We start from the raw sequence: 53,311 nt of genomic DNA, 5'->3' as shown, positions 1-53,311 counted from the left end.
AGGTATGGGTGACAGTGCATAACCACTGCCGGGTTCCCCCATTCGGAAATCTACGGGTCAAAGGTTGCTTGCACCTCTCCGTAGCTTATCGCAGCTTACCGCGTCCTTCTTCGGCTGATATCGCCAAGGCATCCGCCGTACGCCCTTAAAATCTTTACTTATTTTGCGCCATAATTTGCGACTATCTTCGTTGTACTGCATTCAGCTCATCTTGCGTATACAAATACGCGGCGATTTCGCTTCATTGGTACGCCTCGATATTCATCAAATTCTGACGAAAATCAATTTGATTTTTAGACATGCATTAGATACATTGTCGTTTTTTGTAGCCGTACATTTTCATGTACGTCACCAATAAGTCAGAGAATTATTTCCTATGTGCTCGGGTCAACCTACTTAGAAATTCTAAGAGATGACCTTACAAATATATAATAATTATCTTCTATGCAGTTTTCAAAGAACAAATCTGCTGATGTATAAATCAGCTTATGTAGTTTAGCACTTAACATCATAGATGTCAAATACTAAATGGTGGAGACGAGGAGATTCGAACTCCTGACCCCCTGCTTGCAAGGCAGGTGCTCTCCCAACTGAGCTACGCCCCCATGAGTGGTTACGCTTTAGTCTCGATAATCCATTCCGAAGAATCCGTTATCTTTTTAAAGTTATACCTATGTTTAGCTCTTTTGTCTGTACTCTACACAATGTGTATTTCAAGTAATATGAGCCAACTGGTGGGCCTAGGTGGACTCGAACCACCGACCTCACGCTTATCAGGCGTGCGCTCTAACCAGCTGAGCTATAGGCCCATATCTGTAGAATTGAGAGTCTTTACAGATCTCTCAAAACCGAACAATGTTAGGTGCCAAAGTGTCGACCTAAGTGACATCCAAGCTCTTGGCTCGGTGTATGTCTCCCTAGAAAGGAGGTGATCCAGCCGCACCTTCCGATACGGCTACCTTGTTACGACTTCACCCCAATCATCGACTTTACCTTAGACGGCTGGCTCCCGAAGGTTACCCCACCGGCTTTGGGCACTTCCGACTTTCGTGGTGTGACGGGCGGTGTGTACAAGGCCCGGGAACGTATTCACCGCAGTATGCTGACCTGCGATTACTAGCGATTCCGACTTCACGTAGGCGAGTTGCAGCCTACGATCCGAACTGAGAGAGTGTTTCTCGGGTTTGCTCCACCTCGCGGTTTCGCTTCCGTCTATTAACTCCCATTGTAGTACGTGTGTAGCCCAGGTCATAAGGGGCATGATGATTTGACGTCATCCCCGCCTTCCTCCGCATTGTCTGCGGCAGTCTCTCATGAGTTCCCACCCGAAGTGCTGGCAACATAAGATAGGGGTTGCGCTCGTTGCGGGACTTAACCCAACATCTCACGACACGAGCTGACGACAACCGTGCACCACCTGTTTTCTGGCTTCCGAAGAAGAGGAACCATCTCTGGTTCTGTCCATCAATGTCAAGACCTGGTAAGGTTCTTCGCGTTGCGTCGAATTAAACCACATACTCCACCGCTTGTGCGGGCCCCCGTCAATTCCTTTGAGTTTCAACCTTGCGGTCGTACTCCCCAGGCGGGGTACTTATTGCGTTAACTCCGGCACAGAAGGGGTCGATACCTCCTACACCTAGTACCCATCGTTTACGGCCAGGACTACCGGGGTATCTAATCCCGTTCGCTCCCCTGGCTTTCGCGCCTCAGCGTCAGTTTTCGTCCAGAAAGTCGCCTTCGCCACTGGTGTTCTTCCTAATATCTACGCATTTCACCGCTACACTAGGAATTCCACTTTCCTCTCCGATACTCTAGATCAGCAGTTTCCATCCCATCACGGGGTTAAGCCCCGAACTTTTAAGACAGACTAACTGATCCGCCTGCGCGCGCTTTACGCCCAATAATTCCGGACAACGCTTGCCACCTACGTATTACCGCGGCTGCTGGCACGTAGTTAGCCGTGGCTTTCTATTCCGGTACCGTCAAATCCTCGCACTATTCGCACAAGAACCATTCGTCCCGATTAACAGAGCTTTACAACCCGAAGGCCGTCATCACTCACGCGGCGTTGCTCCGTCAGACTTTCGTCCATTGCGGAAGATTCCCCACTGCTGCCTCCCGTAGGAGTCTGGGCCGTGTCTCAGTCCCAATGTGGCCGTTCATCCTCTCAGACCGGCTACTGATCATCGCCTTGGTGGGCCGTTACCCCTCCAACTAGCTAATCAGACGCAATCCCCTCCTTCAGTGATAGCTTATAAATAGAGGCCACCTTTCATCCAGTCTCGATGCCGAGATTGGATCGTATGCGGTATTAGCAGTCGTTTCCAACTGTTGTCCCCCTCTGAAGGGCAGGTTGATTACGCGTTACTCACCCGTTCGCCACTAAGATTGATAGAAGCAAGCTTCCATCGCTCTTCGTTCGACTTGCATGTGTTAAGCACGCCGCCAGCGTTCGTCCTGAGCCAGGATCAAACTCTCCAAGATATCTTGAAGCTATTTGAATAGCTCATTATTTGTTGTCGTTACATGTATGTAACTTTGAATTATGGTTGGTTTTGACTATGTCAAAACCCGCACTCTGGCATATGTTCAATCATATGATTGATTACCTATCATTGTTCAGTTTTCAAAGATCTGTACCAGTTAGACCAGATATCATCTAGCTCCGAAGCACTTTCGCTTGAAGTGTTTTACCAACTGGCGACTAGATTATAATAACATGTTGACTATTCAGTGTCAAGCACTTTTTATAATCTTTTTTAGAATTTTGTAATTACCTCTATGTGAGGGATTTACATAAAATTCCAAAACAACTAACAAAGAATCTAGATTGTATCTAGTGTTTCCTCATTAAGAAACAGTCGCCTCAACGACTGTATGGTTATTATAGTACAAACCACATACCTACGCAACCCCTAATTCTCATTTTTACAAAACTTCACTTTTGACTCATTTTTCAATAAAATATATTGATTTTACGCAATCTATTTTGTACAATATACTTAACTTACGATGATATACATGTTATGTTTCAATGAATGTGCTCTCTGTACCTTCTATTTATACTATACTTACAAAGACATACATGTCATATTTCAGGGGTATCCCCCCGTTCTTTTAATACTATATAAGGAGAGATATATGAAATTCTCAAAACGCTTATTCACCAAAACAGTTGCTTTGGCCGCTATTTGTGCTTCTGTGGCTACAGCAAGCTTTGCAGCACCACAAGGATCATTTGATACATCTGAAATCCATGTCACTGGTCAGGCTTCCCGCTCTGTGGCGCCTACCTATGCAATACTCACACTAGGCATTACAAGTGAAAACACAAATATCAACGCCGCTAAGTCAAATAATGATCGCATCATGAGCGACCTTATTAGCAGACTTTCAAATTTAAATGTTGCAAAAAAAGACATTTACACGTCCAATATTTCAATCAATCCTACTAATGATTACCAAGAAGGCAAACGCGTTAATACAGGATACAGAGTATCTAACCTTGTAACAGTTAAAATCAATAACTTGGATAGTGTAGGTAAGGTCGTAGACGCAGCTGTCAATGCTGGTGCAAATGACATAAACAGCCTTTCATTCCAAAACGACACATCTCAACAGCTATCCGATTCTTTGACTACAGAAGCCATCCAAAACGGTCAACACAAGGCTGAGGTAATTGCTGCCGCTCTAGGCCGCACCTTAGGTCCTGTAAAAACTGTAAACATTAGCAATACAGAAACAAGTACATTCGACCAAGGCTATTATCGCAGTGCCAAAGTGCTTGCTGCAAATCTTAGCACTTCTACACCTGTTGAAAAAGGATCGTTAATCGTATCTCAAGATGCAGATATTGTATACTATCTACAATAACAACTATTGTTTATAGATTGTTAGTTACATGCTATGTCCATTACGTTTTAGCAACATAATCGACTATGGTCTATAATCAATTACTTTCAAACAACAAACATAACAAAAGACCGTATAACATACGATACTAACTATGTTATACGGTCTTTATTTTTGTATTATTTTGTAGTGGATTCTGGCACAACACCTTCGTGAACCGCCACAATGCCACCAGTTAATTCAGTATAGGTAGCATTTTCATAGCCTAGAGATTTCCAGATTTCTAAGATTTCGCTTTGATGAGGATAGCGACGCAAGGATTCAGGCAACCAGGCATAGGAAGAATTATCCTTACTTAATTTGCCTATAATAGGTAATATATAGGAGAAGTAGAAATTATATAATTGCTTAAACCCAAATGCACTTGGCTTAGCCAATTCCAAGACTACCACCTTGCCGCCTGGTTTTACAACGCGTTGCATTTCGGATAGGACTTGTTTAATATCAGGTACATTACGCATTGCAAAGCCACTCATAGCCGCATCAAACGTATTGTCCGCATAAGGCAAGGCCATCGCATCACCTTGAACTAAATTCACTTGGTCTAACAAATCCGCTTGAGCTATACGCTCACGACCTTGCTCTAACATTTCTGCATTAAAGTCTAATGCTTCTACTGTCAAAGTCGGCTCTTGGCGCAATGCTTCTTTCGTAAATACACAAGTACCACAAGCTACGTCCAGCACATGTTGATAAGGTCCAATATTCATTTCTTTAACGGCGAACTTACGCCAGAAATAGTCTTGCCCAAAGCTGAGCAATGTATTCATCAAATCATAATGTTTGGCAATATTAGAAAATACACCTTGCACAAATTGTTCTTTGTCTTCATACGTGTTAAATTCTTTAGTATTCATGGTACCCACTTTCATAATCAAGAATATCACATGTTGACAGTATACCATAACCAACGATGACATTCTAGAACTTAGAAGAATTCTAATATATATACTATATATACAAAGAATTACAAAATGTTCACATAGAAAAAACGCATCATATAATTAGTATTTATCTATTGAATTATAACAATGTTCGTTATATAATGACATATGTCTTTTCTATGAGGATTTATTATTTCTCTTCGATAAACGACAGAATTCATTGTTTTATGTAGTCTAATTAAGTATTGGAGTCTATTATGAATCGATTTATGAAATCCATTAATAGAGTCAGCCTCATCCAACAAATCATCATCGGTATGATTATCGGTATTTTGACGGCTCTCTATGTCCCTGATATTGCAAACGAATTATCGCTATTAGGGGTATTATTTGTTGGTGCCCTCAAAGGTATTGCACCAATCCTTGTATTCTTCTTAGTCATCACGGCGATTAGTAAACATCGCTCCGGACAAAAAACAGGTATGGGCTCCGTAATTACGCTCTATCTATTAGGTACATTCCTTTCTGCTGCACTTGCCGTACTCGTGAGCTGGTTCTTCCCAACCACATTACATCTAGCAGCTAGTGCCGCTGATGCAGCGCCTCCACAAGGCATTGCGGAAGTCATGAAAACTTTACTCAAGAATATCGTTGATAACCCTGTAAAAGCATTAATGTCCGCTAACTACATCGGCATTTTAGGCTGGGCTCTTATCATCGGTGGTGCTCTACGTCATGCACCTATGAATACAAAAGAAGTAATGGAATCCATCTCTCAAGCAATTACGACTGTAGTAGGTTGGATCATTCGCTTCGCACCTCTTGGTATCATGGGTCTTGTGGCTGATTCCATCGCAACAAATGGTATCGAAGCACTTATCAGCTACTTCCAACTTCTCGTATTACTCTTAGGCTCCATGATTTTTGTTGCCTTGGTAATCAATCCACTTTTATCCTTCATCTACTTACGCCGAAACCCATATCCATTGGTGTTCAAATGTTTGCGCGAATCTGCTATCTATGCGTTCTTTACACGTAGCTCCGCAGCCAACATTCCTGTTAACCTTGACTTGGCTAAACGTTTGAAACTTAACCCTGATATGTATTCCGTATCCATTCCATTGGGTGCGACTATCAACATGGGTGGTGCTGCAATCACAATTACTGTTATGACATTAGCTGCTGCTCATACATTGGGCATCATCGTGGATGTACCTACAGCTATCCTTCTATCCGTTATCGCTACTATCGGCGCTTGCGGCGCTTCTGGCGTAGCAGGCGGCTCCTTGCTTCTCATTCCGTTGGCATGTTCCCTATTCGGTATCTCCAACGATGTGGCTATGCAAGTAGTAGGCGTTGGTTTCATCATCGGGGTATTACAAGACTCCACAGAAACAGCACTCAATTCTAGTACAGATATTCTCTTCACTGCTACTGCAGATTATGCAAAACGTGGCTATCACGAAAACTGGGATTAAACCATCATATAGAACAAGACGATCCATGAGGTCGTCTTTTCTTTTTGTGAAAGTTTACCCTTGCGCCAACTTTCACTAATAACAAAAACAATATATTTTCTATATTGATTATTTTCAATATAATAGGGTATAATATATTTAATAATAATAACTATTACTAGATATATATAGAAAGGAATCAACATGAAACAATACGATATTATTGTAGTGGGTACAGGTGGTGCAACCATCGTTGCTGACGCTGCTATAAAAAACGGCCAAAAGGTGGCCATCATAGAAAAAGGTAAATTCGGTGGCACATGCCTAACTCGTGGTTGTATTCCTACGAAGGTTATGGTTACAGCTGCGAATGCTGTACAAGAGGTAAAAGAGTTCGGCAAAATCGGCGTCAATGTTGGCGATGCAACAATGGATTGGGACACTGTAGCTAAACGTACATGGCATATGATTGACAAGTCTGCAGGCATCTATGATTACTATAACGCGTATGACAACGTAGATGTATATCGCGGTGCTGCAAGCTTTGTGTCCGATAAGGTGATGAACATCCACCTTAACGATGGATCTGGCATCGTAGAAATCACAGCTCCAACTATTATTCTAGGTACTGGTGGTTACAGTAATATTCCAAATGTACCTGGTCTAAAAGAGGCAGGCTTCCTTTCTAGTGAAAGTTTATTTGGCGATAAGTTCCCGAAACAACCGTACAAATCGCTTGCAGTACTCGGTGCAGGCCCTATCGGCGTAGAATTTGGTCACGTATTTGATGCAGCTGGTACTGAAGTTACCATCATTCAACATAATGTGCGCCTTGTACCTAAAGAAGACGAAGAGATGTCCGAACATCTTCTTCAAAACTACCGAGCTCGTGGTATTAATGTAATCTTAAACCAAGACACTGTTGAAATCCGTCAAGAAGATGGCTTAAAAGTCGTCGTTACAAAAGATCGTACAACAGGTGAAATCACAGAAACTAAGGTGGAAGAAATTCTTGTAGCCGCTGGCATCCGCCCTGCTACCGAAGAGTTACACCTTGAAAATACAGGTATTGAAACATGGCCAAAGGGCTGGATTAAAACAAACGAGTTTCTTGAAACATCTGTGGACGGCATCTATGCGTTAGGCGATGTGAACGGCGAACCTGCATTCCGTCATCGCGCAAACTACGAAGCGGATATCATTGCACATAATCTTTACTTTGCCAAAAATGAAGCAGATTTCCGTTGGGCCCGCTACGACGTGTTGCCAAAAGTTACCTTCTCCTATCCTGAAATCGGTAGCGTAGGTCTTACCGAAGCAGAAGCAATTAAGGCTGGTTACAATGTAGGCGTAGGCAAAAACTTCTATTCCTCTACTGCCAAAGGCTATGCTATGGGCATTGATCCTGGTGATGTAAACGACGGCTTTGTAAAAATCGTGGTCGACAAAGATACAAACCATATCCTTGGTATTCACGTAATCGGACCACAAGCCTCTATCCTATTCCAACCATACGTTAACCTTATGAACAGTGGTGTAACCCCATTGACAGCCATCAATGAAGAAATCGCATCAGAGCGCACAAAACGATTGCGTAAAAAAGGTATTATGCGCAACATGGATCCTAAATCCGTAATCACCGTAGGTGAAACAATGAGCCCACATCCATCTCTTGTCGAGGTTATTATGTGGACACAAGCGTACTACGAAAACCGTTGGTAATCGATTGTACCTAACAAATGAAATAGGGAGTCAACATCATTAGATATTGACTCCCTATTTTTTATATTATTTTTTATCCATAACGATATCATGGCCCCATACGAGGTTCGTACGGCGTTTGTCAAAACCTTGATCTGGTTCTGGAGGTAATTTTGTTGCTTTACTTTGTTCAATGTAAGCACCTGTATTACCATCAACAGTCACTACTGTTTTCTTACCATTTTGATGCATCGTTACATAGTAATTAACTTTACCATTGTGAGCTTCAACCTTCCAGCCCTTCATAACAGCATCTGCACCTAATTGCGCTTTAGCAGCTGCTTCTGCTTGAGATGGTTCGATAACTTTATCTTTGTTGAAGATTTCGCCAATAACGCGTTTAGGTTTGCCACCTTCGCTCATATCGGATTGATTACCAGTGATGATATCAATCTTCATTTTGTATTCGTGATATTTACTATATCCAGTTACTTTGTAAGCATAGGCCAAATCATTGGAATTCAATTCTACAGAGTGCAATGCTGCATTAGGGAAACGATTTTGGAAAATCGTACCAATTTCGCTCATTGTCATAACCACAGATTGACCAGGTGCACGTTTAATTGTAATATCTGTGCTTGTTTCTGGTTTAGTCTTACGCGCTTGTGCTTCATACGGTGTGGCTACGGAAAAAACACCAACGGCCAACACGCCAGTCATAACCAAAGATAGTAATTTTTTATTCATTATAATCCTCCCAATAGTAATCGGATTCTACAAACTTGTATTTTTATTTATATTACAGCTAATAAATGCTATAAGCCTTCATTAGAAGCTAAACGTTCTTCAACGTCAGTCATCAGTAATTTATAGCAAGTGGCTACTAATGGCACGCCTATAATCATGCCTGTAACACCCATTAAACTACCGCCTATGATAACAGCGGCAAAGACCCATAACCCAGGTAACCCTACAGAATTACCTACGATTTTTGGGTAGATCACATTGCTTTCAATTTGATGTAAAACTTCTAGAATAATGACGTAAATCAACGCATCCATAGGGCTAATGGTAAGCAATATAACTGCCCCCATCAAGCCGCCTACATATATACCCACTAATGGAATTAAACCAGTGAGACCAATAACACAGGCAATGGTCGTAGCATAGGAAATATTACAAATCCATAATGTAACGCCCACCATGATACCTAAAATCAAGGCATCGATAAACTGTCCTACAAAGAAACTACTAAATGTTTGAACAGCAACCTTGGCCACATAGGTTACACGATTCACCCACGTATCAGATGCATAGGCTTTCAAAATACGCTTACCTTGTGACATGAGGCGTTCCTTATCGAGTAGCATGTAAATGGCAAAGATAAGACCTAATGCAATATTTACGGTCCACGAAAGAATCGTGCCCATCGTATTCACCACATAGGTGCCACCCTTGGTCCCCCATTCACGCGTATAGTTAACTATACTTTCACCATTCAAGGTATTTAATACCGTAGGGTTCGAGGCCAATGGAACGGTATTACTTAAATGATAAATCCATTGTTGAAAGTCTAGATATAGCTGCGGTGCTGCGGACACGATAAGTGTAATGGAATGCACTAACTGTGGTACAGCCATACGGGCAATAAAGTACACAATGAGACTAATCGTCACAAAGGATAGGATAATACTCAAGGGACGACGAATCTTATACCGCCACCCCGATTTGATACGCGGCCATAACCAACGTTCATAGCGGACGACGAGAATATCGAGGACAAAGGCCATGCAGGCACCTACGATAAGCGGTACAAAGGCCGTTATCAATGCATCGATACCCGATGCTATATCGCTAATGCGCAAGGCCACCAATATCATGAGACCTGCAAGGATAATCGCACCGATAAGCTCCTTATAATATTTAAATTTTTCCATACTAATAACTCACTTTTACTAAACACATGGTAAGTATTGTACACAATGTAAATGAAAGCTATATGACAACGATCAGATTACATATGTACAGTAGTATTTCTAATAGATTTAGTATAACACAAAAGTCCATCTTATCGCACTCAAAATATATAGAGAGACGAAAAGATGGACTTGTATGGGCTTAGATTAAATTGAAAACGCTCAAATTAGCGGTGAATGAAAACGTCTACACGACGGTTTTCAGCTTTGCCGTTTGCAGTTGCATTAGTAGCAACAGGTTTTGCATCACCATTAGCGATACCGATCAAACGGTTAGCATCTACACCATTATTTACCAAGTATTGTGCAACATCTTGTACACGGCGTTCGGACAAGCCAATGTTGTATTGAGGGTTAGCATCAGTATCAGCATTGCCCAACAATTTTACTTGGTCGTTTTTATATTGGTTAGCAGCGTTCAATGCAGCTTGTAAGTTAGCACCTTGGTCTGCACGAGGAACGTCTTGGTCAGAATCGAAGTAGATGGATTGTACATAGTAATCAGCTTTAGCTGGTTTTTGTACAGGTGCTGCAGTGTGTTCAACTACAGGAGCTGGAGCTGGTGCTGGAGTTACAGCGATAGGTTCAGCTTTTTCAGCGCCACCGAAACGGTAGGATAAACCAACTACAGGACCTTGGAAGGATACGTTGTGCTTATCAGTTGCTTTTGTATTTACATAACGGTAACCAGCATTGATATCAAGATCATCAGTTGCTTTGTAACCTAAACCTGCTTCCCAAGTTGTAGTTTCTTTTGTACCGATACCAGCTTTGCCGTATACGTCTACTTTAGAACCTAAAGCAGCTTTACCGATAATACCAACTTGAGCGATATTGTTTGTATGTTTGATAGCATCGCTATGAATGCGACCAAAACCACCATACAATGCAAAGTTTTTGCTCAATGTTTGAATCAAGTTTACTTCTTGCATGTTGGAATCAACATGTTTAGAGTTCAAACCATGGTAACCGTATTGGATAGCAGTTTTGTCGCGCAATGCGTGAGTGATATTGCCATCGAAATTCCATTTATGAGCAGCTTTAAAACCGTCTGCTTTAGTTTCAACGCTTGCAGCGCCAAGATCAACTTGAGTTTCACCTTTTGTAAATTGCGTTTGTGGTGTAGCACCTACAACAGAAATACCCATTGTAGCTACAGCCAATAATGCTATTAATTTTTTATTCATTGTATTATTCCCTCCATTAATCACCCTTACACACATAAGGGCTTTTTTAACGATAATTCTATTGTATACAATTCTTCGAAAAAAATCAATATCCTAATGAAAGCCTTATGAATATATACAAATTTTCGGTCATGTCAACGATATTATTCAATATAATTGTATAAAAGCAAACATGACTCTTCCCACTTACGTTACTTTGTGTGAAAGCTCACATAAAATTCTATAGAATATGATATACTAGCAATAGAATAGTTGTACGTAGTTATAAGGAGGAACCATGAGTAAAACAGCCTATGTAGTACGTCATATCCACTTTGAAAACGCCGGTATTTTAGAACCTTTATTAATAGAACGCGGCTTTACCTTAGAATATATTGAGGCCCCCCTTGCTGACTTTAATCAGTACGATGCAACTAAGGCAGATCTTGTCATCGTCTGTGGGGCCCCTATTGGCGCATACGACGAAGAAATTTATCCTTTTTTGAACGATGAAATCAAGTTTATTAAGGACCGCATCGATAGTAAAAAACCATTACTCGGCATCTGTCTTGGGGCGCAACTTATTTCCCGCATCATGGGCGGCCATGTGGGCCCTATGAGCCATGGTAAGAAGGAAATCGGCTTTGGACCATTGCGTTTTACTGCTGAAGGGCAACATACACCACTAGCCCTCTTAGGCAATACGCCTGTTCTACACTGGCATGGCGATGAATTTGACATTCCAGAAGGCGCCGTTCGCCTTGCTGAAACAGACCTCTGTCCTAACCAAGCCTTTTCGATTGGCAATCATATTTTAGGATTGCAATTTCACCTAGAGGCAGATCCGACCGTTATTGAAAGCTGGCTTGTGGGCCACTGTGCAGAGTTATGTAATGCGGGCATTGATATTCCTAGAATCCGCAAAGATGCACGAGTATTCTCCGAGTCCCTACCAACAGCAGGCAAAAAAGCTATGGCCGCATGGCTAGAATGTAATAATCTATAATTAATCTCATAAACATACTACAAGCCCCCTGTTTATCTGGGGACTTAGTCATGTGCGCACGTATATAAAAGAGGCATCGACCATTACTGGCCGATGCCTCTTTATATTCATATATATATCCCTTACATATATACGTGAAATTGATGATTTTTACAAACAACACGTTCCCCAACGTGTCATTTATTCCACATCTGTATTGTATACCATTCTTAATTACTAGGCAAGAAGTTTTTCATAAAACTTTCATAAACTATTTTAAAAGTTTCAATATACCTATACCACCTTATGCTGCCATGAACCACCTATAAAACGTATGTAGGCGCAAACAAGCCGTAACGATTGATCTAAGCATAGAGAAATCCATGCCCCATATAGCCCAAGGCCCAATGTAATACATAGTACATAGGTAATGATTGGACGAATAACAGCAACACTAATTAATGAATACTTCATGATATAGAAGGTATCACCTGCACCTTTCAACACGCCTGCAAAGACCTGTTGTAGTGCTTGAGGAAAGGCAGCGATAGCCATAATGCCCATCAATGCCGTAGCTAATGTGACAACCTCGCTTTCACGTGTATAGGCTTGTACCAACAAATGACCGGCACTAATAAAAATGAGACCGCTAACGCCCCCCACAAATAAACCCATGCGAGCACCGATACGACCAAAAGCCTTCGCTAAATCCGGCCGTTTATGTCCTAAGTTTTGCCCCGTATGAGAAGCACCGGCAAAGCCAAGGCCCATGGCGAAGTAATAGAATATATCCATCAAGTTCATACACACATAATGTGCAGCCAACGGTACGGCACCAAGGGATGCCACAATCATGGTATATGTATACATACCAAAACGTTCAAAGAACTGCTCCCCTAAAGAGCTACCTCCTACGTGGAATATCGTATGAAGTACGGAACGCTCAAAGCGCCATTTTGACGGATGCAATAAGGTTAGACCAGTCTTGGTATGTTGCGAAATAGCCCGCAATAGCAATGCTGCGATAACGGCACTACTGATGAGCGTCGAAATACCGGCCCCCATGACACCAAATTCTGGGAAAAAGGCAATACCATAAATTAAGAAAAAATTCATAATCGTATTTAAGATATTCCCCACCACATTGGATTTAAAGATAACCTTTGTATTGCCATATCCGATGAGGGCACCTCCTACGATTTGGCTAAAGGACTGGAACACAAGGCTCATGACAATGAACCGACCATACCAAACAGCCGTTTCAATATACCCGTCCTCTGCGCCGGTAAATCGCAAAATATGCTCTAAATTAAATAAGCATATGGCGAGCAATGGAATATAAATTAAAAAGTTCAGTAGTATGGATTGCTTGAGCACTGCATTCATGCCATCGACATCACCTTCACCATGACGGCGGGCAATAATTGCGGTGACTGCAATCGATAAGGCCCGGCAAATGACGAGCATAACCATTTCTGGTTGTCCCATGATACCTACAGAAGCCAGTGCAGAGGCACCCAAGGAGCCTACCATAGCCAAATCAATGGCAGTCATCAACTGCATCATGAGTCCTTGCAAGGTCGCAGGCCAAGCAATTTTTAAGTATTTATTATATAAGTTTTTTGTAGTATCTACCGGCCCCAGTCGATCCTTCATCGGTAATATGGTATCTACTGAGAACCAGCGTTGTAATGATGTTAACATAATGACTCCTCATAATAAACCTCAAGAGATTACATTAAACTTCCCATAATATTACCGTATTATATCATATAACATATGAGAAGTCATTCATATATCATATATTTTAAATAATAACTTATATCAAAAACGCAAAGAACCCCCTTGCATACGTTTTATACCTATCAGGGTATAAGTATCGTAGTTAAGAGGGTTCTTTATTTTATTCCAAGATTATTATATCTTTACAAGTTGATTTTTATTATCAATCATATATTACTTAGCCTTTGGATGCTAACAATTTATCTACCGCTGCTTTCAAATCATCTAAGCCCTTCTTCGTTTCTGCCAATTCACGACGTTGTTGTTCGTTCTCAGCTTCTAATGTAGTAAGACGAGCTGCTTGGTCCGCGATAACATATTTTTGTTCCGCATTTTCCTTTTTAAGGCTAGAGACTTCATCTTGCATTACATACACAGAGCTAATAGGGCCTGCTTTGTAACGATCTGGAATATTTTTCTTTTCTGGGCTGTAACCAAATTTATGAGTTACACCAGCATTAACCATATTATGGTTACCACCAACGGAAACGCCTACGTTGAACATAGTGTTTTCATTTGTGTAATGCGCAAGGCCAAGGGCTGCCGCAGTTTCACCACGATAGTTGCCTACACCGGCCATGACTTGTGTTGGTTCCAATGGGTCATATTGAATAGGTTTCAATGCTGCCATTGCCGCCGCATGAGCACCAACATGTTGCACTTCACCAGCTATTTGATTGATAGCTTGGCTAGTATTTGCATTGGACGTATTTAATTGAGATACATTCACTGCATCTGTTGGATCTGTACCTGGTGCAACCCCTTTAATTTGGTTATTACCATTATTGAGGCCATCCTTCGTTAAGGATACAGGACCTGCATGTGGATTTGTAGGGTTCGCACTACCAGGCGTAATGGTAATACCATTGCCATTTGTTACCGTTGTATTGCCAGCCGCATCCTTAAATGTAGCAGACGTCATATTTGTAAGCTCAGGGTTGACTGCATAACTGATAGATTTACCTGTTTGAGTAACCATCATGTTATTGCCTGCTTTGAAAGTAACGGTTTCTTCAGCCTTAATTTTTTCAGGGCTTGTACCTACAACAGTGCTTTGACCAGATCCCTCTTTATCAACAGCAGCCTTCCAACCAGAATCAGCTACGGCATCTTTCAATTGATCCTCTGTAGCTGCACGGCCAGAAACGATAGAACCTGGTGTCCATGTTTTATTAGTTAAGCCTGTTACCATGCCAGTAGTACCATCTACTGTAACCGCCTTAGTTGGATCTGACCCTAATGTAATCTTATCATTCAACTTATTGTCGTAAATTGTATGACCATCGGCAGCAGTTGTCTTAGTTAATACAATATTGCCCGTCGTACTACCTGCAGTTTCACCATTATTAGCAGTCAATTCAGTAGTGGACTTAGCAGCATACTCTTTCAACTGACCAACATTAACTGCATCTGTATTCGCCACACCAGCCGCAACATTCACAATCTTATTCTTGCCATTATCGAGGCCATCGCTAGTCAAGGAAACAGTATCTTTACCAGTTTTTGTAATCGTTATGCCATCTTTAGTGAAAGTTGCATTGTTGCCAGCAGCATCTTTAACAGTTACTCCCTTAGCATCAGACTTAGTTTCATCACCAGCTGCATTTTTCAATGTATTACTAGTTGCATTGGATACATTAGTATTACCTGCGCCATCATTAATTACATTTTTATCAGCTGTAGATGTGTTCGTCTTAGCACCATCAGTGATAGTAATACCTGCTGCAGTTGTAGCAGTTGATTTATTACCATCTACAACAGTGTTACCCGCTGCATTAGATGTATTTGTTTTACCACCATCTGTTTGAACGATGCTATCACCTTTGATAACAGTTGTTTTACCGCCTGTTGCTTCAAAGGTTGCAGAATTCATCTTAGTAAGGTCTTTATTCAAGGAATAAGATACTGTTTTGCCATTTTGGTCGATGACAAGATTATCTCCGGCTTGAAGTTTTACTTCTTCACCACTGGATACCTTAGTTGAAGCAGCACCATTAGATACACCGCTAGAACCAGCAACGGTACCAGTATTCACCTTCCAACCAGCGCCTACTGCATCAGATACTTGTTGCAATTGATCTTCTGTAGCAGCACGTCCAGTAGTAGCTTTTGTTACACCTGGAACCCATGTGGTATTAGTTAAACCATCCAAATGACCATTAGCGCCATCTAGTGTAACAGGAGTTGCACCATTCCCCATAGTAATCTTATTGTTTACACCATCAACAGCAATATTTCCAATGTTGGCTTTACCAGCAGTGATTGTACTTGTATTAGTACCATCAGTAATGGTATTCGATGTTGCATTGGATGTATTTACATTACCATTACCATCATCGATAACATTACTATCTACAGTGGACTTGTTAGACTTAGCACCATCTTTAATGACTTGACCATCTGCTGTGGTTTCTGTAGATTTAGTACCATTTACTATCGTGTTACCAGCTGCTGTAGATGTATTCGTTTGAGTACCCGCAGTTTGTGTAATACTGTTGCCAGTAATGACTGTCGTATTACTGCCTGTACCAAGGAATGTGGCAGAGTTCATCTTCACAAGATCTTTGTTAAGGGTGAATGTAAAGTCTCGTTCATTTTGGTTTACTGTCATGTTTTCGCCAGCAATCAATTGAACTTTGTCATCTTTACCAACCTTAGCATCCTTCTTAGTACCTGTTTGAGCACCAGACGTAGTAGCATCTTTATCTGCCGTGATTTGCCATGTTTGTTCGCCTACAGCTTTTAATTGTTCTTCTGTAGCCGCACGGCCTTTTGTTGCAAAATCTGCAGAGTTTACAGTTGTATTGGACAATCCAGTGATATCGTTTGTTGTACCACCAGTTACTGTTACTGTACCAGTCTTAATTGTGCCGGCTACACCATCTAACTTAACAGCATTAGCGCCACCAGTTGTGAATGTGTTGTTTACACCATCCACAATGGAAGAACCAATCGTAGCCTTACCTGCTGTACCATCAAGGGTAACTTTGTTAGCACCTACACCAGTTGTAATGTTATCTTTTGTAATAACTGTGCTGTTACCAGCGTTATCTTTAACAGTTACAGAGCTAGATGTTGTTGCTGTAGTATTTGTACCATCTGTAATAGTATTACCATCCACAGTAGATTTATTAGACTTAGTACCATCTACAATTGTATTTTCATCAACAGTAGATGTATTTGTCTTAGTACCGTCTTTAATCACTTGACCAGCAGCTGTAGTTTCTGTGGACTTAGTACCATCAGCTACAGTGTTGCCACCTGCAGTAGATGTATTCGTTTGCGTACCTGCAGTTTGTGTAATGGAATCACCAGTAATAACAGTTTTATTTGTACCTGTGCCAAGGAATGTGGCAGAGTTCATCTTCACAAGATCTTTGTTAAGGGTGAATGTAAAGTCTCGTTCATTTTGGTTTACTGTCATATTTTCACCAGCAATCAATTGAACTTTGTCGTCTTTACCAACCTTAGCATCTTTCTTAGTACCTGTTTGAGCACCAGAAGTAGTAGCATCTTTGTCTGCCGTGATTTGCCATGTTTGTTCGCCTACAGCTTTTAATTGTTCTTCTGTAGCCGCACGACCTTTCGTTGCAAAATCTGCAGAATTTACAGTTGTATTGGACAATCCAGTGATATCGTTTGTTGTACCACCGGTTACTGTTACAGTACCAGTCTTAATAGTACCAGCAGCACCATTCATAGTTACCGCATTAGTACCGCCTGTAGTGAATGTGTTATTTACACCATCAACTACAGAGGAACCAATTGTAGCCTTACCAGCTGTACCATCAAGAGTGATTTTGTTACCACCAACACCAGTTGTAACATTATCTTTTGTAATAACTGTGCTGTTACCAGCATTATCTTTGACAGTTACAGAGCTAGATGTTGTTGCTGTAGTATTTGTACCATCTGTAATAGTGTTAGATGTTGCATTGGATGTATTTACATTACCATTACCATCATCAATTACATTGTTATCTACAGTAGATTTATTAGACTTAGCACCATCTTTAATCACTTGACCATCTGCTGTAGTTTCTGTGGACTTAGTACCATCTGCAACTGTATTACCACCTGCTGTAGATGTATTCACTTTTGTGCCATCGGTTTGAACAATGCTATCGCCTTTAATAACAGTTGTTTTACCGCCTGTTGCTTCAAAGGTTGCAGAATTCATCTTCACAAGATCTTTGTTAAGAGTGAATGTAAAGTCTCGTTCATTTTGGTTTACTGTCATGTTTTCGCCAGCAATCAATTGAACTTTGTCATTTTTACCTACCTTAGCATCCTTCTTAGTACCTGTTTGAGCACCAGATGTAGTAGCATCTTTATCTGCCGTGATTTGCCATGTTTGTTCTCCTACAGCTTTTAATTGTTCTTCTGTAGCCGCACGGCCTTTCGTTGCAAAGTCTGCTACGGTTACGGTTGTGTTAGACAAACCAGTGATATCGTTTGTAGTACCACCAGTTACTGTTACTGTACCAGTCTTAATTGTACCGGCTGCACCATCTAACTTAACAGCATTAGCGCCACCAGTAGTAAATGTGTTGTTTACGCCATCCACAACGGAAGAGCCAAAAGTTGCCTTGCCTGCTGTACCATCAATCGTTATCGCATTAGCACCAGAGCCCAACGTTACTTTATCGTTGAGTTTTACATCATAAATAGTATGACCATCTGCCGCTGTAGTAGATGTTAATGTTACATTACCTGTCGTTGCATTAGCTGCTTCACCGGCATTTGCAGTCACTGTAGTTGTTGCTTTTTTCACATCTGCAATGTTAGCTGCATTTGTATTATCTGTAGCATCATTATTCACATGACCACTGGCAACATTTTTAATTACATTATTGCCATTATCTAAGCCGGCATCCGTTAACGATACAGGAGTCTTACCAGTTGTATTGATACGTACACCATCTGCTGCGTAATTAGTATTTCCGTTAGCAGTAGTTACAGTTGTCCCATCAGCTGTAGTGGCTGTAGATTTAGCACCATCGACTACAGTATTACCCGCTGCAGTAGATGTATTCACTTTTGTTCCATCTGTTTGAACAATGCTATCGCCTTTGATAACAGTTGTTTTACCGCCTGTTGCTCCAAAGGTTGCAGAATTCATCTTCACAAGATCTTTATTCAAGGAGTATGTGAAGTCTCGTTCATTTTGGTTCACTGTGAGGTTTTCACCAGCGATCAATTGAACTTTATCGTCTTTACCTACCTTGGCATCTTTCTTAGTACCTATTTGTACACCAGATGTAGTAGCATCTTTATCTGCAGTGATTTGCCATGTTTGTTCGCCTACAGCTTTTAATTGTTCTTCTGTAGCCGCACGGCCTTTCGTTGCAAAGTCTGCTGCGGTTACGGTGGTATTAGACAAACCAGTAATATCGTTTGTAGTACCACCAATTACCGTTACTGTCCCAGTCTTAACTGTGCCATCTGCACCATTAATCACAACAGCATTAGCACCACCTGTAGTAATCTTGCTTGCTACACCGTCGATACCTACTGTACCAATTTGTGCTTTACCAGCAGTAACTGTACTTGTATTTGTACCATCTGTAATTGTGTTAGATGTAGCATTGGATGTATTTACATTACCATTACCATCATCAATAACATTACTATCTACAGTGGACTTGTTAGACTTAGCACCATCTTTAATGACTTGACCATCTGCTGTAGTTTCTGTGGACTTAGTACCATCTGCAACGGTACTACCACCTGCTGTAGATGTATTCACTTTTGTGCCATCAGTTTGAACGATGCTATCGCCTTTAATAACAGTAGTTCTACCACCTGTGGCTTCAAAGGTTGCAGAGTTCATCTTCACAAGATCTTTATTCAAGGAGTATGTGAAGTCTCGTTCGTTTTGGTTTACTGTAAGGTTTTCACCAGCAATCAATTGAACTTTATCGTCTTTACCTACTTTAGCATTTTTCTTAGTACCTGTTTGAGCACCAGAAGTAGTAGCATCTTTGTCTGCAGTGATTTGCCATGTTTGTTCGCCTACAGCTTTTAATTGTTCTTCTGTAGCGGCACGACCTTTTGTTGCAAAGTCTGCTGCGGTTACGGTTGTGTTAGACAATCCAGTGATATCGTTTGTTGTACCACCAGTTACTGTTACAGTACCAGTTTTGATTGTACCGGCTACACCATCTAACTTAACAGCATTAGCACCACCAGTTGTGAATGTGTTGTTTACACCATCAATTACAGAGGCGCCAACTGTAGCCTTACCAGCTGTACCATCAAGAGTAATTTTGTTACCACCAACACCAGTTGTAATGTTGTCTTTTGTAATAACTGTACTGTTACCAGCATTATCTTTAACCGTTACAGAGCTAGATGTTGTTGCTGTAGTATTTGTACCATCTGTAATCGTATTTGATGTAGCATTGGATGTATTTACATTGCCATTACCATCATCAATTACATTGTTATCTACAGTAGATTTATTAGACTTAGCACCATCTTTAATCACTTGACCAGCTGCTGTAGTTTCTGTGGACTTAGTACCATCAGCTACAGTATTACCAGCTGCAGTAGATGTATTCGTTTGAGTACCAGCAGTTTGCGTAATAGAATCACCAGTAATAACAGTTTTGTTAGTACCTGTACCAAGGAATGTAGCAGAGTTCATCTTCACAAGATCTTTGTTAAGAGTAAATGTAAAGTCTCGTTCATTTTGGTTTACTGTCATATTTTCGCCAGCAATCAATTGAACTTTGTCATCTTTACCTACCTTAGCATCCTTCTTAGTACCTGTTTGAGCACCAGAAGTAGTAGCATCTTTATCTGCCGTGATTTGCCATGTTTGTTCTCCTACAGCTTTTAATTGTTCTTCTGTAGCGGCACGACCTTTTGTTGCAAAGTCTGCTGCGGTTACGGTTGTGTTAGACAATCCAGTGATATCGTTTGTTGTACCACCAGTTACTGTTACAGTACCAGTTTTGATTGTACCGGCTACACCATCTAACTTAACAGCATTAGCACCACCAGTTGTGAATGTGTTGTTTACACCATCAATTACAGAGGCGCCAACTGTAGCCTTACCAGCTGTGCCATCAAGAGTGATTTTGTTACCACCAACACCAGTTGTAATGTTGTCTTTTGTAATAACTGTACTGTTACCAGCATTATCTTTAACCGTTACAGAGCTAGATGTTGTTGCTGTAGTATTTGTACCATCTGTAATCGTATTTGATGTAGCATTGGATGTATTTACATTGCCATTACCATCATCAATTACATTGTTATCTACAGTAGATTTATTAGACTTAGCACCATCTTTAATCACTTGACCAGCTGCTGTAGTTTCTGTGGACTTAGTACCATCTGCTACAGTGTTGCCACCTGCAGTAGATGTATTCATTTGAGTACCTGCAGTTTGTGTAATGGAATCACCAGTAATAACAGTTTTGTTAGTACCTGTACCATTGAACGTAGCAGATTCCAAATCTTTAAGCGCCTTACTCAAGGAGTACGCTACAGTTTTACCATTTTGATCAACAATTAAGTTGTTACCAGCTTGGAATTGAACTTCTTCACCGCTTGCTACCTTAGTAGATGCAGCACCATTAGATTCACCTGTAGATCCAGTGACCTTACCAGTGTTTACTTTCCAACCAGCACCAACTGCGTCAGATACCTTTTGCAATTGATCTTCTGTTGCAGCACGACCAGAAACAGCTTGTGTTACACCTGGTGTCCAGTCTTTATTCGCAAGACCCATTACATGGTTATTTGTACCATCTATAGTAACACCACCAATATTAGCAGTCTTACCTGTGATTGTACCTGTAGCACCATTTAATGTTACAGGGCTTGCACCACCTGTTGTGAATGTATTATTTACACCATCTACAATAGAAGAACCAATCGTAGCCTTACCAGCAGTAATAGTACTTGTATTAGTACCATCTGTAATGGTATTCGATGTAGCATTGGATGTATTTACATTACCATTGCCATCATTGATTACATTACTATCTACAGTAGATTTATTGGACTTAGCACCGTCTTTAATTACTTGACCATCTGCTGTAGTTTCTGTGGACTTAGTACCATTTGCTACATTATTACCAGACGCTGTAGCAGTATTAGTCTTAGTACCATCAGTTTGAACGATGCTATCGCCTTTGATAACAGTTGTTTTACCGCCTGTTGCTTCAAAGGTTGCAGAATTCATCTTCACAAGATCTTTGTTAAGAGTGAATGTAAAGTCTCGTTCATTTTGATTTATGGTCATGTTTTCGCCAGCAATCAATTGAACTTTATCATCTTTACCTACCTTAGCATCCTTCTTAGTACCTGTTTGAGCACCAGAAGTAGTAGCATCTTTATCTGCCGTGATTTGCCATGTTTGTTCTCCTACAGCTTTTAATTGTTCTTCTGTAGCCGCACGGCCTTTCGTTGCAAAGTCTGCTGCGGTTACGGTTGTGTTAGACAAACCAGTGATATCGTTTGTAGTACCACCAGTTACTGTTACTGTACCAGTCTTAATTGTGCCGGCTACACCATCTAACTTAACAGCATTAGCACCACCAGTTGTGAATGTGTTGTTTACACCATCAACTACAGATGCGCCAACTGTAGCCTTACCAGCTGTACCATCAAGAGTAATTTTGTTACCACCAACACCAGTTGTAATGTTGTCTTTTGTAATAACTGTACTGTTACCAGCATTATCTTTAACCGTTACAGAGCTGGATGTTGTTGCTGTAGTATTTGTACCATCTGTAATCGTATTTGATGTAGCATTGGATGTATTTACATTGCCATTACCATCATCAATTACATTGTTATCTACAGTAGATTTATTGGACTTAGCACCATCTTTAATTACTTGACCAGCTGCTGTCGTTTCTGTGGACTTAGTACCATCAGCTACAATATTACCACCTGCAGTAGATGTATTTGTTTGTGTACCTGCAGTTTGCGTAATGGAATCACCAGTAATAACAGTTTTGTTAGTACCTGTACCATTGAACGTAGCAGATTCCAAATCTTTAAGCGCCTTATTCAAGGAGTACGCTACAGTTTTACCATTTTGATCAACAATTAAGTTGTTACCAGCTTGGAATTGAACTTCTTCACCGCTTGCTACCTTAGTAGATGCAGCACCATTAGATTCACCTGTAGATCCAGTGACCTTACCAGTGTTTACTTTCCAACCAGCGCCAACTGCGTCAGATACCTTTTGCAATTGATCTTCTGTTGCAGCACGACCAGAAACAGCTTGTGTTACACCTGGTGTCCAGTCTTTATTCGCAAGACCCATTACATGGTTATTTGTACCATCTACAGTAACACCACCAATATTAGCAGTCTTACCTGTGATTGTACCTGTAGCACCATTTAATGTTACAGGGCTTGCACCACCTGTTGTGAATGTATTATTTACACCATCCACAATAGAAGAACCAATCGTAGCTTTACCAGCTGTACCATCTATTGTTACCGCATTAGCACCAGAGCCCAACGTTACTTTATCGTTGAGTTTTACATCATAAATAGTATGACCATCTGCCGCTGTAGTAGATGTTAATGTTACATTACCTTTAGTAGAATTAGCAGCCTCACCAGCATTAGCAGTAATTTCAGTTTTAGCTGCTTTCTTAGCTGCATTGATAGCATCAGCTACGTTTTGAGCTGTTGCTACACCATCTGTAGTTGGGCCTGTAATTGTGCCATCTGCACCAGCAGTGATAGATGCTGTATTTACATCATATTTCACAACGCCATTATCATCGATAGATGCAGTTGTTAACGTACCATTTTTAAAGTTCAAGCCATCGGCTAATGAAACTTGTTTTGCAGTACCATCATTTGCCTTATAGGACAAGTTCGTCTTATTCGCAATCTTAGTACCATCAATAGTTACCTTGTAATCCTTAGTTGTACCATCTGCACTCGTTGTAGGTATTACAGTCAATGGATTATTAGCATCTGTTGTATCTGTACTTACTGTTACAGCAGCGACAGCAGATTTTTTTAACTTCTGCTTCAGAGACTGTAAGATTTACATTTTTACCGTTTACGTCAGTAGAGATGTATTTACCATCACCTTTAATACCGAATGTATCATCCTTAAGATTTACGGAACCAGTATTGGTTGCTACATCACCTGTGAACTTCAACGTGGTAGCACCAGTGGCAGCCTTTAATTGTTCTTCAGTAGCCGCACGGCCCTTCGTTGCAAAATCGGCTGCTGTTACAGTTGTGTTAGATAAACCAGTGATATCGTTTGTTGTACCACCAGTTACTGTTACTGTACCAGTCTTAATTGTGCCATCAGCACCATTAATCACTACTGCATTGGCACCACCAGTCGTAATCTTGCTTGCAATACCATCGATTCCAACGGAACCAATTTGTCCTTTACCAGCTGTGATTGCACTTGTGTTTGTACCATCTGTAATTGTATTGGATGTAGCATTAGATGTATTTACATTAGCACCATCAGTTTGAACAATGCTATCGCCTTTGATAACAGTTGTTTTACCGCCTGTTGCTTCAAAGGTTGCAGAGTTCATCTTCACAAGATCCTTATTCAAGGAGTATGTAAAGTCTCGTTCATTTTGATTTACTGTGAGATTTTCACCAGCAATCAATTGAACTTTGTCGTCTTTACCTACTTTAGCATTTTTCTTAGTACCTGTTTGGGCACCAGACGTAGCCGCATCTTTATCTGCTGTGATTTCCCAAGTTTGGCTACCCGCAGCATCTGCAACAGCTTTCAATTGGTCTTCTGTTGCAGCTCGGCCAGTAGTAGCAGTACCATTCCAAGTTGTATTAGATAAGCCGCCAATAGTATTAGCCGTACCGTTAACAGTAACACCACCGATATTGGCAGTTGTACCTGTAATTGTGCCTGTGGCACCATCTAAGGTTACGGCCTTAGCACCACCTGTAGTGAATGTGTTATTGACACCATTAATGACAGAGGAACCAATCGTAGCTTTACCAGCTGTACCATCTATTGTTACCGCATTAGCACCAGAGCCCAACGTTACTTTATCGTTGAGTTTTACATCATAAATAGTATGACCATCAGCAGCTGTAGTAGATGTTAATGTCACATTACCTGTTGTTGCATTAGCTGCTTCACCAGTGTTAGCAGTGATTTCAGTTTTAGACGCTTTTTTAGCTGCATTGATAGCATCGGCTACGTTTTTAGCTGTTGCTACACCATCTGTAGTTGGACCTGTAATTGTACCATCTGTACCAGCAGTGATAGATGCTGTATTTACATCGTATTTCACAACGCCATTATCATCGATAGATGCAGTTGTTAACGTACCATTCTTGAAGTTTAGACCATCGGCTAAGGAAACTTGTTTTGCAGTACCATCATTTGCCTTATAGGACAAGTTCGTCTTATTCGCAATCTTAGTACCATCAATAGTTACCTTGTAATCCTTAGTTGTACCATCCGCACTAGTTGTCGGTGTTACAGTCAATGGATTATTGGCATCTGTTGTATCTGTGCTTACTGTTACAGCAGCTACAGCCGATTTTTTAACCTCTGCTTCAGATACTTTCACAGTCAAATTCTTGCCATTCGCATCAGTAGATACATATTTACCATCACCAACAACACCCAATGTATCATCTTTCAGATTGACTACACCAGGGGATGTATTTGTATCGCCAGCGAATTTCAAGTTAACTGCATCAGTAGTCGTTTTAGCTGTTTCAGCCACTGCTTTCAATTGATCTTCCGTCGCTGCACGGCCAGTTGTAGCTGTACCATTCCAAGTTGTATTGGCCAAGCCAGTTACATGATTATTATCACCATCGACAGTTACACCACCGATAACTGCATTTTTAGCAGTAATTTTACCAGTTGCGCCATCAAGTTTAATGGTTTCAGTTGTACCAGTACCGACAGATACGCTAGTCAAACCAGCAAGATCCTTATTCAATGAATAAGTAAACTTACGTTCATCTTGATTAATTGTAAGGTTATCCCCTGCAACCAATTCGACAGTTTCATCCTTGCCAACAGTAGCATTTTTCTTAGTACCTGTTTGATTACCAGTTGTACCAGCTTTGTCTGCCGTAATATTCCAAGTTTGACTAGATGCAGCATCTGCAACAGCTTTCAATTGATCTTCTGTTGCAGCTCGGCCAGTAGTAGCTGTGCCATTCCAAGTTGTATTAGATAAACCGCCAATAGTATTAGCCGTACCATTTACAGTAACGCCACCAATAGTAGCCGTTTTACCTGTAATAGCACCCGTTGTACCATCAATCGTTACCGCATTAACACCAGTACCAAGTTTCACCTTATCATTGAGTTTTACATCATAAATAGTATGACCATCAGCAGCTGTAGTAGATGTTAATGTCACATTACCTGTCGTTGCATTAGCTGCTTCACCTGTATTAGCAGTGATTTCAGTTTTAGACGCTTTTTTAGCTGCATTGATAGCATCAGCTACGTTTTTAGCTGTTGCTACGCCATCAGTAGTTGGGCCTGTAATTGTACCATCTGTACCTGCAGTGATAGATGCAGTATTTACATCATATTTTACAACGCCTTTATCATCGATAGATGCAGTCGTCAAAGTACCATTTGTGAAGTCTAAGCCATCTGCTAAAGATACTTGTTTAGCAGTACCACTATTTGCTTTGTAGGACAAGTTCGTCTTGTTAGCAATCTTAGTACCATCAATAGTTACCTTGTAATCCTTAGTGGTACCATCTGCACTCGTTGTAGGTGTTACGGTCAATGGATTATTAGTATCTGTTGTATCTGTGCTGACTGTTACAGCTGCTACAGCAGATTTTTTAACCTCTGCTTCAGAGACTGTAAGATTTACATTTTTACCATTTACGTCAGTAGAGATGTATTTCCCATCACCTTTAATACCGAATGTATCATCTTTAAGATTTACAGATCCAGTATTAGCCGCTACATCACCTGTGAACTTCAATGTCGTAGCACCAGTGGCTGCTTTCAATTGGTCTTCTGTTGCAGCACGTCCAGATACGGCTGTACCATTCCAAGTTGTATTAGATAAGCCGCCAATAGTATTAGCCGTACCATTTACAGTAACGCCACCAATAGTAGCCGTTTTACCTGTAATAGCACCCGATGTACCATCAATCGTTACCGCATTAGCACCAGAACCTAATGTCACCTTATCGTTGAGTTTTACGTCATAAATAGTATGACCATCTGCAGCTGTGGTAGATGTTAATGTCACATTACCTGTTGTTGCATTAGCTGCTTCACCTGTATTAGCAGTGATTTCAGTTTTAGACGCTTTTTTAGCTGCATTGATAGCATCTGCTACGTTTTTAGCAGTTGCTACACCATCAGTGGTAGGACCTGTAATTGTGCCATCTGTACCAGCAGTGATAGTTGCGGAATTAACAGCAACTTTCACCCCTGCTGCCGTAGCAGATGTGCTCACAAGACTGCCATCACCGGTCACGGCAAAGGATACGTCCCCATCTTTAAGGTATTTATTACCTGTGGAACCAGTGTCAGCAGTGAGGCCAATGCCCTTAGTAGTAGCATTAACTGTGTCAGCATCCAAACCAACTGTAATCGTTTGATTATTAACAGTCGCCGTTACGCCATTGGCACCAGCTACATTAAGTTTTTGATTTTTAAGGTCTACAGTGCCATCATGTGTGCCGTCCGTAATATTGAGGTTTTGAGACAAGTTAGCCACTGCATTTTGAACATCGCCAATATTCGCAGCATTCGTCAATGTAGTGCCACCGCTAGCCACATTGCTAATGACCTTGTTACCAGCATTGATGCCAGCCGTTTTATCAATAGAAATACCACCAACGGTCACATTATCTGTTGTCACTCCAGTGCCTGTAATGGCCGTTGTGCCATTAGTTAAACCATTCGTATTGATAACCGTATTGCCTGCCGTGAAGGATGTACCTGTAAATGATGTGCCTGTGAAAGTAGTACCTGTGAAAGCTTTACCCGTTACAGAACCATCAGTACCATCCAAGGTAATTTTATTCGCACCAGAACCAACAGTTACTTTGTTATTAGCTGTTACAGAATCAACAGTAATATCTTTCTTAGTAGCAACAGTAATCTTCTTTTTATCTGTACCATCTTGTGTAATCTCGATGTTATCACCATTAACAAGATCTACTGTATCGCCGCCTTTAACAGCCGTTTTATCGGTTGTGCTGGAATTCGTTGTAATATTCCAAGCCGCACCTGCTTTTGCTGCATCAGCCGCTTTGTTGATAGCATCAGCTACATTTTGCGCAGTTGCCAAGCCATCATTACCAGTTACAGATGCTTCACCTGTGGTAGCATTACTGTTAATCGTAGCACGCTTTGTAGAAATCTCAACCGTATTACCATTCATATTAGTAGATACAAAGTCACCTGTTGCGCCTTTCACATTAAATGCCACATCAGCAGTGCTCAAGGATTGGCTGGACGCAGTGCCAGTATCTGCACCAAGGGAGATATGTCTAGCTAACGCTGCTGTATTAGTAGCAATAGCGGATGTATTTTTAGTGATATTACCCTTATTAGCAGCAATATCTGTGGTATTCGTGTTGATTTGATTCTTAGTTGTCGTATTAAGATCAAAGGATACTTTGCCATCATTATCAACTGTAGCAACAGTGGATCCACCATCTACAAAATCAAGACCTTTAGATAAAGAAACCTTCTTCGCATTAGCATCTGCTGCACTATTAGCACGATATGTTAAATCAGTTTTAGCTGCAAGTTTTGTTGTATCGATACCAATTGCATAATCCTTAGAATTTGTGCCCGCTGTTGGGGTTACAGTAATCGGATTGTCAGCTTGCGTATCCTTACTTACTGTTACAGCAGCTACCGCTAAATCTTTCACCTTAGCCGCATCAACAGCAACTTTCACACCCGCTGCCGTAGCAGACGTGCTCACAAGATTGCCATCGCCAGTTACCGCAAAGGATACATCACCGTCTTTAAGGTATTTATTACCTGTAGAACCAGTATCAGCAGTAAGGCCAATACCCTTCGTTGTAGCATTAACAGTATTCGCGTCCAAACCAACTGTGATCGTTTGGTTATTTACAGTCGCTGTTACACCATTAGCACCAGCCACGTTAAGTTTTTGGTTTTTAAGGTCCACAGTGCCATTATTTGTACCATCAGTAATATTAAGGTTTTGAGACAAGTTAGCAACAGCTTGTTTCACATCCCCAATGTTCGCTGCATTGGAATCATCGGTAGCATTATTGTTTACCGTACCGCTGGCTACATTAGAGATAACTTTACCACCAGCATTGATACCAGCAGTTTTATCAATAGAGATACCACCTACAGTTACTTTATCTGTTGTAATACCTGTGCCTGTAATAGCAGTTGTACCATTTGTTAAACCAGACGTATTGATAACCGTATTACCTGCAGTTACGGAATCAACAGTTATATTCTTAGCCGTTCCGATGGTGAAAGTCTTACCAGTTTGGCTGATTTCAATGTTATCACCATTGTTAAAGGTAATAGTATCGCCACCTTTTACCTCTTCTTCAGCATGAGTATTCGCTTTCACCTTGAAAGAAGAAGCAGACTTAGCAGCATCCTTAATCGCTTGTTCATTAACCGTCAACGTTACATCATTACCAGATGCAGCGGTAGAGATATACTTGTTATCCCCTTTGATATTAAAAGATACATTACCATCTTTTAAGGACTTAGCAGTCGTGGATGTACCTTTATCATCAGCTAACGCAATAGTATGAGCAATGTTTGCTGTGTTTGTTGCAATATTAGTGGTATTTGTCGCAATTTTACCTTTATTAGTAGCAATATCTGCTGTATTGGTTGCTATATTGTCTTTATTTGTTGCAATATCTGTAGTATTCGTATTGATTTGAGTCTTAGTTGCTGTATTAAGATCAAAGGATACTTTGCCATCTTCATCAACAGAGGCTACCGTGGATGTACCATTTACAAAGTCTAAGCCTTTAGATAATTTAACAGATTTAGCATCTGTATCAGCCGATGTATTTGCACGATATGTTAAGGATTGACCGCCAATTGTATCTTTCAATTGCTTAACATTAACCGCATCAGTATCAGCGGTACCTTCAGCAACCTCTTTAATTTTATTACCACCAGCAGTGATTTCATCAACAGTAAATTGAACCATTTTACCGGCTGCATTCTGGAATCCCATACCTTTGGCACTGCCTTCTGCAATATTGCCATCTTCATCACTAAACGTGAGATCTTTAGACGTAAGAGCACTGCTATTAGGTCCTGATTGAATAGATACCGTGTCTAAAGCAATAGTCGTTGTGGCCTTGTTAGCACCAGTTGCACCGTTCGTAAAGCTTAACTGATCACTAGTAATAGTAGAACCAGCACCAACATTATCTAGAAATTCAGCTTTCCGAGCTTTAATACTACCATCTCTACCATTAATCTTAATTGTTTCATTGCCAAGAGTACCAAGTGAAACAGAATCTAAACCTGTAAGGTCTTTGTTTAGCTTAATTGAAATATCTTTATTATTACGATCAACTGTAATATTAGTATCGCCAGTGAAATCTACGATATCACCTTTGCCTACAGTTGCAGTAGTGGCTTCGCCATTAGCAGATAGTTTCCAGCTATATTGATTATCGGAGATAGTCTTATTAATAACGTCCGCAACATTTTTAGTTGTGGCTACACCAGCAGCATCGGCTTTCACAGTACCGTCTGTATTATTTGAAAGCGTTCCCTCTGCTACATCAACGGTAATAGTTTGATTATTAACAGTAGTTGTCGCTGCACCTGTACCTGTAATAGTTAATTTTTGACTTTTAAGAGCCACAGAGCTATCTTTTGTACCATCACTGATATTTAGGTTTTGAGACAAACCATTAACAGCAGAGTTAATAGCACTAGCTACATTCTTAGCAGTAGCTAAACCATCAGCACCTGTTACGGAAGCAGCACCAGTATTGGCATCACTATTGATAGTTGCACGCTTTGTAGATACTTTTACGGCACTACCATCCATGGTAGTGGAGATATAGTCACCAGTGGCACCACTCACCGCAAAGGACACATTACCATTGCTTAAAGACTGACTAGAACCTGTACCACTATCCGCGTTAAGCGTAATAGTGCGACCTACTGCTGTAGCAGATTTATTAATAGAATCTTTTGTGGCTTGATTTAAATCAAAAGATACTTTGCCATCAGAATCTACAGATGACACCGTATTTGTCCCATTAACAAAATTAAGACCTTTGGCTAAAGATACAGTTTTTGCTGTAGCACCATTGGCTGTATAGGCTAAATTCGTTTTAGCTGCAAGTTTTGTAGTATCAATGCCAATTGCATAATCTTTAGAGTTAATACCTGCTGTTGGAGTTACAGTAATAGGATTATCTATAGTATTAGCTTTACTTACGGTTACTGCATCTACTGCTAAGTCTTTTACTTTTGTGGAATCAACAGATACTTGAACTCCTGTTGTAGTAGAACTAGTCTTAACAAGATTACCATCACCGGTTACATTAAAGATGGCATCGCCGTCTTTAAGATATTTTTTTGTGGCAAATCCACTGTCACCTTTGATACCAATACCATTAGTAGTTGCATTATAAGTATTCGTATCAAGACTAACGGTCACAGTTTGTCCATTTACGTAAGTTCTAACACCATTTGAACCGGACACTTTAAGATTTTGTTGGTCTAGTTTTACAGTACCGTTATTGGCTCCATCTGTCAGGTTAAGCGTTGCACCTGATACATAACGCTTAACGTCTCCAATATTAGCCGCATTACTATCTGTACTACCACCAGTAGCTACACCAGTAATGGTCTGATTACCTGCACTAATGCCATTTGTACCAAATGAAACTGCACTTGATCCAGTACCACTTGTTAAACCGGTAGTATTAATTGTCGTACTGCCCGCTGTGAAAGTTTGACCTGTCACAGCACCGGTTTTACCATTAATAGAAACCGCATTAGTACCACTACCGAATGTTGCCTGTGCATTGGTTCCATTTAAACTAATCGCATTATTACCGGAACCAGCCGTAATAGTTGCAGCGGTTCCATCTAATTTAATTGCATTAGCGCCAATACCAGCCGTCATTGCACCTGTTGTACCATCTAGTACTAGTTGTTTAGCTGCCGTACCTACGGTTACCTTATTGCTAGCTTTCACAGAATCTACGGTAATATCTTTATTTAATTTGGTAGTAATCTTCTTACCTGTACGTTCAACAGTAATATTAGAAGAATCACCATTGAAATCTACCTTATTACTTTTTGCTACGCTTTCACCAGCATCACCATTAGCAGATACCGTCCATGTATATGCATTTTTAGAAATGGCATCATTAATAGACTGCGCTACGTTTTTTGCATCAGCCATACCTTTATTGGCTGATGCCACGCCATTAGCATTAACACTAATATCCTGTGTTTTACCAGCAATGGTAATACCATTTGTATTTGCTGTCGTTGTAATGTAGGTAGTATCCCCTTTTATAGCCAATGTACCATTAGCAAGGTTCACATCATTATTGCCACTATTGCCACTGAAAGCAAGGTTTACGCTCTTTAATTGAGCCACATTGACTGCATCTGTATTATTTGTACCAGCTGCTACACCAGTAATTTGACGAGTTACACTAGCACCCTCACCAACAGATACCGCTGCATTTGTGCTGGTAAGTATATTATTAGTTAATCCACCATACTTATTAGTACGACCATCATTTGGATCGTATCCTTTAACACCTTTATCAACAGTAGCCTTAGAGCTGGAGCCTATTGCAACGCCATCTTTTACCTTAGCAATTGCACCGGTTCCAAGAGCTGTGGCATTTTCTGCTGTTGCAGAGGCAGCAGATCCTAATGCAGTCGCATTTTTAGCTATAGCAGATGCCTGATGACCAAATGCACTCGCCTCAGTTGCATCAGTTGTAGCTCCAAAACCAACTGCAGTTTGGAAATCAGTACTATCCTTAGTCACCGTTGCCGAGCCAATAGCAGTAGTACCTACACCAGCAGCTTTAGCCCCTTGGAAATTACCATAGTTATCACCACCACCAAGAGCAACCGCATAATCACCATTTGCAGTAGTATTGCGCCCTATAGCAATACTAGGCGCCGAACCGACCTTTACTTTAGCATTACTATTTTCACCGATTGCAATAGTAGAGAAACCTAGTGCTTTGGCACCTTTACCTATTGCAACAGAGGAAGCAGCGCCACCTTGTGCGCCATTACCAATAGCCACTACATCATTAATCGCAGACTTATCTGTACTATTAATAATAGTAGCACTTTGGCCCATTAATACAGACCCACTAGTGTATACATCACCCGAGCCAGCACTTTTACCAATACTAACATTGTTGTTACCTGTTAATTTACGTCCCGCATCTCTACCAATACCAACATTTTCTGTTCCATTAGATTGAAACCCTGCGGCCCAACCAATTCCTATTGATTTAGAATTATTTTGAGCTCCATAATTTGATTGATAACCAATAGAAACTACAGATTCGGCATTAGCTTGAGAACCATTTCCTAAAGAAACACCATTATCACCGGATGATTGAGCACCTGGACCAATTGCAACAGCATCATTTCCTGTAGCACCATCATTATTTTTATTGCCAACTGCTGATGATTTTACTGAAACGTAATTGATAGGTTTAATTTGGCTAGCAACAGCAAATAATTGGGAACCATTAATGGCATCTGTACTTGTAGCAGATACTTCACCAGCTGCTACGTTCTTGATTTGACGTTCTTTACCTGCTGCACCAACAGAAACCTGCATGTTAGGGTCTGAAGTAGCACCCGCAAAGTTATATGCAATACCATTAACCGTAGTTGAAGTTTGTTTTGTAGCTGTTGTTGCAGTTGTAGAGCCACTACCTAACGCAACTGCGCCCTTCAAAGTTGATTGTGCATTTGTACCAATAGCTACTGCATCCTCAGCACTAGCCTTTGTATTTTTACCAATAGCCAAAGCACCTTTTGCTGAAGCAGTAGTTCTATCAGCAGATGTATCATTATCTTGTGCACCTATTGCCAACCCGCCTTTTGATGCATAAGCATGATGTCCTATCGCTGTGGATGTATCATCAGCAACCACCTTACGACCCATTGCAACAGAGTAACCACCATTTGCAGAGGCTCCATTACCCATAGCTAAAGAGGTCGATCCTTTAGTAATTGTTTGTCGACCTATTGAGACTGAATATGTTCCTTTAGCAGTAGAATCTTGACCAATTACGACTGCACCAGCATCTTTATTGCCAGTGTCTTCTAATACGCGTTGACCAAGTGCTACACCACCAGTTGCAGCAACAGAAGTCTGTCCAATAGCAACACCACCATTTGCAGCATTAGCATAATAGCCAAGAGCTACTGCATTATCACCTTCTGCAGTAGTGGCAATATTAATATTCCGATTAAGACGATTAATATCACCACCATCAGCCTTAAGCTCCTCTGCAAAACCAACTGTGCCAGTCCCCCCTGCACCACCTCCAATAGCTACGGAATTACTACCTAATGCTTGTGCATTTACACCTAAAGCAGTCGTTCTAACAGCACTAGCTATTGCATTACTACCTATAGCCGTAGCATCTTGCTCAGATGCTTGAGATTTAAAGCCATATGCGGCTGACTGCTTACCAGTTGCATGTGCTTCACTACCTACAGCCGTTGCATTTATATTCAATGCTTGGCCATCATAACCAATAGCAATGCCCCCTCCAGCTTTTGCCTTAGAACGATCACCTGCTGCAATGGTACCATTATCTGTTGCTTCAGAGTCCTTACCAATAGAAATTGATTGTCCACCACTAGCTGTAGCTTTACCAATTGCTACGGAGTAACTCCCCGAAGCTGTCGCACCGCTACCTGCAAATGCACTTTCTCCCAAAGCAGTTGCACCAGCACCAATCGCGGTAGACTTTTCAGCACCCGCTTTGGCATTATACCCAATTGCAGTTGATTTCTCACCTGTAGCCTCTGTTTTCTCAGTATTATTATTAGCATCGCTACCATTGCCACCACCGATTGCAATTGCGTTAGCTGCAGCGGCTCTCGCACTACGACCAAGTGCAGTGGCATTACCACCAGTGGCAACGGCACGTAAACCAATAGCAGCATCCCCCCATTGGGCATAATTATTAATTGTTGCTGGAGTATCATTATATGGAGAAGGATCATTAGCTGCCCCTGTATAAACATTAGCCCCAGCCAAAGCCTGGTAACCAATAGATAAAGAACCATTACCATAGCCACGAGCTGCGGGTCCCATTACAGTGGATCCTTCTTTCACAGCTTTAGATTGTTCACCCACGGCAATGGAATTATCTGCAGATACATTAGCCTTCCAACCAAGGCCTACACCATATTGCCCTGTAACCGAAGAATCTGAGCCAATTGCAGTCGCATAAACTGTATCTCCATGTGTTCGATATCCTAAAGCAACCGCACCGGTCCCTATTGCACTAGCATGTCCACCAACAGCAGTAGCACCAGTAACATTATTCCCTAATGCATAACCTTGCGCGAAACTATCTGAACCTATAGCAACGGATTTAGCACTAGAAGCATTCGCAGCCACACCTATAGCTTGAGCATTTTGTCCTGTTGCACTGGATGAACGCCCCATCCAAAATGCACTTTGAGCTCCTTCTCCACCTGCTGGCCACGCTGCAAATGTTGCTTGTCCTCCATTAACCATCGCCAACGCCGCAAATATCCCGGCCACTACGATTTTCTTTTTACCTGTTTTGTTCTTCGCAATTTCAGATACTACAATGTAGCACTGTTTTGACTTAGACCAAATTACTTTAAAAATCTTATTCATTCGTTTTCCTTTTACTAACTATCTCTCAAAACCATATCTTATATAAATTATTTTCTAGTGTTTGTATTTCGTTATGCCTCAAAATATACCCATTATATTTTAAAGCTCATTTCATAATTTTATCATATTTTATCTATATCAAACAATAAAATTCGATACATTATGCGAATATTTAATTGCAAATCAAATATTTTCAAAAGCCAAAAGAATATAGATTTAATCTATTTCTTTTATTTTTATCTATGTATATTTTTATCTTTTTGGATAAATGTTTATGAATGATTATGCAACCTAATTGTTAATCAACTTTCCATAAAATATCTCTATTTATTTTCAATATGCGTATTTTTCATCTCGTATTTATTAATTGATGTAATATTTTATTTTCAAAGTATATTTTATAATTCATTTTATATTTAAGATAATCTTTTAATGAGATAGATAAATTTGAACACAAAAAAAGCCACCACTCATAACGAGTGGTGGCTTTCACCATATACATATTCATACATGAAGATATACAAATATATAAATTGTGTATGCACCTAAAACTAAGCTTTAGAAGCAAGCAATTGATCAACAGCTGCTTTCAATGCATCGATTTCAGATTGTTGTTTATCAAGCTTAGCCTTGTACGCTTCGTTTTCAGAACGCAATTGAGTCATTTCATCTTGCATTACATAAATGGAGCTAATAGGGCCCGCTTTATAACGATCAGGAATATTTTTCTTTTCAGCACTAATGCCAAATTTGTGTGTTACGCCCGCATTAATCATGTTATGATTACCACCAACAGACACCCCTACGTTAAACATAGTATTGTCATTTGTATAGTGTGCAATACCTAATGCTGCTGCGCTTTCACCACGATAGTTACCTACGCCAGCCATGATTTGTGTTGGAGCCAATGGATCGTATTGAATTGGTTTCAACGCCGCCATCGCAGCCGCATGAGCACCTACACGTTGCGTTTCGGTAGCAACCTTGCTAATTTCTTGACGAAGTTGCGTTGTATTACCCGAGTTATTTTGGGTCATTTGATTAATCGCATCGGCCACATTATCTGCAGTTGCGAGATCATTACCACTAGACGTAGCATGTCCATTTGCAACGGAAATAGTCGATGTTTTAGCATCGTATTTCACTACGCCACTAGCTGCTACAGTTGCTTTTGTATGATCACCATCAGTGAAATTAAATCCGCTTGCCAGACTCGTTGTTTGACCATTCAAACCATTCGCAGTATAGGCAATATTAACTTTTGATGTATCAAGAGATAAACCAATACCATTAGTATTTGTTGTAGTCTTAATCATCGTATCACCAGTGATAGCAAATGTATTACCTTGCAATGTCATAGATTGTGCAGGATTCGTATCCCCTTTGAAAGTTAATGCTGTACTACCAACCGTAGCATTTACTTGATTAATTGCTTGTTGCAATTGACCTTCAGTAGCTGCACGATCAGCTTGAATACCACCTGCTGGAGTCCATGTTGTATTGGATAGACCTGTAATGGTATTTGTTGTACCACCTGTAATTGTTACATTACCAGCTTTCACAGTATTACCTTGAACAGTGTCACCTTTCACAGTACCTGCGGCAGTCACATTACCAGATGTAGTTACATTTTTAGCAGTTACATCGCCCGTAGCAGTGATATCCTTAGCAGTTACCGTGCCAGTATTGCCGTCTAATTTAACCTCATTAGCGCCTGTACCAGCTGTTACCGTTGTGAAAGCAACATTGTCTTTTGTCTTATAGGTAATATCCTTGCCAGTACGAGATACTTCCATATTGGATCCAGCTTTAAAGTTAACAGTGTCACCACCGGAAATCGTTTCTGTACCGGTCGTACCATCTGCAGCAAGTTTCCATGCAGATTGAGATACTGCTTTTGCAGTCGCCGCATTAATAGCGTCAGCTACATTTTTCGCAGTTGCAAGTCCATCATTTCCAGTTACGGAAGCTTGGCCTGTTGCGGCATTGCTATCGATGGTTGCACGTTTTGTAGAAATCTCCACAGTACTACCATTCATGTTGGTAGAGATGTAATCCCCACTTGCACCTTTTACCGCAAAGGATACATCACCATCTTTTAAGGATTGGCTAGATGTAGTGCCTGTATCTGCAGCAAGAGAAATATTTTTATTCGTTGCTACACTAGCATTATTAATCTTATCCTTAGTAGTCGTATCTAAACCTACAGTAATGGTTTTACCATTCACTTCAGTAGTAACACCATCTGTACCTACAACCTTCAATGCGTCATTTTTAAGGTTAATAGAACCATTGTTATTGCCATCTGTGATGTTAAGTACTTGAGCACCTGTCGCTTTAGTAACAGCATTATTAACGGTTGTATTAACGATATTGGCTACATCATTTGTTGTCGCTACACCATTAGTAGTGGATTTAGCTGTACCATCTGTATTACTACCAAATGTACCTTGTTTGATAGACACAGTTACCGTATCAGTAGCAGCAGACGTAGTAATAAAGGTGCCATCACCTGCTACTTTAAAGGATAAACCACCATTTTTATTGAGTGCTTGTCCTGTTGTAGACGTACTATTATCACCTGTTAATGTGAAAGTATTCGTACCTAGTGTATTGACCGCTGCACTTGAATTAGTAACTGCTTTATTAATTGCGGTATTAACAGCATTTTTTACATCATCTGTTGTAGCTACACCTGCTGTGTTTGTAATATTACCATTTGCATCAGTAGATAACGAACCTTGTGTTACATTAAACTTCACAACACCACCAGCTGCTACTTCTGCAGTTGTTAATGTACCATTAGTAAAGTTAAATCCATCTTTTAAGGATACAGTTTGACCAGGAGTAGCTGTGTTTGCTGTGTAAGCAATAGTTGTATTTTTAGTCAAGTTAGTGGTCAAATCATTAATGGCAGTTGTAACCTTAGTATCCACATCTCCAATATTCGCAGCATTTGTAACTGTAGTACCACCGCTTGCGACGTTAGTAATTTGCTTACTACCTGCATTGATACCATTAGTACCATCAATAGAGATACCACCTACTGTCACTTTATTAGTTGTAACACCTGTAGATCCGATAGTTGTATTACCACCAATAGTTGCAGCATCAAATGTTACATTTTTAGCCGTAGCAATTTTAAATGTCTTACCAGTTTGGGTAATCGCAATATTATCACCATCGTTGAAAGCAACTGTATCGCCACCTTTAACATCTTCTGCAGCAGTAGAATTAGCTTTTACCTTGAAAGATGATGCATCTTTAGCTGCATCCTTGATGGCTTGTTCATTAACCGTTAAGGTAATGTCATTGCCAGATGCTGCTGTTGAAATATATTTATTATCACCTTTTACAGATAAGGTATCATTTTTAAGGTTTACTGCTGAGTTAGCTGCAGTAGTGTCACCACCAATTTTAAGGTTTTGGTTACTTGTAATATTGTTTACAGCATTTGAAACAGTTGTATTAACGATATCGGCTACCTTGTCAGTTGTTGCCACACCATTAGTAGTAGATTTGGCTGTACCATCTGCATTACTACCAAAGACACCTTGTTTAACAGAAATAGTTACTGTATCACCAGCAGCGGACGTAGAAATAAAGGTACCATCACCTGCCACTTTGAAGGATAAACCACCAGACTGATTAAAGGCTTGTCCTGTTGTGGAGGTTGAATCTGCCGTTAATTTAAATTTATTGTCTCCTAATGTAGATAAAGATTGTGTAGCTGCCGTAATTTTATTACCTAATACAGAATTAGTATTATTAATCGCTGCGGCTACATCTACAGCCTTTGCCACACCTGCAGTTGCAGTAGCTGTCCCATTCGTAGTATTTGGTGTTAATGTACCTTCCGCCACATTAACAGTAATCGTTTGACCAGTCAAAGACGCTGTCGCAGCACCTGTACCGGCTACCGTTAATTTTTGATTTTTAAGGTTAACAGAGCTATCTGTACCACCTGCAGAAATATCAAGTTTTTGTGTGCCAGTAGCAGTATCTACTGCTTTAGTAATCGCTGTATTAACAGCCGTAGCCATATCATTAGCATCAACAACACCAGCAGTGCCAGTTAAAGCACCAGTTGTCGTATTATTTGTCAATGTACCTTTTGCTACATCAACTGTAATTGTTTGACCATTCACAGTTGCTTTTGCAACACCTGTACCAACAACTTTTAAACTTTGGTTCTTTAAGTTAACAGTACCACTATTCGTACCATCTGTAACTCCAAGACTTGTAGACAAATTAGCTACAGCATTATTAGTGATAGCTTTAACATCACCAATGTTAGCAACATTACCATCATCTGTACTGCTGTTAGATACACGACCAGTGCCTACATTGGTAATCGCCTTACCACCTGCATTAATACCATCAGTGCCATCAATAGAAATATTGCCTACTGTAACTTTATTAGTTGAAACCCCTGTAGAGCCGATAGTTGTATTAGTACCGATAGTAGCTGTATCAAATGCTACATTTTTAGCTGTAGCAATTTTAAAGGTCTTACCAGTTTGGGTAATCGCGATATTATCACCATTATTGAAGACAACTGTATCGCCACCTTTAACATCTTCTGCAGCAGTAGCATTTGCTTTCACCTTGAAAGATGATGCATCCTTAGCGGCATTCTTAATGGCCTGCTCATTGATAGTCAAGGTCACATCATTACCATTTGCAGTCGTTGTAAGATATGTAGGACTGCCACTCTTAACACCAAAGTTAACATTACCAGATGTTAATGATTTAGCCGTTGTAGTACCAGTATCGCCGCCAAGAGAAATCGTACGCGCTACAGCAGTAGCAGAATCAGTAATCGATTTCTGTGTTGCCGTATTAAGATCAAAGGTTACTTGACCATTTGCACCTACTGTTGCTGTTGTAGTAGTACCATCTTTAAAGTTTAAACCATCGGATAGTTTAACGCTATTAGTCCCTGTACCATTAGCTTTATATTTTATGGATTGGTCGGCACTAACTTGATTAATAACATCCGCTACATTTTGAGCAACTGCTAAACCATTATTACCATCAACAGATACAGTACCAGACGTATTTTTCAACTTACCTTGTGTTGTATTAATCTCTAATTTCTTATTAGCAGCCGTAGTAGTAATAAAAGAATTAGTACCACCTTCAACAGCTAATTGACTCTTAGATAAATTAACGTCGCCACTACCAGAATTACCTGTGAAAGCTAGGTTAACGCTCTTCAATTGTGCTACGTTAACGGCATCAGTATCGGCTTTACCAGCTGCAACACCTACAATTTGTCGTGTGCTAGTAGCAGCACCACTAGCATCAGTTACACCAACTGATAGAGCCCCTAAGTTACTATTCAATGCCACGCCAGTTAGACCAGAATACTTATCTGTACGAGCAATATTTTCTGTATTAGCATTATAACCAGCAACACCAGAAACTACATTAGCTTTAGAACCAGCGCCAAGTGCAACACCTTTTTCTACACTAGTTTGAGAGCCCGCACCAATTGCAATACTATCAGTGGCAGACGAATTAGCATTAAGACCGAGTGCCAACGCATTGTTTGCAGTGGAGGAGGACCCAGCCCCCAAAGCAATCGCATTTTCTCCATTAGTAGCTGCACCTGCATTAGTACCATAAGCACTACCGATAGCAATGCTACTACCACCTAAAGCATTAGCACCCTTGCCTTGTGCAATACTGCCAATAGTATTAGCCACTGAGTCACGGCCAATAGCAATCGTATCTACACCAATAGCTTGACCACCCACAGCAGCAAACGCATAGGTTCCTTGAGCACGAGCATTATAACCAATAGCAGCAGCGGAATCAGCTGTAGCATTAGCAAGATGACCTACAGCAGTTGCATGACTTTGAGATGCTGTAGACTGATTACCTAATGCTGTAGAATATTGCCCGGAAGCAGTAGCTTGATTACCATAAGCAGATGCATACAATTCCGTAGCTTGTGCCCCCAATTCAGTACCATCAGCAGATCCACCGATTGCTACAGTTCCCTTACTCGATGCTAATGATTTCCAGCCCTGAGCAATGCTACCTTCTTTTGTAGCTTGTGCATCAGTTCCAATAGCTATAGCCTTTTCAGCTTCTGTAGTACCACCACTGATAGCAACAGAAGATTCCCCGTTTGCTTTTGAATTATACCCCACTGCAACTGCATTTTCTTTGGTAGCTTCTGTACTGTGACCTACAGAAATGGACATTAAACCACTTGCAGCCCCCCCATTTGTTGCTAAGGTATAACTTGCAGTAGCATTAGAACCATTACCAATAGCAACCGCATCATACTGAGATGCTACCGTACTTTTACCAATTGCAATCGCTTGACTACTCGATGCATTAGCACTATCACCTAAAGCAACTGACGAACTACCAGTCGCTTGAGCCCCTGTACCAATAGCTGTACTATTACTATCTGTAGCTGCCGCCCCTTTACCTAATGCAGTTGCATTAGGTTTGGTAGCAGAAGCCTTTGGTCCGATTGCTATAGCATCAGTATCAGTAGCGCCATCATTATTTTCATTGCTACCAATACCAGTTGCAGAAGATTTTATAGATACATATTTTGTTCTTAACGCGTCTGCTACAGCATACAATTGAGAACCATTGATTGCATCAGTACTAGTTTTTGATACTTCACCTGCTGCTACGTTCTTGATTTGACGTTCAGCCCCAACAGAACCAACAGAAACTTGCATTCCTGTACCTGTTACCGTTGGTGCCCCGCTCCAAGTTATTGTTTTACCACCAATAACAACGGAACCTTGACTTGTTGCATTTGTTGTTGTGGTAGAAGCACTACCAAGAGCTACTGCATTTTCTTGAGATGATATTGCACTATAACCAAGAGCAACTGAATTCTTCTCATTAGCCTGTGCACTAAAACCTAATGCTGTAGCCTGATCTTTTTTTGCTTTAGCATTTATACCAACAGCGACGGCACTAGTACCTAACGCCTCAGCACGCGCCCCCAAAGCAGTAGACACCGCCCCAGTTGCTTTTGCAGTATTACCAATTGCTATGCTATCCATAGTTTTCGCATACGAATCAACACCGATTGCTACTGCATTTTGATCTTCTGTCTTAGCATTTTTACCTACAGAAATTGCACTAGACGCTGCGGATGTGGATGTAGCAGCAGTACCAATAGCAATGGAGTCTGCACCACTAGAGATTGTATTTTTACCGATAGCAGTAGCTGCTTCTGCTAGAGCACGAGATGCAGCACCAATAGCCACACCATAATCACCAGAAGCTCCAGTTTTAACACTATTTAATGAACTACCAATTGCAACAGCACGATCACCAGTAACTTCATTGCTATAACCAATACCTACTGCAGCTGTGCCAGATACAGTTGTATTAGAGCCAGCACCAAAAGCTTGGTTACCACTTGTAGTAACTAAGTAACCAATAGCAGATGAACCGCCACCACTAGCATGAGAAGTATTACCAAAAGAACTATCATTATCTTTATCCGCTAAAGCCTTTTTACCAACTGCAGTACTTGCAACACCAGATGCTGCTGCATTATCACCGATAGCAATGGAGCTAGCAGCAGCAGTTGTACCACCAGCATTCGCTGCTTTACCAATGGCGATTGATGCATCACCTGACGCTTTACCAGATGCACCTGCAAATGAATCTGCTCCAGTTGCATTTGAATTTGTACCTACTGCAGTACTATTAGTCTTCGTAGCTTGTGAAGCAGCACCAAGAGCAATGGAATAATCACCCGATGCAGTATTTTTTGTACCATTATTATCTGAACCAATACTGATAGCACGATTTCCAGAAGCAGTATTCATATAACCAATACCAATAGCAGCACCGCCGGATACAGTCGTATTAGAACCGGCACCAAAAGCTTGATTACCTGACGTAGTCACTAAATAACCAACCGCACTAGATCCGCCACCACTGGCATGAACACTATTACCTAATGCACTATCATTATCCTGATCGGCCAATGCAGTTTCACCAAGTGCTGTAGAGGCAACCCCCTCAGCTTTTGCGCCTTTACCTACTGCCACAGCACTAATATTTTTAGCTTTCGCATTATAACCTATTGCTAATGAGTTTGTACCAGTTGATTCAGCAAATTCAGTAGAAGCTGTACCATCATCATTATTGCCAGCACCTATAGCAAGTGAATTATTACCACTCGCTTTTGATGCCCGACCAATAGCTACTGCATTTTTACCAGTTACAGAGGTTTGTGCACCTATAGCTGTTGCGCCCCAACTATCGCCAGCACCACTGTAAGATACAGAAGCATTGTATCCAATAGCTGTACCAGCTTTTACTGAAGATGTTGAATGCGATCCAATAGCAAGCGCACCATCTTTATTAGCAGTACTTGCTACACCAAATGATGTAGCTTCGCTACCGGAAGCCTCAGCACTCTTACCAACAGCAGTTGCACTCGTTTTAGAAGCTGTTGCATCTGTACCAATAGCAATAGCACTATCTTCAGAAGCGGAAGATTTTACACCTAAAGCGACTGAAGTTGTACCAGAAGATTTTGATGCCCCCCCAATTGCAATGGAATAAAAACCATCTGACACTACCTCTTTTTGTCCAGAAACACCAGGTTCTTCAAGAGCTGAACCAATAGCAATTGCTCCTTGAGTTGTTGCAGATGCTATCCACCCTATTGAAAGAGCATTATGAACAGCATTAGACTTTCTGCCAACCGCAATACCACCTCTCCCAGTAGCAGACGCATCTTGACCAACCGCAATAGCATCGTCTGTAGATGCAGTAGCATAATTACCACCAGCACCAGAAATCGCTAAAGATCCTGTACCAGTACTACCCGTAATTTTCCCAAATGCAGCCTCAACTTGCATAGCTTGCCCAGCAACCATGGCCGCTAGAATACTAGCCACAACAATTTTCTTTTTCCCTGTTGTATTCTTTGCCAATTCAGATACTACAACATAGCATTGTTTAGACTTAGACCAAATAACTTTAAAGATTTTATTCATTTTCGCTTCCTTTTCACTAACTAACCTCTCAACTACATGAAATATATTTTCAAATACATAATGAAGTTTAGCTCTTTGTAGAGCAATAAAACCCATTAACTTCTAAAAAACTATGAATTTGATTTCATTATTCTATCATACTCCTCTCATATTTCTCAATTGTAAATTATACGGATTAAGAATATTTAATTCCTATTTCGAATTTTGTCTATTTCTATTTTTTGCTTGTATTCACTATGCTCTATATAAATTCTTTATGTATTTTAATTCATATTGTATGTATTTTCATCATATGTAGCATTTCTGCCATTCTCATTATCAAGCCGTTATTGATTTTACACAACTTAAGCTATATCAAATCGGTTCATTTTATTCTCATTTTTTATAGATGATTTTTGATTAAGAAAATATATCGATATATTTTTAAGTAATACGATAAATATTTTAATGTTGATTTATACTTTATACACAAAAAAGCCACTCCTTACTACAAAGAGTGGCTTTCATAAAATACATATACATACAAAATTATGTGTAAACTTATAAACCAGTCGTTTTTTACGTATTATATTATTGTTTTTAGAGAAAATACAAATGTACTTTGTGCAAAAGCTAGCCGAATTTTGCTATGCAAATTTTGCATATATGCCCTATACATCTCTTGTGCCTCTTCCACAGATACAATATCAAAGGTAATTCCATCCCCAATAGGCAACTGGCTCAATCTAGGCAAATCGGCGGTAATAACGGTGCCAATTTTCGTATAGCCCCCTGTTGTTTGTCGATCAGCCATGAGGATAATTGGATTACCATCAGATGGAACTTGAATGGATCCAAATACAGCGCCATCGGAGATGATATCGGCGCCGTCGATGTGTTCAACAGGCGCCCCATCTAATCTAAATCCCATACGGTCGCATTGAATGGTCAATGTATAGAGCTCAGTGCTAAAATTACGAATACCCATTTCTGTAAAGTACTTAGCTTGCGAGCCCAGTACAACGCGCAGCGGTTCATGGCATTCACGGCCGCCCCGATTAAATAGAACCGTATTAAATAAATGATTTGATTCTCTAGTATATTCGCAGACTATAATATCACGCGTACAGTCCTTTAAACGCACTTCATCGCCCGCCACTAAGGGACGTCCCTCAAATCCGCCAATATTCGCCTTTGTATGTGTCGCCACGCTGCCGTTGATTTCGGGCACATCGATGCCCCCGGCGAAGGAAATATACATGCGCACCCCACATTGGCTAAAGCTGCCAGAGATGACATCGCCGTTATGACAGACAAAAGGAATGTACCGCGGCACCTCTACATTATTAATGGTAGGCCTCATGTCGGCACCTGTGAAAGCAACAATGCATGTGCCTTTCACCTTCAGCGTAGGACTGAGAACAGTGCACTCCAAAGCCCCTACTGGTGTCGTATTCCCTACAAGGGCTTGTCCAATAGAATAGCTTTCACCATCCATGGGACCAGCTACGGGCATGCCATATTGTTGAAAGCCTACGCGCCCTCCGTCTTGCACGGTGGTCATCATACCAGGTGCCACCACCTCAAATGACGCATTCTTATATTCACTTACCGCCACGGAGGTCACCTACCTTTACATGATGTACAACGGGCTTAAAAGAAGAGCCCAATTTCTTAATACAGTGGAACGCACTTTCATCAATAGGAACATAGCGCACATAATCGCCTGCCTTAAGCAGAGCCGCCTCTTCACGGGATGCATCGTACATGGACAGAGGCGTGCGTCCTATAATTTGCCAGCCACCAGGGGAATCCGATGGATAGGTGCCGGTCTGCTCACCCGCGATGCCTACGGACCCTGCCGGAATATGCGTACGCGGCGAGGACAATCGCGGCGTAGCGATGCGCGGATCCATGCCTCCTAAATAGGTAAAGCCCGGAATAAAGCCCATCATGTACACGAGGTAATCCGTGCCGCTATGAATGCTTACCACGTCAGCCTCGGTTAAGTGATTATGAGAGGCTACAAATCCAAGGTCTGGACCAAATTCACCACCATAGACGGTCGGTATCTCTACGACCGTCACGAGTTCATTTTCATCAGATTGAATAGGCTGCGTACAGATAGGTTCAAGAATGTGGCACAGTTCAGCATAGGTGTGGCGCAATGCATCATACTGAATGAGAAGCGCACAATAAGTAGGCACCATCTCAATAATACCCTCTAAATGGAGGCTTTCAATACCCGTCACAGTCTGACGGATACGCTGATTAATATTAGGGTCAATGACTTGACCAAATTCGATGGAGATAGCACTATCTCCAACAGGTGAAATCGTGGGATTCATGAGGTCCCCCTAACCTAATAATTTTGCAATACCTTGCAAGGATGTAACACCGATATAAGCAGTCACAAGCACGACAATCCAACCGGTGTAGAACAGAACCGGATTGTGCTTATAGTCCCCTACGATATTCGTCTTACGCGTTGCCAATAACATAACGGCTAAGGTAACAGGCAAGATCAAACCATTCACAGAGCCCGCCACGATTAACAACGTAGCTGGTTTACCAATAAAGATAAGAATGCATGTGGAAACGAAGATGAATGCCATGATAGTCAATTTTTCATACCGTTCCACCACCTTGAACAAGGTTTTAAGGAAGGATACCGATGTATAGGCAGCACCCACAACAGATGTCAACGCAGCGCAGAAGAATACGATACCGAATAATTTATGACCGATTTCACCAGCACCAAGTAAGAACGCAGAACCTGCTGGGTCCTTTGGATCTAACGCAAAGCCCATGGATACGACGCCGAGTACGGCTAAGAATAACAATATACGAACAATGGCGTCTACGGACATGCCCATGAAGGCAGCGCGACGCACATCTTTTAAATGTTCACGGCCTGTAATGCCCGCATCAATCAAGCGATGGCCGCCGGAGAATGTAATGTACCCACCTACGGTACCGCCGATAAGGGTAATCGTAGCTAGCCAAGGATAATTGGTTGGCACAATGGCATGGGTTGCGGCCTCTGCTACAGGAGGATTAGTAGAAAACGCTACATAACCGATGAGTAAGAGCATCACTGTGCCCAACACTTTCGCCGTATTATCGAGAACGCCACCCATTTTAGGGGATGCAAATAATAAAATCCCCAACATACCACTGATGGCCGCTGCCGTCGTCGTATCGATACCGAATACGATGTTAAGGCCCATGGACGCGCCCCCAATGTTGCCGATATTGAACGCAAGGCCTCCAAGGGAAATCAAGAACGCTACGAAGTAACCAAGGCCGGGCAATACCTTATTCGCAATGTCTTGGCCCCGCATTTGAGATATGCCGATGATGGTCCATACATTGAGCTGTGCAATGATGGAGAAAATAACGGACACCACAATGGCGAACGCAAAATCCGCCTTTAACTGGCCTGTAAACGCCGCCGTTTGTAACATAAATCCTGGTCCAATGGACGACGTGGCCATCAAAAATGCTGCCCCTAAGAGGACAGATAAACTCGCTTTTCCTGTAATCGGTTTCATACTGACTCCTTTTATCTATTCTGATTCTATCTATTCTTATACAATCGATTGTAATCTATCGATTCTGAAAATTCGCTACCACGACACCTGCCTTAGTGAGGCCTTCACGAATATATTTTGTGAAAGCTATCGCTTTTGGATTATCGCCATGAACGCATACAGAATCGGCTGCAATATCGATCGTTTTGCCCGTATTCGTTACGACCTTGCCTTCTTGCACCATCATGAGCACCCGTTCTAATGCCTCTTGCGGGTCTTTTATGAAAGCCCCCTCTTCCGTACGAGGTACCAAGGTGCCTTCCTCTGTATAGCCTCGGTCTGCAAAGACCTCTTGTATCACTGGAATACCTCGTCGCTCTGCCTCTTTAGCGATATAACTACCGCTGAGCACCATGGCTCGAACATTGGGATTCACCGCTTGTAAACCATCTAATACCGCATCAGCTAATTCCGGCGTTACACACGCCATGTTATAAAAAGCACCATGTAATTTCATATGCTGCAACTCTACATCGTACTGATTGCAAAATCCTTGCAACGCACCGAGTTGGTAGATCATATACGCCCGTGCCTCATCAGGGCTGACCGCCATCTTGCGGCGTCCAAAGCCCATCAAATCAGGATATCCCGGATGAGCCCCTACGGCTACGCCCTTCTCCTTGCACATCTTAACAGTGGCCTCCATGATGAGAGGATCGCCGGCATGCCATCCACAAGCTACATTCGCACTAGTAACGTGATTTAATACCTCACTATCCATGCCCAATGTATAATTGCCAAAGCTTTCACCTAAATCGCTATTTAAATCTATATAATGTGACATCACTATGCTCCTCTCGCTCTTCATCTTTCTTATATGCTTGGTTTTTCTTATATTCTAATTCCCCTTATATTCTAATTTTCCTTATATTCTAATTTCCATTATATTCTTCATCTTTTCTTTAAATTCTATAGAATATAGTAACATGATTATACAAAATATATTGATACGTTATCAATGATTTTTGTCATGTATACAAAATTCATATAATAACGCAAAAAAGCACTCGACGTAATGTCGAGTGCTTTCACAATCAATAGGACTATTGTTATATGTGTGTATATGGAGAGAGTTGTAAGGGATTCAATGAAAGGGTCAATAGCCTACCGATTATTTATTGTCCTTGGATGCAGCATCATCAGCTTGTTTGCTGTGGTCTGCAGATTTGTCATCATCGGATTTAGCATCGGATGTGTTAGCAGCATCCTTGTCGCTGATTACGATGTGACCATCTACAACATCAGCAAGCAAGTGTTTTGCATCGATGTGATCCAAGTAGTAATCAGTTACATTGTCACGAATTTCAGATTCGATGACACGACGTAATGGACGAGCGCCCATTGTTTTGTCATAACCTTGTTCCATCAACAAATCTTTAGCTTCGTCAGTTACATCTAAGGTAATTTGTTTTTTAGCCAAAGTCTTGTTAACTTGGTCGAGCATCAAATCAACGATTTTCTTCAAATCTTCTTTGCTCAATTGATTGAATTCGATAACAGCATTGAAACGGTTCAAGAATTCAGGACGGAAGAATGGAGCAATGCGGTCCATTACATCAACTTTGTTTTCATCGTCATTGTCGCTGCCATAACCGAAACCTGCGTTGGATGTAGCAATGATAACAGTGTTCTTGAAGTTTACTGTGTTACCTTGACCATCTGTTAAGCGACCATCGTCCAATACTTGAAGAAGTAATGTAATAACTTGAGGGTCTGCTTTTTCGATTTCGTCGAACAATACGATGGAATATGGATTACGACGAACGCGTTCAGTCAATGTATTGGAGTTATCTTCGTAACCAACGTAACCAGCTGTAGCACCAATCAATTTGGAAACTGCTGTGCGGTCACTGTATTCGGACATATCCAAGCGGATGATAGCATCTTTGTTACCGAACATATCAAGTGCTAATTGTTTAGCCAATTCTGTTTTACCAACACCAGTAGGACCTACGAATAAGAAGCTACCGATTGGACGGTTGCCTTCATCAAAGCCTGCACGGTTACGACGGATAGCTTTAGAAACAGCTTCTACTGCTTTATCTTGACCGATTACATGAGCTTGTAAACGAGTTTTCATATCTTTCAAACGTTCAATATCGGATGCACCCATTTGAGAAACAGGGATGCCAGTCATACGTTCTACCGCTTCGGCTACATCGTTAACCTTAGCCACAACCTTTTGGTTATCAGTGTGCTTATCGATTTCTTCTTGTAATTTTTGAATACGCATTTTTTCGTTAATAGCGGATTCGTAATCTTCTTTTTGAGCAAACTCTTCTTGTTTAGCTTTAGCATCTGCAATATCTGCTTCTAATGTTTTAATATCAGTTACAGGATGTTGGGAAGCCAAGTGAGCTGCTGTTACATCGATCAAGTCGATGGCTTTATCTGGCAAGCTACGTTGAGGAATGTATTGTACGGAATAATCTACAGCGGCTTTCAAAACGGCATCTGGCAATTCAATGTTATGATGCGCTTCGTATAATGGACGAATGCCTTGTAGAATTTTGAAAGTATCTTCTGCAGATGGTGCGTTTACTTTTACTTCATTGAAACGACGAGCAAGTGCTGCGTTTTTCATGATTGTGTTACGGTATTCATCTTGTGTAGTAGCACCGATAACAGTCATTTCACCACGGGACAAAGCAGGTTTCAAGATATCTGCTAAGCCTTTAGAGCCTTGACCATCACCTGTGGAACCAGCGCCCAAGATTTGATGGATTTCGTCGAAGAACAAGATGATATTACCAGCAGCCTTAACCTCTTTGATAAGGTTTTGGATATTTTCTTCGAAGGAACCACGGTATTGAGTACCAGCTTCCAAACCGGAAATATCGATGGAAATGATTTCTTTATTTTTAATCGCTGCTGGAACATCGCCATTTACGATTGCTTGTGCCAAGCCTTCTACAACAGCCGTTTTACCAACACCAGCATCGCCGACTAGAACTGGATTGTTTTTTGTACGTCGTGCTAAGATTTCAGCAGTTTCTTGAATTTCTTTGTTACGACCGATAACAGGATCAAGCTTACCATTACGAGCTTCATCTGTTAAGTTCGTACCTAAACGAGCAAGGATACCATCCTTTTTCATTTTGCCTTGTTGAGCTGCAGCTTGTGCTGCTTGGATTTCTTCATTAGTAGGCAAATGACCTGTTTGACGATAATAAGCAAACTCTTCAGGAGTTACTTCACGACCATTTATTTTATAACGACGATTTTCTGTGGAATAACCACCCATGTTACCCATCAATTGATTGAACAAATCATTCATGCTACCAAATTCGCTACCAAAGTTATTGAAGTTGTTGTTCATATAAATTACCTCACTTTTTCACTACAAGTATATCTATTTGACCTTTTAAGTCTCTTTAATTTCTTGCTTTATTTCTAGGTTTCTTTAACCTTATGTCATTATAATAAACTTATTAAGTCAAAAAGTCAATAGGTCAAATTAAGAATTTTTGACTTTTTTTGACTTTTATTTTAACAAATATATTTTTATTAGTAAAAGTGCAGATAAATACTAGGTTTGCAAGAGGTTTTCCATTTTTATTTTTCGCTTGTTTCATTAGAAATTCTATTGTTTCTATTGATTTATTACCTATATAATAGAAATGAAAGTCAAAATATATCAAAGGAGATCAAACTATGGCACAAAATTCTTCACCCCATACCGATTCCACCGCACTCCACAACACACCTATCATGACAAGTGCTAACAACAAAGAACTAGCGAAGCGTATTAAAGACATTTCCCAGCAAGTACTAAAACGAAATTATAAACTCTATAAAGCATTGGAGAACAAATGAATACAGCTAATATCCAATTCACCTTACAAGATATCTATGAGCTCCACGCCCAACTAGAAAGTGCATTTGTCCTTTCACCAGGCGTACGCGATGAAAACCTATTAGCATCAGCCGTCTATACCCCCTTTCAAACCTTTATGGGGAATGATCTATACCCATCCATCTACGACAAAGCGGCACAATTATGTTATGGCTTAGCCAACAATCATCCTTTTACGGATGGAAACAAACGAACAGCATTGCATAGCATGTATGTATATTTAATTATCAATGGATTCGATATTACGGCAACACAACAAGACGTAGAAAATATGATTATCGATGTTGCCTCAGGTAATATGACAAATACAGAATTGGTGCAATGGTTACAGAAGAATACCGTAGAGATTGATGCAAACTAATAATTCGACAGAGATACATAGGGTTCTATAAATTAGAACACGCCTGTTCTATTTCTAACAAGATACATATATAGGGGCCCACAAATTAGTACAGGCCTGTTCTATTTCTAACAAGACCTATACATAGGGCCCTTCAAATTAGTACAGGCCTGTTCTATTTCTAACAAGACCTATACATAGGGCCCTTCTAATTAGTACAGACCTGTTCTATTTCTAACAAGGCACATATATAGGGTGTAAATGTCAATATAAGAATGTACAATTTTGACGATGTACAATGTACAGTTATTCCTTCTGTTGCATATGGTTTCGTAACCGGTATGAATCTCCAGTTATGCTAATCACATGTGCATGGTGAAGTAATCGATCAACAATAGCATTAGCTACTCGCTCATCATGTAAAATGGTAGCCCACTCATCAAAATTAATGTTAGACGTTACGATGGTACTTTTCTTTTCGTACCGTCTATCAATAATTTGAAATAGTAAGTTAGCATCACCTGGTTGTAACGGTAAATAGCCAATTTCATCAATGATGAGTAATTGGTAGCGTGCATAATGCTTGAGCCGAGTTTCTAATCGTCCTTCATCTTTTGCACTCTTAAGGTTTTGAATTAAATCATGGCATTTAATAAAATAGGTGCTTCGTCTGTTACGAGAGCTTTCAATACCTAGTGATGTAGCTAAATGTGTTTTCCCAACTCCGCTAGAGCCAAGAAATACAATGTTTTCAGCTTGTTCCATGAATCCTAATGATGCTAAATCCTTAATTTGCATTTCGTTAATTTGTGGTTGAAATGAAAATTCAA

Annotated in this window: 20 protein-coding genes, 2 tRNA genes and 2 rRNA genes; 6 read left to right on the top strand and 18 right to left on the bottom strand. The window is 40.8% G+C overall.

Features of this window, described 5'->3' with window-relative positions; translation table 11 throughout:
• From VAHSUH02_RS00975 to VAHSUH02_RS00960, 4 genes are all read right to left on the bottom strand, one after another.
• A 23S ribosomal RNA gene (locus VAHSUH02_RS00975) occupies positions 1-159 on the bottom strand; the annotation flags it as partial.
• A gap of 370 nt (positions 160-529) precedes the next feature.
• Positions 530-605, bottom strand: a tRNA-Ala gene (locus tag VAHSUH02_RS00970).
• A gap of 127 nt (positions 606-732) precedes the next feature.
• Positions 733-809 (bottom strand) — tRNA-Ile (locus tag VAHSUH02_RS00965).
• Positions 810-921: 112 nt separating this feature from the next.
• Positions 922-2,484, bottom strand: a 16S ribosomal RNA gene (locus VAHSUH02_RS00960).
• A gap of 657 nt (positions 2,485-3,141) precedes the next feature.
• Between VAHSUH02_RS00960 and VAHSUH02_RS00955 the strand changes: the two genes are divergently transcribed.
• Positions 3,142-3,873, top strand: a complete 732-nt coding sequence (locus tag VAHSUH02_RS00955; RefSeq protein ID WP_005383646.1) for an SIMPL domain-containing protein — start codon at positions 3,142-3,144, stop codon at positions 3,871-3,873.
• A gap of 158 nt (positions 3,874-4,031) precedes the next feature.
• On the opposite strand, the gene VAHSUH02_RS00950 is transcribed toward VAHSUH02_RS00955, so the two are convergent.
• A complete protein-coding gene (locus VAHSUH02_RS00950) occupies positions 4,032-4,769 on the bottom strand; it encodes a ubiquinone/menaquinone biosynthesis methyltransferase (protein WP_038148862.1) in 738 nt (245 codons plus the stop codon).
• A gap of 284 nt (positions 4,770-5,053) precedes the next feature.
• Here VAHSUH02_RS00950 and sstT point away from each other — a divergent pair, with 284 nt between their 5' ends.
• Complete coding sequence (sstT, locus tag VAHSUH02_RS00945) at positions 5,054-6,274, top strand: serine/threonine transporter SstT (RefSeq protein WP_005383648.1); 1,221 nt, start codon at positions 5,054-5,056, stop codon at positions 6,272-6,274.
• Positions 6,275-6,457: 183 nt separating this feature from the next.
• Positions 6,458-7,975, top strand: coding sequence for a dihydrolipoyl dehydrogenase family protein (locus tag VAHSUH02_RS00935; RefSeq protein WP_005383649.1), 1,518 nt, complete (start codon positions 6,458-6,460; stop codon positions 7,973-7,975).
• A gap of 66 nt (positions 7,976-8,041) precedes the next feature.
• Here the strand turns inward: VAHSUH02_RS00935 and VAHSUH02_RS00930 are convergent, their stop codons facing one another.
• The 3 genes from VAHSUH02_RS00930 to VAHSUH02_RS00920 all read right to left on the bottom strand — a co-directional run bounded on the left by VAHSUH02_RS00930 (position 8,042) and on the right by VAHSUH02_RS00920 (position 11,117).
• On the bottom strand, positions 8,042-8,701 hold the full coding sequence (locus tag VAHSUH02_RS00930; RefSeq protein WP_005377261.1) for a PepSY domain-containing protein: 660 nt from the start codon (positions 8,699-8,701) through the stop codon (positions 8,042-8,044).
• 68 nt (positions 8,702-8,769) lie between these two features.
• The gene (locus VAHSUH02_RS00925) at positions 8,770-9,891 is read right to left on the bottom strand and encodes an AI-2E family transporter (RefSeq protein WP_005383650.1); all 1,122 of its coding nucleotides are present in this window, start codon (positions 9,889-9,891) and stop codon (positions 8,770-8,772) included.
• A 206-nt stretch (positions 9,892-10,097) separates the two neighbouring features.
• A complete protein-coding gene (locus VAHSUH02_RS00920; protein ID WP_038148864.1) occupies positions 10,098-11,117 on the bottom strand; it encodes an OmpA family protein in 1,020 nt (339 codons plus the stop codon).
• Between the two features lie 277 nt (positions 11,118-11,394).
• Here VAHSUH02_RS00920 and VAHSUH02_RS00915 point away from each other — a divergent pair, with 277 nt between their 5' ends.
• A complete protein-coding gene (locus VAHSUH02_RS00915; RefSeq protein ID WP_005383652.1) occupies positions 11,395-12,102 on the top strand; it encodes a glutamine amidotransferase in 708 nt (235 codons plus the stop codon).
• Positions 12,103-12,375: 273 nt separating this feature from the next.
• On the opposite strand, the gene VAHSUH02_RS00910 is transcribed toward VAHSUH02_RS00915, so the two are convergent.
• The 9 genes from VAHSUH02_RS00910 to VAHSUH02_RS00870 all read right to left on the bottom strand — a co-directional run bounded on the left by VAHSUH02_RS00910 (position 12,376) and on the right by VAHSUH02_RS00870 (position 51,604).
• Positions 12,376-13,785, bottom strand: coding sequence for an MATE family efflux transporter (locus tag VAHSUH02_RS00910; RefSeq protein ID WP_038148867.1), 1,410 nt, complete (start codon positions 13,783-13,785; stop codon positions 12,376-12,378).
• 256 nt (positions 13,786-14,041) lie between these two features.
• Complete coding sequence (locus tag VAHSUH02_RS00905; protein WP_105112027.1) at positions 14,042-23,806, bottom strand: YadA-like family protein; 9,765 nt, start codon at positions 23,804-23,806, stop codon at positions 14,042-14,044.
• Positions 23,807-23,813: 7 nt separating this feature from the next.
• Positions 23,814-35,711 (bottom strand): ESPR-type extended signal peptide-containing protein, encoded by an 11,898-nt coding sequence (locus VAHSUH02_RS00900; RefSeq protein ID WP_105112026.1) that lies wholly within the window; start codon positions 35,709-35,711, stop codon positions 23,814-23,816.
• Between the two features lie 551 nt (positions 35,712-36,262).
• On the bottom strand, positions 36,263-44,713 hold the full coding sequence (locus tag VAHSUH02_RS09735; RefSeq protein ID WP_169996407.1) for a YadA-like family protein: 8,451 nt from the start codon (positions 44,711-44,713) through the stop codon (positions 36,263-36,265).
• Positions 44,714-45,278: 565 nt separating this feature from the next.
• Entirely contained in the window at positions 45,279-46,310 is a 1,032-nt protein-coding gene (locus tag VAHSUH02_RS00890; RefSeq protein ID WP_005382450.1) for a 5-oxoprolinase subunit C family protein, read from the bottom strand.
• Positions 46,297-47,040 carry a 5-oxoprolinase subunit PxpB gene (gene pxpB / locus VAHSUH02_RS00885; RefSeq protein WP_005382449.1) on the bottom strand — a complete coding sequence of 248 codons (744 nt, stop codon included), beginning with the start codon at positions 47,038-47,040 and terminating at the stop codon, positions 46,297-46,299. The genes VAHSUH02_RS00890 and pxpB overlap by 14 nt, the downstream gene beginning before the upstream one ends.
• A gap of 9 nt (positions 47,041-47,049) precedes the next feature.
• On the bottom strand, positions 47,050-48,246 hold the full coding sequence (locus VAHSUH02_RS00880) for an NRAMP family divalent metal transporter (protein ID WP_005382448.1): 1,197 nt from the start codon (positions 48,244-48,246) through the stop codon (positions 47,050-47,052).
• Between the two features lie 55 nt (positions 48,247-48,301).
• Complete coding sequence (locus VAHSUH02_RS00875) at positions 48,302-49,069, bottom strand: LamB/YcsF family protein (RefSeq protein ID WP_038148563.1); 768 nt, start codon at positions 49,067-49,069, stop codon at positions 48,302-48,304.
• Between the two features lie 327 nt (positions 49,070-49,396).
• Positions 49,397-51,604 carry an ATP-dependent Clp protease ATP-binding subunit gene (locus tag VAHSUH02_RS00870; RefSeq protein WP_005382446.1) on the bottom strand — a complete coding sequence of 736 codons (2,208 nt, stop codon included), beginning with the start codon at positions 51,602-51,604 and terminating at the stop codon, positions 49,397-49,399.
• Positions 51,605-51,939: 335 nt separating this feature from the next.
• Between VAHSUH02_RS00870 and VAHSUH02_RS09670 the strand changes: the two genes are divergently transcribed.
• Complete coding sequence (locus VAHSUH02_RS09670) at positions 51,940-52,101, top strand: hypothetical protein (protein ID WP_005382444.1); 162 nt, start codon at positions 51,940-51,942, stop codon at positions 52,099-52,101.
• Positions 52,098-52,502, top strand: coding sequence for a type II toxin-antitoxin system death-on-curing family toxin (locus tag VAHSUH02_RS00865; RefSeq protein WP_005382443.1), 405 nt, complete (start codon positions 52,098-52,100; stop codon positions 52,500-52,502). The genes VAHSUH02_RS09670 and VAHSUH02_RS00865 overlap by 4 nt, the downstream gene beginning before the upstream one ends.
• 285 nt (positions 52,503-52,787) lie before the next feature.
• Here VAHSUH02_RS00865 and istB read toward each other — a convergent pair.
• On the bottom strand, positions 52,788-53,311 hold a 524-nt coding region (istB, locus tag VAHSUH02_RS00860; RefSeq protein WP_105112024.1), incomplete at its 5' end, for an IS21-like element helper ATPase IstB.

The organism is Veillonella atypica KON (assembly GCF_002959915.1).
Taxonomy (GTDB): Bacteria; Bacillota; Negativicutes; order Veillonellales; family Veillonellaceae; genus Veillonella; species Veillonella atypica.
This window is presented reverse-complemented; position numbering and strand designations above follow the sequence as displayed.

Coding starts and splice junctions, on each gene's coding strand:
- VAHSUH02_RS00955 (WP_005383646.1), top strand. CDS start 3,142: ATGAAATTCTCAAAACGCTTATTCACCAAAACAGTTGCTTTGGCCGCT.
- VAHSUH02_RS00950 (WP_038148862.1), bottom strand. CDS start 4,769: ATGAATACTAAAGAATTTAACACGTATGAAGACAAAGAACAATTTGTG.
- sstT (WP_005383648.1), top strand. CDS start 5,054: ATGAATCGATTTATGAAATCCATTAATAGAGTCAGCCTCATCCAACAA.
- VAHSUH02_RS00935 (WP_005383649.1), top strand. CDS start 6,458: ATGAAACAATACGATATTATTGTAGTGGGTACAGGTGGTGCAACCATC.
- VAHSUH02_RS00930 (WP_005377261.1), bottom strand. CDS start 8,701: ATGAATAAAAAATTACTATCTTTGGTTATGACTGGCGTGTTGGCCGTT.
- VAHSUH02_RS00925 (WP_005383650.1), bottom strand. CDS start 9,891: ATGGAAAAATTTAAATATTATAAGGAGCTTATCGGTGCGATTATCCTT.
- VAHSUH02_RS00920 (WP_038148864.1), bottom strand. CDS start 11,117: ATGAATAAAAAATTAATAGCATTATTGGCTGTAGCTACAATGGGTATT.
- VAHSUH02_RS00915 (WP_005383652.1), top strand. CDS start 11,395: ATGAGTAAAACAGCCTATGTAGTACGTCATATCCACTTTGAAAACGCC.
- VAHSUH02_RS00910 (WP_038148867.1), bottom strand. CDS start 13,785: ATGTTAACATCATTACAACGCTGGTTCTCAGTAGATACCATATTACCG.
- VAHSUH02_RS00900 (WP_105112026.1), bottom strand. CDS start 35,711: ATGAATAAGATTTTTAAAGTAATTTGGTCTAAGTCAAAACAGTGCTAC.
- VAHSUH02_RS09735 (WP_169996407.1), bottom strand. CDS start 44,713: ATGAATAAAATCTTTAAAGTTATTTGGTCTAAGTCTAAACAATGCTAT.
- pxpB (WP_005382449.1), bottom strand. CDS start 47,040: ATGAATCCCACGATTTCACCTGTTGGAGATAGTGCTATCTCCATCGAA.
- VAHSUH02_RS00880 (WP_005382448.1), bottom strand. CDS start 48,246: ATGAAACCGATTACAGGAAAAGCGAGTTTATCTGTCCTCTTAGGGGCA.
- VAHSUH02_RS00875 (WP_038148563.1), bottom strand. CDS start 49,069: ATGTCACATTATATAGATTTAAATAGCGATTTAGGTGAAAGCTTTGGC.
- VAHSUH02_RS00870 (WP_005382446.1), bottom strand. CDS start 51,604: ATGAACAACAACTTCAATAACTTTGGTAGCGAATTTGGTAGCATGAAT.
- VAHSUH02_RS09670 (WP_005382444.1), top strand. CDS start 51,940: ATGGCACAAAATTCTTCACCCCATACCGATTCCACCGCACTCCACAAC.
- VAHSUH02_RS00865 (WP_005382443.1), top strand. CDS start 52,098: ATGAATACAGCTAATATCCAATTCACCTTACAAGATATCTATGAGCTC.